The following is a 57,459-nucleotide window of genomic DNA, read 5'->3' as shown; positions in this document are numbered from 1 at the left end:
CACCTGCTGCCGCCCGACGCCCCGCTCTGGGGCGCGGTCATCCGATGCCTGCCCGCGGGGCTTCTCGTGCTGTTGATCGCCCGCCGTCTCCCGCGCGGCTCCTGGTGGTGGCGGTCGGTCCTGCTGGGCGTGCTGAACGTCGGCGGGTTCTGCGTGCTCGTGTACATCGTCGGGCAGCGCCTGCCGTCGAGCCTCGCGGCGACCCTCATGTCGCTGTCGGCGGCGTTCATGATGCTGGCGGCCTGGGTGCTGCTGCGGCAGCGACCGCGCGTGGCGGCGGCGGTCGGAGCTCTCGTCGGCATCGCCGGCGTCGTGCTGATGCTGGGGGTTGGTGCGGGGCCGGTGGATGTGGGAGGCGTCGTGGCCTCGCTCGGGGCGATGCTCTCGGCATCCATCGGATTCGTGCTGACCTCACGGTGGGGCGCCGACGTGCCGCCGCTGGCGATGACGTCCTGGCAACTGGTGGCGGGATCGATCGTGCTCCTGCCGATCGCGGTCATCGTCGAGGGGGCGCCGCCGGCCCTCGACGCCGGGGCGATGTGGGGCTTCGGCTATGTGATCGTCGTCGGGACCGCCCTCGCGTACGCGGCCTGGTTCACGGGTCTGCATCGTCTGCCGCCCGGGGTCGTGGGGATCATCGGGCTGCTGAACCCCGTGACGGGCGTGCTGCTGGGGGTCTTCCTCGCCGGTGAGGTGTTCGGGCTGCCGCAGGCGCTGGGACTGCTGCTGGTGCTCGGCGGTGTGGTTGTGGGTGTGCTCCCGCCCCGTGGGGGTGGGGGTGGTGGTGCTGGTCGCGGTGGTCGTGGTCGTGGTCGTGGTCGTGGTCGTGGTGCTGGGGTGGGCGCTGGGGCTGGGGCTCGCGGTGGTGGCGGCGCTGGTGGTGGTGCGGCGCGGGCTACGGCGCCCGACTCGGTTCCATAACGCCGCCGAGTGAGCACCTGTTGCGTGAGTGAGTATCCGATCGGGTGCTCGTTCGCGTAATGGATGCTCACTCGATGAAGTGGGTTCCTGCTGCTGTCTTCAGCGCGTCGCCCCGGCGCCTATGTCGCTGTCGGGGCAGGGGCAGGCCGTGATTTGCCCTGGACTGAGGCCGCCGCCTCGCTCGCCCCATCCATTCGCGCCGCTCGCCGCCGAGTGAGCACCTGTTGCGTGAGCGAGTGAGCACCTGTTGCGTGAGTGAGTATCCGATCGGGTGCTCGTTCGCGTAATGGATGCTCACTCGGCAGGGCGAACCGGCGGGGCGACGGCAGGGCGGCGGCGGCGGCACCACCAGCACCACCACCACCACCAGCGGGGGATGTCGTGGGTCGGTCGTATCTTCGAATCTGACATTGAGAAGCTAGAACATACGTTCTAGCCTGTCGGAGTGAAGGTCATCGTGCGAGAAGACGCCGTCGGCGAGGTCCGCCGCCTGCGCGCGCAGCTCGAGCGTGTGCAGGGGCGTCGCATGGACGCCGCTGTCCTTCCCGTGCATTCTGCGCTCGCCGACATCCTGCCGGGCGGGGGGTTGCGCGCGGGCGCTGCCTACACGGTAGCTCCGTCGGCGTCACTGCTGCTCTCGCTCATGGCGCGCCCCTCGCAGGAGGGGTCCTGGTGCGCGGCGGTGGGCATGCCCGAGCTGGGGGCCGAAGCCGCGGCGGGGCTCGGGGTGGCCCTCGAGCGCCTCGTGCTCGTGCCCGAGCCGGGGGCGCGCTGGCTGGGGGTCGTGGCGACGCTCGCCGAGGTCATGCCGGTCGTCGCGGTGCGCCCCACCGGCACGGTGTCGGATGCCGAGGCCTCGCGGTTCATGGCGCGGTTGCGCGATCGGGGCGCGACGCTCATCGTGCAGGGTGTGTGGCCGCAGGCGGAAGCGGCGTTGCAGGTGACGGGTGCCCGCTGGTCGGGGCTGGGCGAGGGGCACGGCTATCTGTCGTCGCGCGAGGTCACGGTGTCGGTGCAGTCGCGGCGCTCGCCGGTGCCCCGACGGGCCCGCATGCTGCTGCCCGATCCGATGGGCGCGCTCTCGGCGGTTCCCGCCGCCCTCGCCGAAGAGCAGCTGCCGGTGCACCGGCCGTTGCGGGCGGTGGGCTGACGTGCCGGTGCGCAGCATGGTGCTGTGGGTGCCGGACTGGCCCGTGGTGGCGGTCGGACGCGAGGGGGAGGCCGCCGAGGCCCCGCTCGCGATCGTCGAGAAGAACCTCGTCGTCGCCTGCTCGGCGGCGGCCCGGGTCGAGGGAGTGCGGCGCGGCCAGCGTCGCCGCGATGCCCAGGCCGCGTGCCCCCGGCTCACCGTGATCCCCGCGGACGCGACCCGCGATCACCGGGTGTTCTCGCCGCTGGTCGCCACGATCGAACGCCTGGCGCCGCACGTGCAGGTCATCCGCCCCGGCCTGTGTGCGTTGAAGGCGCGCGGACCCGCGCGGTACTACGGCGGCGAGGCGGAGGCCGCGCGGATGCTGCGCCGGGCCCTGCGCGACGAAGGGGTGGCCGATGTGCGGGTGGGCATCGCCGACGGCCCGTTCACGGCGGAACAGGCCGCCCGGTCGGCGACGCGTGAGGCCGACCCCATCCGCCTCGTGCCCGCGGGGCAGGCGGCGTACTTCCTCGCCCCGCTGCCGGTGGCTGTGCTCACCGAGGCGGCGGGCGACACCGATCTCGCCCACCTCCTGGCCCGGCTCGGGGTGCACACCCTGGGGGCGTTCGCCGCGCTCGACGACGACCGCGTGCGCGACAGGCTGGGCCCGCGCGGGGCGCGGTTGCAGTCGCTCGCCGCGGGATCCGACTCGCGGGCGATCGATCCGCGGGTGCCTCCGCCCGAACTCGACCGCGAGGTGATGTTCGACCCGCCGGTCGAGATCGCCGAGCAGGCAGCCTTCGGCATGCGCCTGGCCGCCGAGGAGTTCATCGCGCGTCTCGATGCCGAGCGTCTGGTGTGCACCGAGCTGCGGGTCGAGTTCGAGGGCGACCGCGGCGAGCACAGCGAACGCGTGTGGCTGCATCCGGCCACGTTCGACGCGGCGGCCGTTGTCGACCGGGTGCGCTGGCAGCTCGCCGAGGAACAAGAGCTGCGCAGTGGCGTGGTGCGGGTGCGGATCTCTCCCGAGGCGGTGGATGCGGCGGCCCACCACGTCGTGGGACTGTTCGGGGCGGGCGAGCGCGAGAAGGTGCACCACGCGTTGTCGCGTGTGCAGGCGATGCTGGGCCACCGCGGCGTGCTGACCCCGGTGATGGGCGGGGGTCGGTGGCTGGGAGAGCGTCAGGTGCTCGTGCCCTGGGGCGACCGTGCCGAGGGCGGCCGCGATCCGCAGCTGCCGTGGCCGGGGTCGTTGCCCGCGCCCCTGCCGACGACGGTGTTCCCGGCACCGCGGCGGGCCGAGGTGCGCGACGCCGCGGGGGAGCGGGTCGTGGTCGATGACCGCGGGGCGTTGTCGGCCCCGCCGGCCGACGTCGCGGTCGAGGGCGCCCGCCGGGCCGTCGCCTCCTGGGCGGGGCCGTGGCCCCTCATCGAACGCGAGTGGGATGAGGCCCGTCGCCGCATCGCCCACCGCTTCCAGATCGTGGACGCCGCCCAGAACGCGTGGCTGCTGGTGTGCGAGGCGGGCATCTGGAGCGCCGAAGCGAGGTACGACTGATGGGCTGGCACAACCCGCCGGTGCCGTGGTCGGAGTTGGAGCGTGCGCTCAGCGACCAGCGCCGCCCGCGCGCGACACCGGTCGGCGCCGACGGGGGCGACAGTCCCGCGTGGTCGCACAAGCGCGGCCCCTACGTGCCGTCCGAGATCCCCCGCCCCGACGACGTCGTGCCGTACGCCGAGCTGCACGCGCACTCGTCGTACTCGTTCCTCGACGGGGCGTCGTCTCCCGAGGAGCTCGTCGAGCAGGCCGAACGGCTGGGCCTGCACGCCCTGGCCGTCACCGATCACGACGGCTTCTACGGCATCGTGCGCTTCGCCGAGGCCGCGGAGGAGCGCCGGCTGAAGACCGTGTTCGGGGCGGAGCTCTCGCTGGAGCTGCCCTCGCCGCAGAAGGGCAACGCCGATCCGGTGGGGCGCCACCTCGTGGTCCTCGCCCGCCAGCAGGAGGGCTACCACCGCCTGGCGGGGGCGCTCACCCGTGCCCAGCTGCGGGGAGCCGAGAAGGGGCGACCGGTCTACGACCTGATCGAGCTCGCGGAGCAGGCGGGGACGCCGGCAGACCCGCACTGGGCGGTGCTCACCGGATGCCGCAAGGGCACCGTGCGGCATGCGCTCGCCGCCGAGGGGCCGGCCGGCGCTGCGCGAGAGCTTGATGTGCTGGTCGACCTGTTCGGGCGGGAGTCGGTGCACGTCGAGCTCATCGACCACGGCGATCCCCGCGACACGCAGACCAACGATCTGCTGGCCGCTCTCGCCGCCGAGCGCGGGCTGCCGCTGCTCGCCACCGGCAACGTGCACTACGCCGCTCCCGAGCGACGGCTGCTGGCCGCGGCGATCGCGGCGGTGCGCGCCAACCGCAGCATGGACGAGCTCGACGGATGGATGCCGTCGCACGGCTCGGCGTTCCTGCGCTCGGGCGCCGAGATGAGCGCCCGGTTCGCGCGGTACCCCGGGGCGGTCGCGCGCACGGTGTCGCTCGCCGACGAGCTCGCGTTCCCGCTGCGCAAGGCCGCCCCCGCCCTCCCGAAGCTCCCCGTCCCCGAGGGGCACACGCCCATGACGTGGCTGCGTCAGCTCGTCTGGGATGCGGTGCCGCGCAACTATCCCGCGTTGACCGCGTCGCAGCGGGCCCGCATCGAACGCGAGCTCGAGGTCATCGAGATGAAGGACTTCCCCGGGTACTTCCTCATCGTCTACGGCATCGTGCAAGAGGCCCGGCGTCGCGGCATCCTGTGCCAGGGACGCGGCTCGGCCGCCAACAGCGCCGTCTGCTATCTGCTCGACATCACCGCGGTCGACGCGATCGCGTACGACCTGCCGTTCGAGCGCTTCCTCTCCAGCCTGCGCGACGAGGAGCCCGACATCGACGTCGACTTCGACTCGGATCGCCGCGAAGAGATCATCCAGTGGGTCTATACGACCTACGGCCGGGAGCGCTCCGCGCAGGTCGCGAACGTCATCCAGTACCGCCCGAAGAACGCGATCCGCGACATGGCGCGGGCGCTGGGATTCTCACCCGGGCAGCAGGATGCCTGGTCCAAGCAGGTGGAGCGGTGGGGCGCGACGCTCGAGAGCGGACCCGACCACGACATCCCCGACCAGGTCATCGGCTACGCGACCGAACTGCTCAAGGCGCCCCGGCACCTCGGCATCCACTCCGGCGGCATGGTGCTCACCGAGCGCCCCGTGGGCGAGGTGGTGCCCATCGAGCACGCGCGTATGCCCGGGCGCACCGTCATCCAATGGGACAAGGACGACGCGGCATGGATGGGGCTGGTCAAGTTCGATCTGCTGGGCCTCGGGATGCTGTCGGCGCTGCAGTACTGCTTCGACCTCATCCGCCAGGCGACGGGAGAGGAGTGGGGGCTGCGTACCCTGCCCAAAGAGGAGGCGGCGGTGTACGACATGCTCTGCCGCGCCGACTCGATCGGGGTGTTCCAGGTCGAGTCCCGCGCGCAGATGGGGCTGCTGCCGCGTCTGCAGCCCCGGTGCTTCTACGATCTGGTGATCGAGATCGCTCTGGTGCGACCCGGCCCCATCCAGGGCGGGGCGGTGCATCCGTTCGTGCGGCGCAAGCTCGGGCAGGAGACGGTGACGTACCCGCATCCCGCTCTGAAGCCGGTGCTGGAGCGCACGATGGGGATTCCGGTGTTCCAGGAGCAGCTCATGCAGATGGCGATGGTCGTCGGCGACCTGAGCGGTGAGGACGCCGACCTCATGCGCCGTGCGATGGGGTCCAAGCGGGGGCTGGAGCGCATCGACTCGCTGCGCGACAAGCTGTACGTCGGGATGGCGCGGCACGGGCTGGAGGGCGAGGAAGCCGACGCGATCTACCGAAAGATCCAGGCGTTCGCGAACTTCGGTTTCGCCGAGTCGCATTCGCTGTCGTTCGGGCTGCTGGTCTACGCCAGCTCCTGGATCAAGCTGCACTACCCGGCCGCGTTCCTCGCGGGGCTGCTGCGGGCGCAGCCGATGGGGTTCTACTCGCCGTCGACCCTCGTGGCCGACGCGCGGCGGCATGGGGTGGAGGTGCGCCGGCCCGACCTGCAGCTGTCGGGGGCGGAGGCGGTGCTCGAGGCGTTCGGCGACTCCGTGGCACCCACGGGGCTCGACGCCTGCGCGGGGGAGCAACCGCCGGTCGAGACGTTCGACCCGGCCGCGCCCGACGAATCCGAGGCGCACCGGCGCGACGGCGCCTTCGCGGTGCGTCTGGGGTTGGCGGGCGTCAAGGGCATCGGGGCGGATGTGGCGGCGCGGATCGTCGCGGCGCGCCAGAGCGGTCCGTACCTCGACATGGCCGATCTGGTGCGGCGCACCGACCTCACCGTCGCGCAGCTCGAAGCGTTGGCGACGGGCGGGGTGTTCGAATGCTTCGGCCTCAGTCGCCGCGAGGCCATCTGGATGGCGGGCTCGGCGGCGCAGGATCGCGCTCGCTTCCTGCCCGGCACGGTGATGGCGGTGCAGCCGCCGCTGTTCGCCGACCCGTCGGGCTACGAGGTGCTGGCCGCCGACCTGTGGGCGACGGGCATCTCCACCGATGACCATCCCATGACCCACTACCGGCCCGCGCTCGACGCCCGTGGGGTGCTCACCTCGCAGGCCATGCGCACGCACGAGGCGGGGCGGCGCATCGAGGTGGCGGGCCTCGTCACCCACCGGCAGCGGCCGGCGACCGCATCCGGCATCACGTTCCTGAACCTCGAAGACGAGCACGGCCTCGTCAACGTCATCTGCTCGGCGGGGGTGTGGAACCGGCACCGACGGGTGGTGCGAGACTCTCCGGCGCTCATCGTGCGGGGGATGCTGGAGCGCTCGGTCGAGGGGGTCACCAATCTCGTCGCCGACGGGTTCGAAGATCTGCGCGTGGGGGTGTCGCATCGGTCCCGGGACTTCCGCTGACGAGCACCCGGACGCACGGAACGGCCCCGGGAATCCACCCGGGGCCGTTCCGAAGATCCGTCAGGCGCGGACGCCGAGGGCGAACCTCACCGAACCGTCGTCGCCGACCTCGGCATCGAGCACGCGGTCGTCGAGGGCGGCCGATGCGGCCGGGTCGACGAACACTCGGGCGCCTGACGTCTCGACGACGGCGTCCTCCGGCTCGGGCTGCGGGGCGAGCGCGAGCTCGAATCCCGTCTCAGGGCCGGTGTCGCGAATGCGCAGGCCGCTTCCCTCCGCGGGGATCTGGGACGAGATCGTCTTGACCGCGGAAGCCGCGTTCTCCGTCAGTGTGAGCATGGTGCTCTCCCTTCCATCGATGTGTGCGGACGGGCCACGATTCCGAGAATCGGCGCCCGTTTCAACCTGAGGGTGCCTTTGTGAGGGAACTCACACGTGGGCTCAGAGCCGCGGCTGCCGGGAGTCGTAGCCGCTCCGCACCGGCTGCGCGCCGCGATCGTCGCGCATCGCGAGGCGGAGGGCCCCGGCGATCGCGGCGAGGACGATGGGGATGATGACGATGATGAGTGCGAGCACGGGATCCTCCTTCTGATGTGCTGGTCGTTCCGACTTCAGCAGAGGATTGGCACTCTCTGACCAGGCCACAGGTGCTGATCTGGCCTCGTGGACCCGTCGAGGCGCGGAATTGGCGGTGTGCTCGCGTCGGGCCAAGGCCACGACCTGCGCATTGGCCCGTGCCTGCACGAGGAGCTCTGCGCACGGCCGCGCCCGCGCCGCGCACCTGGACCCCGACGGAGCGCGAGCGGCCCGCTCAGCCGGGAAGGAGCGCGGCGACCAGTGCGGCGGTCGTCACGAGCGCCGAGACCACGACCGCTGCGCCGACCGCGGTACGCCACCGTGGGGGAGACCCCAGAGCGAGCCCCACGATCGCGGACGCGGTGGCCACGACAAGCGAGGGTGCCCATCCCGTGAGGGCAACCGCCGCCATCCACAACGCTGCCGTCGGCTCCCGGTCACCGAGACCCACGAGGCCCGGTACCGAGTACGCGCCGGTGACGACCAGCATGAGAGCGCCGGCCGAGCCAGCGAAGATCACGACGTTGCGCACGGCACCGACGTCGAGGCGGCGACGCAGGCGCGGTGCCAGGAAGACGAGCTGGGCGATGACAAGGACCGCGAGAGCGGCCGTGCCCGCCGGAAGGAAGAAGGCGAGAAGGCCGCACGCGATCGACAGGGCGCTGACGGCGACGAATGTCACAGTGACCGGGGATGCGGCGGCGCGGCGTCGCGCGGCGAGGTCGGTCGGTGCGGAGTCGATCGTCATCTCGCGGCCACGGTTCCTTTCGCGGGTGCGACGCCCCTGATCGCAGTTTCCCAGCGCTCCGGGCGGCCGCGCAAGCATCGCCGCTCGCAACGGGCGTCGCGAGAGCTTTCGTCAACCGTCCTAGCCGCATCCGAGGCCGAGTCCTACCGTGGAGACATGGCCGAGAATGTCGCTGAACTGTTCGTCCGCACGCTCAAGCGCTCCGGGGTCACCCGGGTCTGGGGGCTTCCCGGTGACTCGCTGAACGGATTCACCGACGCCATGCGCAAGGCCGGCGACCTGCAGTGGATGCACATGCGCCATGAGGAGGCCGCCGCGTTCGCGGCCGGTGCGGACGCCGACATCACGGGTGAGCTCGCCGTGGTCGCCGGCAGCTGCGGGCCCGGCAACCTGCACTTCATCAACGGCCTCTTCGACGCCCACCGCTCGCGCGTGCCGGTGCTGGCGATCGCCTCGCACATCCCGTCGTCCGAGATCGGCAGCTCGTACTTCCAGGAGACCCGCCCGCAGGAGCTCTTCCGTGAGTGCAGCCACTACTGCGAGCTCGTCTCCGATCCCGAGCAGCTGCCGTGGGTGCTCGAGACCGCCATCCGCACGGCCGTCGAGAAGCGCGGCGTGGCCGTCGTGGTCGTGCCCGGCGACGTGTTCTTCGAGGACGCGCCGCACCGGCGTCCGTCGGCCCCCATCCGCGCCACGGCGCCCGTGGTGGTGCCCGCCCCATCCGAGCTCGCCGCGGCCGCGAGCGTCTTGAACGAAGCCGAGCGCGTGACGATCCTCGCGGGGGGCGGCGTCGCGGGGTCGCACGCCGAGGTGCTGGCGCTCGCCGAACGGCTGCAGGCGCCGATCGTGCACGCGTTCCGCGGCAAGGAGCACATCGAGTACGACAACCCCTACGACGTCGGGATGACGGGGCTGCTGGGGTTCGCATCCGGCTATCGGGCGATGGAGAAGTGCGACGCCCTGCTGATGCTCGGCACCGACTTCCCGTACCGGCAGTTCTTCCCCGAGAAGGCCAAGATCGTGCAGGTCGACATCCGCGGTGAGCAGCTGGGGCACCGCACGCCCGTCGACGTCGGGCTCGTGGGCGATGCCGGAGACACCGCATCCGCGCTGCTGCCGCTGCTGCGCGAGGGACGCGACGGCCACCACCTGCAGGATTCGCTCGAGCACTACCGCAAGACCCGCACAGAGCTGGACTCGCTCGCCAACGACGACGGCAAGGACCCCATCCACCCGCAGTACGTGGCGCGGCTGGTCGACGAGCTGGCGGCATCGGATGCGGTCTTCACCGCGGATGTGGGCACCCCGGTCATCTGGGCCGCCCGGTACCTGCGGATGACGAGGGAGCGCCGGCTGCTCGGGTCGTTCACGCACGGATCGATGGCGAACGCGATGCCGCAGGCGCTGGGCGCGCAGGCGGCCGACCGCACCCGTCAGGTGGTGGCGCTCGCCGGTGACGGCGGGCTCGCGATGCTGATGGGCGATCTGCTGTCGATCCGGCAGAACGACCTGCCGGTCAAGATCGTCGTGTTCAACAACTCGGCGCTCGGGTTCGTCGAGGTCGAGATGAAGGCCGCCGGCATCGTCACGTACGCCACCGACCTGCACAACCCGGATTTCGCGGCAGTCGCCGAGGCGGTCGGGGTCACCGGCATCCGCGTCGAGAAGGCGTCGGAGCTCGAGGGGGCGCTGCGGCGGGCCTTCGCCGACCCGGGGCCCGTGCTGCTGGATGTGGTGGTGGCGCGCGAGGAGCTGTCGGTGCCGCCGAACATCACGGCGGCGCAGGCGAAGGGCTTCTCGCTCTGGGCGCTGCGCACCGTGCTGTCGGGCCGCGGCGACGAGCTGCTGGATCTGGCCGACACCAACCTCTGGCGGCGCCTGTTCCACTGACGCGCGTGTGGCCGCTGCCGGAGCGGGTGCCGAGAGCGACGCCCCTCCGACAGCGGCCGTGACGGTCAGCCCGCGGGGGTGGTGGGAACGACGTCCCAGTGCTCGCGGATGAGGTCGGCGTCGACGCGGAAGATGTCGGCGGCGACGAACGCGTCTCCCGGTGCGGCACCGACCGGCTGCGAGAAGGTCCACACCAGGTCGCCGTCGGACAGCGAGATCACCGACTCGTTCGGCGGGAACGCTGCCCCGCCGGAGAAGAACGACTTCAGGGCGTCCGTGCCGTTGGGGGCGACGGAGTTGTGCTGCAGGTACGCGGGGTCGAACGCGGTGTCGAGGATGCTGGGGTCCTGGTCGCGGAACAGCGTGTTGTACGCGCCGACGGCGAGCTGACGGTTCTCCTCCTCCTGCGCCTCGGTGGGCGCGGCGCTGTCTGCCGATGAGTAGAGGTCGCTGAACATCGTGTTCGTGTTGCCGCTCGCCGGGGTGCCCGTGGGGACGGCCTGGTCGAACGACCAGCGCTCGACCACAGTGCCGTCGGTGACGCGGAAGAGGTCGACCGCCGCTTCGCCGGTGCGCTCATCGTCGGGGGTCGCGGTGATCTGGTAGTGGATGGCGACGAGGTCGCCGTCGGCGGCGGTGCGCTTGATGACGGCCTGGGCGCCGGGGATGCGGCTCTGCGCCGCGGAGAACTGGGCGAGGAGCCCCTCCGGGCCGGCGGTCAGGCCGCTGCCGTGCGCGACCGCATCCGACGACACCAGGTCGTCTGCGGTGCGGGTCGCGGTGGCCGACGCCGGGTCGGCGAAGGTGTCGGTGATGAGGCGCGTGACGAGCGCGAGGTTCGCCTCTTCGGTCGCGGTGTCGGCGCGGTCGGCCGCCGTTCCGCCGTCCTCGGACGACACGGTCGATGCGGCGCTCGAGTCGGGCGAGGCGGTGGAGGGGGAGGGCGCGGCGCTCGCGCATCCGGTGAGTACGACGACGCCGGCGAGGATGAGGGTGGCGCCGGTGAACAGGATTCGGGGAGATCTGCGTGGGCTCATAGGAGTCACCGTGATGAGTGCTCCTGGGAACATCTTTTGCGGAACCTTTGCGGTGGCCATGGGTTGGGCAGTGCGCGACATGCTTGCCATGGGGGTTGTTCTCGCTGCCCGGAATCAGCGGAATCACGGGCGACAACGGGGTGCGACCATCCGTGGATGTGACGCCTCGTGTCCTCGCGCTCGACCTGGCCCAGGGTCGCGGCGCACGATGCTGGCATGGCCAAGCAGATCCGTTTCAACGCGTTCGACATGAACTGCGTCGCGCACCAGTCGTCCGGCATGTGGCGTCACCCCGACGACCGGTCGTCGAGCTACAAGGACCTGGAGTACTGGACGGAGCTGGCGCAGCTGCTGGAGCGGGGGAGCTTCGACGGCATCTTCATCGCCGACGTGCTGGGCACCTATGACGTGTACGGCGACTCGAACGAGGCCGCCATCCGGCATGGCGCGCAGGTGCCGGTGAACGACCCCATCCTGCTCGTGTCGGCGATGGCGGCGGTGACCAAGAACTTGGGCTTCGGCGTGACGGCGGGCACAGCGTACGAGCACCCGTACCCGTTCGCGCGGCGTATCTCGACGCTCGATCACCTGACCAAGGGGCGGGTGGGGTGGAACGTCGTCACCGGCTACCTGCCGAGCGCGGCCCGCAACATGGGGCATGACGATCAGCTCGAGCACGACCAGCGCTACGACGTGGCCGACGAGTACCTCGAGGTGCTCTACAAGCTGTGGGAGGGGTCGTGGGAGGACGACGCGGTCGTGCGCGATCGCGAGACGGGTGTCTTCACCGACCCGGCGAAGGTGCACGAGATCGGTCACTACGGTCAGCACTACACGGTGCCCGGCATCCATCTGAGCGAGCCGTCGCCGCAGCGCACTCCCGTGATCTACCAGGCTGGGGCCTCGCCGCGCGGCATCGCGTTCGCGGCCGGCAATGCCGAGGCGATCTTCGTCGCGGCGCCCACCAAGTCGGTGCTCGCCGGCACGGTGAAGCGCATCCGCGATGCCCTCGAGGCGGCCGGGCGCAGCCGCGACGCCGCCAAGATCTACACGCTGCTCACGATCATCACCGACGAGACGGCCGAGAAGGCGCGCGCCAAGCACGCCGACTACCTGCAGTACGCCAGCGAGGAGGGCTCGCTGGTCTTCATGTCGGGATGGATGGGCATCGACCTGTCGCAGTACGACCTCGACGAGCCCATCGGCAACGTCGAGAGCAACGCCATCCAGTCGGCGGTATCGAACTTCCAGGCCGCGAACGACGACGGCAGTGAGTGGAAGGTGCGCGACATCGCCCGGCTCGGTGCCATCGGCGGCCTCGGCCCGCTGATCGTCGGGTCGCCCGAAGAGATCGCCGACGAGTTGCAGGCGTGGGCGGAGGAAGCGGATGTCGACGGCTTCAACCTGGCCTACGCCATCACCCCCGGCACCTTCGAGGACATCGTCGAGTTCATCGTGCCCGAGCTGCGCCGTCGCGGCGTCTACCCGGAGGCGTACACGCCCGGCACCCTGCGCCACAAGCTGCACGGTCGCGGCGACCGGCTGCCCGACGAGCACCACGGGTCGCAGTTCAAGGTCGGGCAGGGCGCCCGCGTCTGAGCTCCCCGGCCGTCCGTCGCGACTAGACTCGGACGGCCAGCCTCTGTAGCTCAATGGAAGAGCAGTTCCGTCCTAAGGAAACGGTTGGGGGTTCGAGTCCCTCCAGGGGCACAGACTGTTTTTCCCTCTGACCAGGATTTTTCTGGGTCCGGGCCACGCGGATCGCATTTTTGGTCGGTCGAAGATGTGGATAGGTTCCAGAGGACGTCGTGACCCGGCGCGTCTCCGTTCTCGCCGCTCACACTTTGCAGAGTCCACGCTGGCGCGCTCCGCTTGACAGCCGTCCACAACGAGCACTGCGTCGCGCCCGATCGCGCGGTGGCTGATTGTCGGCTGAACCTCAGAGAGGTGTCGAGAGATACGCCTCCCGGTCGCCTGGCTGCTCGATCCGTACCGCGTACGCGCCGAGGGCGCTCTTGAACAAAAGAAGCGCCGCGACCACCGCGGAGAAAACGGTTCCAACCTTCGAGCTCATCGAAACATGAACGGTTCCGTCAGTGCTGTCGGTGCTGTTTGACATGTTGAGGGTTGAGACCGCGCGTAAGAGAGACGGATGTGTAAGCCCGCTAACTTGGCTCCAGATCATTTCTCCGTATGCCGAGGGCAGGTCAATGGTGGCGTGGGCATCACCGACGATCTTCTTGAAGCCGACGATGCTTCGTCCGGAAGTTGGATCGGTCATGCCGATGCGCGAGGCGATACTCGTGATTTCACTGCGGTGGGTTCGGTGCCACTCCTTTCGCTCACGCTCCGCTCGGATGATGTCCGAGGGCGAGAAACTCAATTCCTCTCGGTGGGTTCCAGCGGACGTGAGCGCTTCCTTTCGAAATGAGTTCTCCTCGAATAGCTCCCGAGCTCGGTTCAACACGTGACGGCGGACCCGCTCGTTGGGATCACTGGGGCCGAGCAGCCACAACGCAAGTCCAGCACCTTCGAGCGCCGATCGCACCAGAGGATAGGTCGCGATGAAGGGCACGGTCTCGCCGTCACTGAGGATTCTGTGCAGGACGCGCAGATTGTCGGAAGCATGATCGAGCGCGTATCGCGAAGCAGTGGAGATGCGGCTCCAGCCCGTGAACTCGTCATCAAGGTGCATCTCAGAGTGTGAGAGCGGCTCCGTGTTGGAAAGGCGCCCCCACCAGCTGAGCAGACCGGGGACCGCTCGGAGCCGCTTCTGGAGCTTCGCGAGCAACTCGAGTTCTTCTGGGTCCGTTATCTCCAGCGGCCTGAATCCGTATCTGGGGGCTGCAGTCACATGCCAGACACTATGACGCCCCAACGACAGAAGCGGCGTGACCCTAGGACGAATGCATCCGAGCGAAGGGCTGAACGGGAGCTTGGCGAGAGGTTCATGTCGCCGAGGCTGCGACTGACTCGGCTCCGGTCGGAGCATCCACGCCCTGCATCCATGCGCGGTGTCGGTACGGGCCCTTCCGGCACCCTAACCAGCCCAAAACCGATGTCGTCCAGACAGTGAAGCTCCCATCGAAGAGGCGCGGGCCCGGGTTCACTGGTGCCGCAAAGCGGCGTTCAGGTGCTCCTCGGGGTCGATGAGGTGACTGTGGTCGTCGAGTCCGAGCTCGAGGTCGGCCCACGCGATCGTGCCTGTGAAGGCGCCGCCCCATTCCTTGTAGCCGTCGTAGGCGGGCATCCCGGTGTCCTCGCCGGTGTCGAGCCCTTCGTCGAACGAGAAGTAGAGCGGATGCGTGTGCTCAACGCGTCCGGAACCGGCGGGCGTTCCGTCAATGAACAGGGTGACGGTTCCGCCCTTGCCCACGCCGCCGCCGTCATAGGCGAACTCGACGCGCACCTGATGCTCACCCGCGCCGATCGGCCGGTCCGAGAGCACCGTGGTGCGCACGAGACCGCAGTAGTTGTAGTGGTAGCCGAGCTTTCCGTCCTCGGCGAAGACCGACCATCCGCCCGTGCGCCCGCCCTGCGCGACGATCGCCCCCTCGAGCCCGCCGTCATCCGGCGCGACGATCTGTGCCGTCACCGAGTACGACCTGTTCTTGACGTTCAGCGCCACGTTTTCGCCGAGGCGGACCATGCCGGGGTACAGCCTCAGCGACGTGCCCGTGACGAGCGTCGGCCGACCGGCGAGCTCGGGGTTCATGCGCTCCGCGGCCCGGTCGTCGATGGGGAACACGTTGTGCCGTGCTGCCTCGATGAGGAACAGCTGCTGCAGCTCGGCGAGCTTCTCGGGCCTCGACGCGGCGAGGTTGTTCGCCTGCGTCCAGTCGACCGAGGTGTCGTACAGCTCCCACACGTCGGCCGAGAAGTCGGGCGCCTTCGACACCACATCCCACGGCGTCCGATGCTTCGTCTGCGCCGTCCACCCCTGGTGGTAGATGCCGCGGTTGCCCATCAGCTCGAAGTACTGCGTGACGTGCCGATCATCCGCGTCGGCCTCGTTGAAGCTGTAGCTCATCGAGACGCCGTGCATCGGGATCTGGGTGACACCGTTCACGGTGTGCGGCTCGGCGAGCCGCGCGACGTCGAGGATGGTCGGCGCGATGTCGATGACGTGGTGCCACTGGCTGCGCACTTCTCCCTGCCCGTCGATGCGGGAGGGCCAGTGCACGATCGTGCCGTTGCGCGTGCCGCCGTAGTGCGAGGCGACCTGCTTCGTCCACTGGTACGGAGTGCACATGGCGTGGGCCCACGCGACCGAATAGTGGTTGTAGGCCTCGGGGCCGCCCACCTTGTCGAGGTGCTCGTTCCAGAACTCGACGGTCTCGAACTCGGCCCCGCCGTTGGATGCGGTCGTGAGCATGTAGGCGCCGTTGATGCCGCCTTCGGCGCTCGCCCCGTTGTCGCCGATGATGTAGTAGACGAGCGTGTCGTCGAGGATGCCCTGTTCGTCCAGCGCATCGATCACGCGGCCGGTGTGGAAGTCGGCGTACTCGAGGAACGCCGCGTACACCTCCATCTGGTGCGCGAGGATCGGCTTCTGCTCCTCGGGCACGTCATCCCAGGCGGGCAGCCCGTCGGGGCGCTCCGTGAGCTGCGAATCGGCGGCGATCACGCCGAGCTCGATCTGCCGCGCGAAGGTCCGCTCGCGCTGCTCATCCCAGCCGTGATCGAACTTCCCCTTGTACTTGGCGATCCAGTCGGTGGGCACATGGTGCGGGGCGTGGGTCGCGCCCGGCGCGAAGTAGATGAAGAACGGCTTGTCCGGCGTGAGGCTCTTCTGCTGGCGCACGTACTCGATGGTCTTGTCGGCGAGGTCGGGCATGAGGTGATAGCCGTCGGTCGTCGGCGGGGAGACGGCCGTCACGCCGTCGACGAGCGCCGGTGCCCACTGGTTGGTCTCGCCGCCGATGAACCCGTAGAAGCGCTCGAATCCGCTGAACGCGGGCCAGTGGTCGAACGGGCCGGTCGGACCGGTCTCCCACACGGGCACCTCGTGGCACTTGCCGAACTGGGCGGTGTTGTACCCGTTCTGGCGAAGGATCTCGGGCAGCGGCACCGCGGTGTTCGGGCGTGTCGAGCGGTACCCGGGCGACGGCGTCGCGGTCTCGGTGATGTGTCCCATCCCGACCGCGTGGTGGTTGCGGCCCGACAGCAGAGCAGCGCGAGTGGGGGAGCAGAGCGCCGTCGTGTGGAACCGCGTGTACTTCAGCCCCGCATTCGCGAGTCGCTCCGCGGTGGGCATGGACACCGGGCCGCCGAAAGCGCTCGACGCTCCGAAGCCGACGTCGTCGAGCAGGATGACGAGGACGTTCGGGGCGCTCTGAGGCGGGCGCTTCGCGACGATCGGCGGAAACTCGCTCTCGTTCTTCTTCGCGTCGAAGACCACCGTTCCCTGGAAGGCGCGATCGGGGAGGGGAAGGATGGAGCCCGGAAGTTCCTCAGACATAACGACCTCTCGTTCGTCCGGCCCATGGCGGCCGCTGGTCGTCATGCTATTGATCGCGCAGAGCCCAGACCTCGGCCGAAGCCCCGTCATGACGGTCTTTCACCCCACACGGGTGATGTCTGCGGGACGGCGGGAATCCGACCCGGCGGCGCGTCCGGACCCGCCGAGCGTAGTCCCGTGCGACGTCCTTCGCCGGCTCTCGGGCTATCGCTACGCTCGGTGAGATGAGTACTCGTCAGAGCACGATGCCGCTTCGGCCCGATCTCCTGATCGCGAGGCCGAGGCTTCTCAAGGCTCTGAACGAATCGATGCGCGACGCACGGGTCGCCGCGATCTGGGCGCCGGCCGGTTCGGGCAAGTCGGCTCTGCTGAGCCAGTGGGTGGCCACGCTGGATGCCGACGTGCCCGTGATCGATGCATCGGATGAGGCGGAGGCGGTCGAGGCGATCGCCGCGATCGACGCGTCGGCCGAGGGCTACCTCGTCGTCGACCAGGTCGACAGGGCACCCGCTCCCGTGCGGGAGGCGCTCCTCGCCGTACTCGAGCGAGGACTCCCTCAGGTCCGCATCGTGATGGCAGGCCGTTTCGACCCGTTCCCGCCATCCGTTTCGCGGCGGATGAGCATGCGCGAGCTTCGCGAGGCCGACCTGGCGTTCTCCGCCGCCGAGATCGAGCGATACCTCGGGGACGCGGAACGCACGCTCGACACGCTGCAAGCGGAGCGCGTACGGGTGCGTACGGGCGGGTGGGCTGCCGCGCTGGTGCTGCTGAAGCAGGTGCTCGGAACGGGCGACGACGACGCGGTGATCGATCGCTTCGATGGCGACAGCCGGCCGGTCGCCGACTACCTCGTCTCGGAGCTGCTGGAGCAGCTTCCGCCGCTGGACCGCGACGTTCTGGTGTGGGCGGCGGTGGACGCTCGGGTGCCCTTGGTGTTGGCCGCCGCGCTCACCGACCGCGCGGATGCCGGTGCGGTGCTGGACCGCGCGGTCAGCGCCAACTCGCTGATGTCGCGCATCGACGACGTATACGTCTTCCACCCGGTTCTCGCGACGTTCCTCGGCGCGGAGCAGCGACGCCGGAACATCGTCAGAGCTCGCGAGGGGCATCGCCACGCGTCCGCCTGGTTCGAGCGCTCCGGCGCGCTCGTCCGCGCCCTGGATCACCTCGTCCGCGCCGAGGATGACGACGCGTTGGCGGTGTTCTTGGACGACCACGGGTACGCGTTGATCTTCCACGGCGAGTCCGGCGCGGTGATGCGCGCGGTGCGTCGGCTGGATCCGGCGCACCGGCGCCGCATCGATGCCGACATGCGCCTCGTGATGGACGTGCCGCATTTCGCGGAACGCGAGCGCGCGGCGCATCGGCTCGCCGCGCGGACGGCATCGCAGCCCGACAGTGCTCCGACCGCGGTCGATCGAATCGTGGACCTCCTCTGGTCGCACGCGACGGGACGCCCCGATCCCGCGGCGCGGGACGCGCTGTCGATGACCGACACAGCGCTCCTCCCGCCCGCTGTCGGGCTGTTCCTCGAGATCGCGCTCGCGTGGACCGACCCCGTCGTGGACGACGACGACAGGCTGCGCGCGAGCGAGCGGCTGATCGCGGTCGGGGCTCGCAGCGAGGCCGCAGGTCCCCACCGATGGTTGCGGCTGCTCGCTCTCGAGAGCGCATTGTCGGTGGTGGCATCCGCGTCACGGTGGGTCGATGTCGAGCCCGTCTTCCGTGCCCTGGCGCGCGAGATGGTGAGTGACGCGGATCCTGCCGACTCGGTCGCGACGCGTGCGGTGTTCGCGCGCGCTGCGCACGCGTTCCACCGCGGGGAATCGCTTCCCGCCACCCTGGCACGCATCGCGGACGCTCGTCAGGCTGTCGTGGAGCCCGCGATGCAGCATATGGCGCGGACGCTCACGGCGTTGGACGGCGTGGACAGGTGTCCCGGAGCGACGTCGCTGACCGTGCTCACCGAGACCATCGAGGACGAGTTGGCCGATTGGCCCGTCGCCCTGTCGTACGCGGCCGTTCCGTGGATGTACTCCGCGCTGTGGCACGGCGACATTCCGCTCACCGACCGCATCCTCGTGCGCTGCGAGCGAGTTCTGGGCGTGCGGTCGATGGAGTTTCTGACGGTCGCCTTTCTCCGCAGGCCGGAGCGCGACACGGAGAGGGCGCTGAGTCGCGCACTCGAGAAGGGCGCCACCAAAGTGAGCCCCTTGGCGCCGGCCTACGCCTGGACGGCATTGGCTCTTCATGCGGATGCGCGGGGGCAGGAATCCCGTGCAACCGATCGGATCGTGAGCGCCCTGATGTGCGCCTCACCGTTGGGGGCCGTGCGCCCGTTCCTGCAAGAGAGCCGGCGGCCGGCGATGATCATCCGCGACCGGATCGATCGCCTGGGTCGATGGCGGCCTCTGGGCGATGCCGTGCTCGCGCATGATCGGGTGACCTCGACCGCCCTGCCGCAGGCGGCCTTGACGCCTCGCGAGCGGGAACTGGTGCGCGAGCTTCCTGCGCACCAGAGCATCCCCGACATCGCGGTGCGCCGCCAGGTCAGCGTCAACACCGTGAAGACCCAGCTCCAGAGCATCTACGGCAAGCTCGGCGTGACCAGCCGTGCAGACGCGGTCACCGCGGCGCGCGAGCTCGGTCTGCTCTGACGGCCGATCCATCCACGTGCCCGGCGGGCCGCCGCCCTGCCGCGGCGTTCTTTCACCCCACACGGGTGATGTCTGCGGGACGGCGAGGAGTGAGGCTTCCAATGACACGGCTTCGTCCGGTTCCTGCGTGCCGCCGGAACGGGCAGCCGGTCGACGGAGAGGACGAACATGACGGACCTGCCCGGGCGCCTTGCGTCGCTGCCATCCGACGGCGATCTGCCCTCTCGCGACGCCATCCCCGCCATCTTCGACGAGCTCGACTATCAGTTCGCCTGCCAGGCGTATCTCTGGGCGCTGCCGCTCGTGTCGTACGCCCAGTGGAAGACGCAGCACTACGACGTCTTCGGCGCCACCGGCAGCGACCTGGTGCGCTACGTGACCTACCGTGATCGGCTCGGCCTGATCACGGCGAACGCGACGACACCGTACGTCCTCAACTTCTTCGATTTGTCGCAGTCCGGACCGCTCGTCATCGAGCTTCCCGCCGGCCCGACCGCGGGCGGCGTGTCCGACTTCTGGCAGCGGGAAGTGGGAGCGATGGGCGAGATGGGGCCCGACGGCGGCAAGGGCGGGAAGTACGTCATCCTGGCGCCCGGCACCGAGGCGCCTCCCGGACTGGGATCCGACTATCGCCTGCTCGAGTCGTCGGGCGTGAACATCATGTTCGGCTTCCGGACGCTGGACCCCGACCCCCACCGTGCCGAGGCCCTCGTCGCGGGCGTCCGCATCTACCCGTACGACCAGCGCGAGAACCCCGCGCCCACGCGCATCGTCTCGCCGGATGGACGCCCGTGGAGCGGTGACCAGCCGCGCGGACTCGACTACTGGCGCCGGCTGCACGAGATCTACCAGAGCGAGATCGTGGATGAGCGCGATCGCTTCTACCTCGCCATGCTGAAGCAACTCAGCATCGAGAAGGGCGCACCGTTCGACCCCGACGAGCGGCTGACTCGCCTGCTCGAGCAGGGCGCCGCCGCCGGTGAGCTGATGGCCCAGGCCAACACGTTCGCCAAACGCTTCGCACAGGGCACCTACTGGCCCGATCGGGCGTGGGAGCAGGCGATCGTCCTCGACAACTCCGCCCAGCGCGGCGACGGCTACGACGAACTGCTCGAACGCGCCTCGTGGTTCTACGAGGCGGTGAGCTTCTCGGAAGCGATGAAGAGCCGGACGCCCGGCGTCGGACAGGCCTACCTCGGCTCCTACACGGACGACGCGGGAGAGTGGCTCGACGGAGGGCGGGACTACACGCTGCATGTGCCCGCCGACGTGCCCGCCAAGCTGTTCTGGTCTGCAACCGTGTACGACGTCGCCACGCGCTGCCTGATCGACAACGCGCAGCAGCGCGGCGACCGCGGATCGCGCGACCCTGAACTCGTGACGAATGAGGACGGCTCGGTGGATCTCTTCTTCGGCCCGAGCGCTCCGCCGTCAGGGGAGTCGAACTGGGTGCAGACCCTGCCGGGCGCGCACTGGTTCTCGTACTTCCGGTTCTACGGTCCGCTCGAGCCCTACCTCGATCGCACCTGGAAGCTCGGAGACATCACGCCGGTCACCCGGCAGTGAGGTGCGGATGCGCCGGGTCTGACGGCGCGGGCCAGGTCATCTTCAGGACGGCGATGACGTCGTGGAGATCGGCGCCGGTGGAGGTCGCCTCGTCGGCGAGGTCTCGGATGAGCGCGATCACCGATCGCGGCAGGAGAGCGGCGGATGCGGCGACTCGGGTACCCGCCGCCGTCTTGCTGATGACCAGGCCGTCCTGCTCGAGCATCTTGTAGGCCTTGGCGGCCGTGCCGGGGGCGACGCCCAGGTCTGCGGCCATCTGCCGGACGGTGGGGAGCCGTTCGTTCACGCCGAGCTGGCCCGACACGATGAGGGCTCGGAGCTGGCGGTAGATGTCGACGGCCGGGCTGCCCTCATCCGGCGACGCGATGAGCGTGCCCGCGGTCATCGACCGGCTCCGGCGCCGACGAACGGTTCGGCTTCGCTCGTCTGCGCAAGCCCGGTGCGGGTCGCGCGCAGCCCGCTGACCGCCGTGAGGAGCAGGAGGACGAAGGCGGTGACAGAGAGGACGGGAACGAACCATCCCGCGGCGACGGCGAGCTCGGCGTAGCGCCAGGCAGCGTCGTACGACGTGTCGCCGTCTTCCCCCATGACCGTCAGTGACGAGCCCGAGCCGGCGGTGGCGATGAGCCGCCACGCTGCCGCCAGCGCCAGGAGCATCGCCGCGGTCACGATGCGGGTCACGTCCGTCGCCGTGACGCGCCGAGCGGCGCGTTCGGCGGCGACCGTCTCGGACCGGCGGAACGGGCGCGCGGCGTTGCGATCGAGCGTCGCCCAGGCCACGGCGCCCAGCGCCGCCAGGGCGGTGAGGACGGGAATGCCGTAGATCCATCCGTAGAACGGCAGGCGGATCGGATCGATCGCCGCCTCGTTCGGGATCGGTATGACGAGCCACGTGTGCTGGCCCTCGCCGTCGGTGGATGAGGCGAGCCCCGCAGCGACCGTGGTGGCGATCAGTGCGAGTGCGACGACGGCCGTCACCGACAGCGCCGCGCGTGAGCTGAACGACCTCCAGTGACGGCGGGTCGCCGAGATGAACGGGGCGTCGGGCGCCGTCGTCCCGCGCGTCGCGATCACCCCTAGGGCGATGCAGAGCCCGACCGCCGCGGCGGCGAGGGGAACGGCGAATCGCCACCAGTGGACGGGCCCCGGCCCGGCGAAGACGTAACCGCGGAGGACGAACTCGACGAGGAACAGCACGATCACCCCGGCCGCGACGGCGCCGAGCGTGCGTCGCTCCGGGGCGTAGTGCGAGGGAAGCAGGGGAGGTCGCCCGACGCGCCCCGGGCGTGAGGCGACGATGAGGATCCCGCCGGTGATCAGCAGCGCCACGAGGAGCGAGATCGGCGGGAACGACAGAACTCCCCAGATCAGGTGCAGGGGGTCGAACTCGCGTCCGGTCATCGGCATGGGCTTCTCCTATCGCCTTGTGTCATATGTCTATCACAACTTGTTTCGCCGTGAAGATACAAATGTGCCGCGCCCCGCGGTACCCCACCGCCGAGGAGGAGAATGTCTCCATGCCTTCTCCTCACCGCCCCGGTCTGCGGGTGACGGCGGGTCTGACGATCCCGGAGTCGGAGCTGGTGTGGCGGTTCTCGCGGTCCTCCGGCCCTGGTGGGCAGGGGGTGAACACCGCGGATTCGCGTGCCGAGCTGGTGTGGGATGCGGCCGGCTCGTCCGCACTCAGCGACCACCAGCGCGCGCGTCTGCTCGACCGGCTGGGTGGGCGTCTGGTCGGAGGAGTGCTGACCGTCGCCGCATCCGAGCATCGCGCGCAGCTGCGCAATCGCGAGGCGGCCCGCGAGCGGCTGGCGGTGCTGGTCGCCGAGGCGATCCGCCCGCCGGCGGCCGCGCGGCGACCGACGAAGCCGACGCGCGGCTCGAAGGAGCGCCGGCTCGGCGCGAAGCAGCGCCGCACCGACGTCAAGAAGCTGCGACGCCCGCCGACCGACTGACGCTCGCCTGGGTAGGCTCGAGGTCCGACGCACACAGAGGAGGCACCGCATCGTGGCAGTGCAGCGCCTCTCACCCCGGCTCGCTCCGTCGGCCGACGCCGCGATCCCCGTCTTCCCGAACGGACGCAATCCGCGCCCGCTCGCGTGGCTCGTGATCGCCGTCGCTCTGCTCCCCGCGTTCCTCACCCTCGCCGACGACCGGCTCGGCTTCCGGCTCGTCATGGCGGCGCTGGCGCTCGGGATCGCGCTCATCGGCGTCGGTCTCTTCGTCATGTTCGGGTCGATCGAGCGGCACGTCGTGCGCGTGGATGCCGCCGCCCCCGCGCTGCGCTTCGCCCCACCGGCGGCGGCCACCGTGCCGCCCGTCGGCATCGCGCTCGGCCTGCTGCTGCCCGCCATCGCGCAGGCGGTCGTCGAGGTCACCGGGCTGCCCACGATGCCGTCGATCCTGCTCTCGCGCGGGCCCTACGCCCTCGGCCTGCTCGGGCTGATCGTCCTCGGGGTGCGGCTCTGGCAGCTGCGGGTGCCCGCGGGACTCACGCTCACCCCCGCCGGGCTCCGCGGCGTCCGCGGGCGCGCAGACATCGACTGGCGCTGGGAGGACCTCGCGAGCGTGAGCGTGGTCGCTGCTCCGGCGGCGAAGCTCGCGCTCGTCCCGCGCGGGGGAGCGGGGCGACCGGTGCAGGCGCCGGCGCTCGCCCTCGGGTCCGACCCGAACGCGGTGGCCGCGATCATCCGCCACTACCTCGAGAACCCGCGCGAGCGCGCGGCGCTGTCGGAGGGCGGCGGCGCCGCCGTCCGCCGCGTGGAAGACAGCGCGGAACGCGGCTGAGCGCACGCCGCCGCACCGTTCTACCCTGGTGCGGTGAGCGACGCACTCGACGACGGACCCTTCTTCCACGGCACGAAAGCAGACCTGCACGAGGGCGACCTGTTGACGGCGGGATTCCGGTCGAACTACCGACCCGAGATCGTGATGAACCACATCTACTTCACCGCGCTCGTCGACGGAGCGGGGCTCGCGGCCGAGCTCGCGGCGGGCGAGGCGCCCCCACGGGTCTATGAGGTCGCGCCGACCGGCGTGTTCGAGAACGACCCGAACGTGACCGACAAGAAGTTCCCCGGCAACCCGACCCGTTCGTATCGCAGCACCGACCCCATCCGCGTCGTCCGTGAGGTGACCGACTGGCCGCGCCTGGCCCCCGAGGCGCTCGCCGCCTGGCGGGAACGCCTCATCGCCATCCGCGACGTCGAGCGCGGCGAGATCATCAACTGAGGCGCCCGCCTCACGGGCTCCCCGGATAATGGACCGGTGGAGCCGTGGGAGATGCGCGAGTGGTACGCCGACTACCTCGACGCGTGCAACCGCCACGACCTCGACGCCATCCGCTCGTTCGTCGACCCGGCCGTGCGGCGTGCGCATCGCCCCGGCGGCGCCGACGCGTGGGTCGACGACATGGCCGATCTGTTCGAGGCGTTCCCGGATTGGCGGTGGCGCCGCATCCAGCTCGTGATCGAAGAGGACCGCATCGCCGCGCACCTGCGGGGGAGCGGCACGCACCTGGGCGCCTACGACGGCATCGCCCCCACGCGCCGGCACGCCAACGTGGCCGAGTTCGCGATGTACCGGGTGGAGCGCGGGCGCTTCGTGGAGTTCACCGGGTCCGCGCGCGAGACGGACCTCGGCGCGCAACTGCGGGGATGACCGCGCGTGCGCGGACGCCGCCCCGAGGCGCCCGCGCACGCGACGCGCTACTTCTTCTTCGCGCCCACCAACTGCTGAACGGCCTTCTTGATCTCGGCGAACTCGTCCTGCTTGGTCGCCACGAACTCGAGGGCCTCGACACCGGTCGCGAGCGCGCTGGTCGCAAGCTCGCCGACATCGGTGAACCTGTGGCTCACATCCCCCGCAAGACCGCCTTCGAGCGCCAGCCGGCTCACGAGGTCGAGGCGCAGCGTCTTCGTGCCCTCCGCGAAGCTCAGCTCGTCGAAGTCCACCCACACCATGCCCGGACGCGTGGTCGACTCGAAGACGTACCGCTTGTTGGTGAGGTCGAGAACGACCTGCCAGATGGTCTGTGACGCGTCGGGCTTGCCCGGCTCAGGCGTGCGGAACGGCTGCGCCGCATTGCGGATGATGCTGAACATCGCCGCGATCGCCTCGACCTGCGTCGTGGGCTGCACCTGGTGCTCGACGTAGAACAGGGCGCGCGCGAAGCGGTCGCTCGCCAGCGTCGACCCCGGCAGCGGCCGGTCGCCACCGAGCCCCTCGTAGACCTTCACGAGCTCGAGCTGCTGGTCGTAGGTCGGAGAGTTCGTCATGACCTTGTAGTCGCGGCTGTGGTAGACCGTCGGCGTGCCGTCGACGTACTCGATGATCGCCGAATCGCCGCTCGCGTCGTTGATCGCCAGGTGCAGTGTCGGAACCAGGTGACCGGTGGGGTCGAACAGCTGCGCGATCTCGACCTGCGAGTCGTTCGTCCAGGCGACGGCCTCGGCGACCGTGGCGAAGTTGTCGAGGTAGTACTGCAGCCAGACGGCCTGGCTCAGCTGCGTGGCCGAAGCCTCGGGCTTGCCGTAGTTCGACTCCGCGAGCCAGAGGATGTGGCCGGCGAAGCCTTCTTCGTTCATGCCGTCCGTGGCGATCAGGTCGAAGGCCGTGGCCACGAGACTGCCGTACTTCGCGCGCCACGTGAGGGACCCGTGCACCCCGTCGGTGCGCTCGATGCCCCGCGGGTACTTCCACAGGTTCGAGAGCAGATCCATGTGGAAGTCCATGTTCCGGCCGACGATGACCGACCCATTCGCGTCGGACCAGACAACTCGTGTGCACATATCGATCGCGCATCCTTTCGTGGAGCTCGTCTACGTGCGCCTCAGGCTAGGGAGACGCGCGTCCGGAGTGGGCGGTAGGCCGGCGATTTCATCAGCGGCGTCACCCCGCGCGTCACCCTGCCCTCCCCTTGTCACCCGGGTGAGGACCGGGTGAGCCGGGAGGTGATGTGTGGCGCGCGCTTCGTCACCCCGACGGCGAGGTGGGTTAGAAAGAGACCAGGCCTTGGGGGAGGCCCTGAAGACAGATACCGCCGTCACTCCCTCGGGTCGATCGAGGAGGTCCAATGTCGGATTCACTGGATGATGCGGAGCTCGCCGCCGTCGCACGTCGATGGGCATCTCACGCGGGGGCGCCGGCATGAACCTGAACGATGCGGACCGCGCGAGCGACGAGCTCGTGAAGGCGATCGGTTCGGGGCGACCCGAGAACATGGCGCGCGTCGCGGTCGCCCACTTCTGGCCCCTCTTCAGCGCCCATTTCGAGATGCTGATGAGCGTGGTGACCGCTCTGCCCGCGTCGCTGCTCGATCGGCACCCGTTGCTGCGCGTGCTGCATCCCATGACCCCCGTTCTCGCCCGCACCAGCCGCACCTTCATGCCCGTCGTCTCGAGCGAGGATGCTCGGTCGATGAGCCCCGAGGAACTGGACTTCTTCGTGATCGCGCAGATGATCGCCGCGCGCTTCAACGGCGACGTCGCCGGCTCGCTCGGTTACGCCCGCCGGCTGGAGGATCGCATGCTGCAGCTGCGCGTCGAGGCGCGCGACCGCATGGATGGGCCGCTGTGGTTCTTCCACCTGCAGATCGGATCGACTCTTCTCGCGGCGGGCGAGTCGAGCAAGGCGTTGCTCGAGTTCGCCACCGCCCGCCAACTCGGGCGTCTCTCCATCCAGGCGGATGCCGAACGCATCGCGCTCGGACGTGTGGCGCTCGCGCACGCGGTGCGCGGCACCGTGGGCGACGCGGAGCGTGCCCTGGCCGACGCCGTGGCCCTGCCCCCGGTCACCGCGGCGCACGCACGAGCGGTGCGGGCGACCGAATCCGCGGTCGCGGCTCTGATCGGAGCCGACCGGCTGTCGGACGACGTCGACGCCCTCCTCATGGCACTCGACCCCTACGACAGCATCGAGTTGAGCTGGCCCTTCGCCCTGCTGGCGCGGTGCCGTGTGCACCTGGCCCGCCATCAGCCGGAGGACGCGATCGAAGCGATCCGCCTGGCGACGGACGCCCATCCGCCGCAGCAGGGGTCGTTCGCCGCCGACGTGCTCGCTGCGACATCCATCGACGCTCTGCTCGCGTCCGGCGACCTGTCGTGGGCGTGGCGGACCGCCGAGGAGCGCGGCAAGGCCGGTGTGCTCTCACGTCTCGCGACCATCCGGCTGGCGCTGCAGGACGGCCGGCTCGACACCGCCGAGCAGGAGCTGCGGCTGCTGGCGGGTGAACAGAGCCTCGGCCCGGCCCAGCGCGCCGAATCCGTTCTGCTGTCGGGGTGGCTCGCCCTCGCTCGCACGGGAGCGCTCGATCGAGAGACGGCGCTGCAGATCTCACGCATCGCCCGTCGCCGCGACAGCCGTCGCCTGCTCGCGATCATCCCGCGGCAGCTCGTCGAGCACGTACGCGACCTCTTGCCCGATGAGGCGGGAGTCGAGTTCGACGCGATGATCGTCGGTGTCTCGAGTGTCGAGATGCACGCTCGGCCCGCGCTGACGGTGAGCGAGCGTCGCGTCTTGAACGCGCTGCCGGTGCACCATTCGACGGCGGCGATGGCGTCGGCGTTCCATGTGTCGCCGAACACCGTGAAGTCGCAGCTGCGGTCGCTCTACCGGAAACTCGGGTGCTCGACCCGCGATGAAGCGGTGACCGTCGCGACGCGCCTGCGCATTCTCGTGCCCGATCAGGCCTCGTCGTAGGCGACGATCCGCAGCCGCGCGGCGGCGCGGATCGCCTCGCCGCGCGACGAGCAGCCGAGCTTGCGATAGACCGACGTCAGCTGCGACTTGACCGTGTGGGGAGAGACCCGGAAGGCCGCGGCGATCGCGGTGGTCGTCGTGTGATCGGAGAGCGCCCTGAGCACGCGCAACTCGGCCCGGGTCAGCTCCGGGCGCCGTGGCACGTCGACGTGCACGAGGGGCAGGGTGGCCGCGTCGAACGCGGTCGAGTCGATGGGATCGAGCGCTTCGCCGACGTCGTGCATGAGCTGCACCGGCATCGTCGCCACCACGCGCCGCAGCGCGTCGCGCGTCGCCAGCCGGAACACGTGCCGCGCCGTGGTGTCGGCGACCGCGCCGGCGCGCTCGTGCTCGAGCCACGCCGAGAGCAGCGTCAGCTCGGCGCGCTGTCCCGGCCCGAGGGCTGCCTCGCGCGTCAGCCGACGCAGCTCATCACCGGCCGTGTCGAGCCGGGAGTCCAGCAGGGCGTGGCGCACGATGGCCACGCGCGAGAGGAGGCCGACACGGGATGAGGCCTCGGCGACGCTCGCGGCCCGGTTCCTCGCGCCGATCGCCCAGAAGCCCTCGATGGATGCGGCCGCGATCACGTCCGATGCGAACGAACCGTGCTGCGCGGGGTGGGCTTCGGACGACAGGCGGACCGCCTCGATCGCCTCGTCGGGCCGTTGCAGGGCGAACAGGGCGCGGGTGCGTGCCAGGAGCGCGAACGGCCAGCTCAGCTCGATGCTGTCGTAGGGCTCGAGACGGCTCAGCAGGTCCTCGGCGTCCGGCACCATACGCTCGACGCCGATCAGCGCCCGCGCCGTGTGCTCGGTCGTCGAGCTGGAGGCGGTGTGCGCGGCGGTGACCGGGCGCTGCGCGGCGAGCTCCGCCAGCGCCCGGTCGGCGTCGTCGAGCGAGCCCCGCACCGCGTGGGCCAGGGCGATGCGGCCCAGCGCCATCCGTTCGGCATCGGGCTGCGGCGCGAGCCTGCCGAGTTGCCGGGCGGTGGCGAGCTGCGACAGCGCGGCCGCGCTGTCGCCGGCCGCGAGCAGCGTCGAGCCGATCTGCTGGTGATAGAACCACAGCGGACCGTCGGTGCGGTCCCGGGCATCGATGCGTGACTGCGAGATACGGCTTTCGAGGCGCCGGGCGTAGACGAGGGCGGCGGCCACATCCCCGCTCAGGCGGAAGCCGACCATCTGCACGAGGGTGAGGATGTCGAGTTCGTCCTCCGACATCGAGCGCGCGTCGCCCGGGTAGAGCAGCGGCTTGAACGGACGTGTCGTGCGCGCCAGCACCGGCGTCATCCGATGCACGATCCGCAGAACGGGGGAGCGCTCGAGAAGCGCACCGGGGAGCGATTCGATCGCCGCCGCCAGCTCCTCGAAGTGCGCGCTGTAGAGCGGCCAGATGTTGTCCATGGCCGCCGCCGCGATGGCGTCCGCGCTGCCGCCCTCGACGGCGGCCCGGAGCGCGCGGTGCGCGAGCGCGCGGTCGGTCAGGTTCATGCCCGCACCACACCGACGCGCATAGGCGCACCGGCGCGGCGCGGCGCTACGTCCGGCATAGTCCCCCCCCATCGCGGTGGCCCCCGGATCCGCGGCTGGGAAGGGCGGCGTCCACGGCTCAGACACGGACACTACTCACACATCCGCGCGCGGCACGAGTGGATGAAAGGCGGGTGATGCACGGATGACGACCGTGAGTACCGCGCGGATGACGGCTCGGGCGATTTCTCCCACGGGCCGCTCGCAACCTGCGGGCACCGGCATAGTGTCGCCGCCATGACCACTGGGACTCATGCACCCCGAAGAATGATCATCCGCAACGTCCGCGTCTTCGACGGTCTCAGCGACCACACGCAGGACAACGTCGATGTTCTCGTCGAGGGCGCGCACATCGTGGCCGTATCGTCGTCGCCGGTCGCGGGCGACGCATCCGACGGAGTCGTCGAGATCGACGGTCGCGGTCAGTTCCTCATGCCGGGGCTGAGCGATGCTCACGTGCATCTCATGGGCAACGCCAACAGCATGGTCGATTTCCTCCAGGGACCGACGGGGTCGCTCTACGGCAACACGATCGCCGAGGCGAAGCGGATGCTGCTGCGAGGCTTCACGACGGTGCGCGACATGGGCGGCGACACGGCGCCGGTCAAGTCCCTCATCGACCGCGGGGTGTTCGAGGGACCGCGCATCTTCCCGAGTCAGGCGATGATCTCGCAGACCTCGGGCCATGCCGACTTCGCGTTCGTCTACGACACCCCCGAGGAGTTCGGCGGCAAGCCTTCGCGGACCGACGACATCCACTTCACCCGCATCGCGGACGGTGTGCCGCGGGTCCTGGCGGCGGTGCGCGAGCAGCTGCGTCAGGGAGCGAGTCAGATCAAGCTCACGCTCGGCGGGGGAGCGGCCTCGATGTACGACCCTCTCAACACGTTGCAGTACACCCCCGACGAGATCAAGGCGGCGGTGCAGGCGGCGACCGATTACGGCACGTACGTGGCGACCCACGTCTACACGCCTGCCGGGATCGCCCGCGCCATCGATGCTGGGGTCGCCTCGATCGAGCACGGCCACCTCGCCGACGAGAAGACGATCCGCCTCATCGCCGACACGCAGACGTGGCTGTCGATGCAGCCGTTCGCGGAGGACGACCACCACTACCCCGACCCGGTGCGCGCCGGCAAGAACGCCGAGATCTGCCACGGCACCGATCAGGTCTACGCGTGGGCCAAGACCTACGGGGTCAAGACGGCCTGGGGCACCGACCTGCTGCTCGAGCCGCAGTCGGCCGCCCGGCAGAGCGTGATGGCGGCGCGGCTGGGCGAGTACTACTCCAACGCCGAGGCGCTCCGGATGCTCACTTCGGGCAACGCGGCGCTGTTCGAGCTCGCGGGAGAACGCAACACCTACCGCGGCGGAAAGCTGGGGGTTCTCGCGGAGGGCGCATGGGCCGACATGATCCTCATCGACGGCGACCCGATCGCCGACCTCTCGGTCATCGCCGATCCCGACACCAACCTCACCCTGATCGTCAAAGACGGCCAGGTCGTCAAGAACACGCTCTGAGCCGGCGCGCGCAGCGACGGCGGACGACGAGCCCAAGGAGGATGACCGTGGCTGTGCCGACGGAAGAGAACGCGACCGACACCCACATCGGTACCCGCGGCGGCGGACCATCCGCCTTCGGAGAGGTGCTGATCACCGCATCCGGAATCGGGGTGGACGCCTCCTGGGGCCACATCTACGGCCCGGTCGATCTCACGGTGCGCGCCGGTGGCGTCACCGTGCTCGTGGGAGCAGGCGGACGCGGACGCACTGCCCTGCTGCTCACGCTCGCCGGCCGCATGAAACCGACGACCGGTCGACTCGAGGCCTTCGGCCGCGTCGACGCGCCGCACCACCTCTTCGAGCACGCGGCCATCGCCAACATCGACGAGGTCGACGGCATCGGCCAGACCATCCGCGTGCACGACATCGTCACCGAGCAGGTGCGTTGGGCCGCCCGCTGGTACCAGTGGGTCCCGCAGGCGACCGAGGCCGACCTCGAACGCATCTGCCGGCCCGTCTTCGGCGACTACTCGCTCCCCTCCATGGATGCGATGGTCGAGGAGCTGCCCGAGTTCACCGCGGCGCTCTTCCGCATCGCCGTCGCCAACATCCGCAAACCCCCGCTGCTGGTCGTGGGCGGGGTCGACCGGCTGGCCAGCATCGCGAGCGCCGGCACCCTCATGGATCGCCTGATCGCTCTGGGGGCGGAACAGACGGTCGTCACGGCCGATGTCAACGGCGTCGCCCTGCGCGACGGCATCACGGACGCCCTCGAGGTCCCTAATCTGACCGATCACGAGTTCGCCGTCCTCGAGCGGGAGGTCTACGACCGATGATCGCCGCATTCTCGCCGGGCAGTGATTTCAAGCGGTACTACCGAGGCCGCATGCCGCGCCTCGCGTTCGTCATCATCATCCTCATGCCGCTCATGTACGGCGCGCTGTACCTGTGGGCGTTCTGGAACCCGTTCGGCAACGTCGACAAGATCCCCGTCGCGATCGTCAACCTGGATGCGGGCACCACCATCAACGGTGAGGCCCTCGACGCCGGAACCGACGTCGTGCAGGGACTCATCGATTCGAAGCAGCTCGATCTGCACGAGGTCAGCGAGCAGGAGGCCACCGACGGGCTCGCGCACGGCACCTACTACTTCACGATCACCCTGCCGAAGGACTTCAGCGAGGCGGTGGCCTCGGCCGCCGGCGACGACCCGCGCTCGGCGCGACTGGAGTTCCGCTACAACGACGCCAACAACTACCTCTCGACGGTGATCGGACAGGATGCCGCCGAGGAGGTCATCAACCAGGTCAGCGCACAGGTCGGGCAGCAGACGTTCGAGATGGTGCTCACCGGCGTCAAGGGAGCGATCCCCAAGATCCAGGACGCCGTGGCCAGCGTCGATCAGTTGAACGACGGGATGCAGACCGCGAACGGCGGTGCGCAGGAACTCGCCGAGAACCTGATCACCGCCAAGGGCGGCGGCGCGCAGATCGCCGACGCGATCGACGAGCTCGACGACGCGGTGCAGGATGCGGTCCGCCGCGCCGACGCCGCCATCGCACGGTCGGGCATCACGGGCGACGAGGTGCGACAGATCGTGGCGCGCATCGACGCCAACACCAACGCCGTCGCCGGGGCGTTCGATCGGGCCGCCGCCGCGCACACCGAGGCCGAGGCCCAGCTGCAGACCGTCATCGACGACCTCGCCGCCAGCGACGACCCGGTCGAGCAGGCCGTCGCCGCGCGCCTGGCCGGGGTGCAGCAGAGCTTCCAGAACGCCCGGCTCACGCAGGAGGTCACCGGACTCTTCGACGCGATCCACGCGGACGTCGACCTGATGGCCGCAGAGTTCACCAACCCGAGCAGTCGCATCAACGTCATCATGCGCTCGGTCGAATCCGGCGGCGTGCAGCGGGATCTCGCGCTGGTGTCGTCGAAGGCGAACGAGCTGCGTTCCGGAGCCGATCAGCTCAGCAGCGGCCTCATCCAGCTCTCGGACGGCGCGAGCCAGCTCGCCGCGGGCACCACGCAGCTCGCCGCGGGCACCCAGGAGCTCGCCGGTGCCGCCGGCCTCGGACTCAAGCTCATCCCGTCCTGGGACGAGACGCAGCAGTCGAACTTCATCAAGGCGCTCGCGCAGCCCGTCGAGCTGCACGAGAAGATCGACAACAAGGCGGCGACCTTCGCGTACGGCTTCGCCCCGTTCTTCCTCGGGCTGGCGCTCTTCGTCGGCGGGATCATCGCGTGGATGCTCTTCACGCCGCTGCTGGCGCGTCCGTTGGCGCAGGGCCTCGGGTCCTTCCGCACGGTGCTCGCATCGTATGTGCCGACGATCTTCGTCGGGTTCCTGCAGGCGACGATCCTGTTCCTCGTCGTCTATTTCCCGATCGGACTCCATCCGGCCCACGCCGCGGGCACCTACGGGTTCATGCTGCTCATGGTGATGATGTTCATGGCGATGATCCAGATGTTCAACGCCCTCTTCGGGCCGGCGGTCGGGCGCGTGTTGACACTCGCCTTCCTCATGGTCCAACTGACATCGGCCGGCGGCATCTACCCGGTGCCCACCACGACCGCCCTCTTCCAGTGGATCAACCCGTTCGATCCGATGACGTACACCAACACGGCGCTGCGTCAGCTGATCCTCGGCGGTATCGACTACCGGCTCGGCGTCGCCATCGCGGTCGTCGCCGGTCTCACGATCGCGTTCGTCGCGATCTCCACCTGGGCGGCGAGACGCAACCGGCAGTACAACATGGACCGCCTGTACCCGCCGGTCGAGGTCTAGGAGGAGCCGCCCGCCACCCGACACGACCCCACATCCCCACTCGACGCACATGGACGATCAGGAGCGAAAATGACCAGCAACACCAGCAAGGCCCGTCAGACCACCAACATCGACCCGACGCTGAGCGTGAACCCGGTCTTCGTCCGCCCCGGCGAGGCCACGGAGTTCGACAAGTTCGTGCTGCCCGCGGGCCCGAGCCTGCCCGAGACGGCGTACCAGATCGTGCACGACGAGGCGATCCTCGACGGCAACTCGCGTCTGAACCTGGCCACGTTCGTGTCGACGTGGATGGACGACGAGGCGAAGAAGCTGTACCTCGAAGCCGCCGACAAGAACATGATCGACAAGGACGAGTACCCGGCGACCGCGGCGATCGAGGAGCGCTGCTGGCGCATCCTGGCCGACCTCTGGCACGTGCCCGACACGAAGGACACGATCGGCACGTCGACGATCGGCTCGTCCGAGGCGTGCATGCTCGGCGGTCTCGCGCTCAAGCGACTCTGGCAGGAGAAGCGCAAGGCCGAGGGGAAGCCCTTCGACAAGCCGAACCTGATCATGTCGGCCGCCGTGCAGGTCGTGTGGGAGAAGTTCTGCAATTACTGGGATGTCGAGGCGCGCTACGTGCCGGTCAGCCCCGACCACATCATCCTCGACGGCTACAACCTCGAGGACTACGTCGACGAGAACACCATCGGCGTCGTCTCGATCCTGGGGCAGACCTTCACGGGGCTCTACGACGACACGGTCGCGATCTCGAAGAAGCTGGACGAGATCCAGGCCAAGACCGGCCTCGACGTCAAGATCCACGTCGACGGGGCATCCGGTGCGATGGTCGCGCCCTTCTGTCAGCCGGATCTGGTGTGGGACTTCCAACTCGACCGCGTCAACTCGATCTCGACGTCCGGCCACAAGTACGGCCTGGTCTACCCGGGCGTCGGCTGGGTCGTCTGGCGCGACACCGCCGTGCTGCCGGAGAGCATGATCTTCCACGTGAGCTACCTCGGCGGCGACATGCCGACGCTCGCGCTGAACTTCTCGCGGCCCGGCGCCCAGGTGCTGCTGCAGTACTACCAGTTCCTCCGGCTCGGGTTCGAGGGGTACCGGGCGGTGCAGCAGAACTCGATCGACGTCGCCACCTACCTCTCGAGCGAGATCGCCAAGATCGGTCCGTTCGAGCTGGTGAGCAAGGGCGACACGATCCCGGTGTTCGCGTGGATCCTCAAGGACGGGTACACGAAGATCTGGAGCCTGTATGACCTCGCCGACCGCCTGCGGATGAAGGGCTGGCTCGTGCCGGCCTATCCCATGGCGGACGACATGGCCGACGTCGTGCTGCAGCGCATCGTCGTGAAGGTGGGGCTCAGCCGGGATCTCGCCTCGGCGTTGCTGGCGGACATCAAGGGCGAGGTGGCGTTCCTCGACGCGCTGACCGTGCCGCTGCCGGACGAAGCCTCCAGCGGATCCCACTTCCACCACTGAGCGTCCGCCGGCGGGGAGGGGGCATCGATGAGGCGCCTTCCCCGCCGGCTCCGGCGGCACACCACGACCTGAGGGCGGACGATGAGCACGGCAACGAACAGCCTCGAGCGACCGAGGAACCGGTTCCTCGTCCCCTCAGTGACGAAGCAGTGCTGGGGCTTCATGATCGGCTCCGCGTTCTTCGCGCTGGGGTCGGCTCCCGGCCTCAGCACGGAGCTCGGATCCGGCGGTTCGAACCTGCTGTTCTTCGTCGGCGCGTGGTTCTTCACCACGGCGGGCCTCATCCAACTGTTCCTCAGCGGCGCGGTCGCGGTGAACGTGTCGTACGCACCGGGTCGGATGGTGCGCGCCGAATGGCTCGCCGCCGCCACGCAGACGTTCGGCACCCTCATGTTCAACGTGAGCACGACCGCGGCGTTGCGGGCGAAGTCGATCTCGTCGCAGGAGCACTTCGTGTGGAACCCGGATGCCGGGGGATCCGTGGCCTTCCTCGTCAGCGGCGTCCTCGCTTTCGTCGCCTTCGCCCACACCGCGAGCCTCTGGAGCCCGGGCACCCGGGCGTGGTGGTCGGTCGTCATCAACTTCGTCGGATGCGTGGCGTTCGGGCTGTCGGCGGTCGGCGCCTACATCCTGCCCGGCGGAGCCAGCTTCGACGGCGCGCTCGCCAACAACGGCACCTTCATCGGGGCGATCTGCTTCTTGCTGGCCTCGCTCGTCGTCCTGCCGTTCTGGGATCGGCATGCGCGCGCAGACTCGTCGTCGTGACGCTCCCGAGCCGACGGGGGAGATGACGTGGAACAGCTGTCGATGCCCCTTCTGGGCATAGCGCTCGCGGTCGCGTCCGCCATCGCGTTGGCGGTGGGCAATCTGCTGCAGGCGCGCGGCGTGCAGGCCATGGAGGCACTCGTCGAGACGGACGGTGCACACGGCTCGAAGGCGGGAAACCTCGTTCGCAACCGCTTCTGGCTCATCGGCGCGCTGCTGCTCGGCGTCGCCATCCTGCTGCAGATGGGGAGTCTGACGTTCGCTCCGCTCATGGTCGTGCAGCCCATCGGGGTCACCGCCCTCGTCGTCACGGCGCTCGTCACCGCGATCATCGCGCACCGGGCACCCTCGAAGCAGGTCGTGCGGGCGATCGCCGTCTGCGTGATCGGCGTCGCCGGCTTCGTGACGGTCGCCGCCCTCGTCAGCACCCAGCAGCCGATCACCGATCAGCAGCTGGTCGCCGTGCTGATCGTGCTCGCCGTCGTGCTCGCGATGACGGGAGCGGTCTGGTACCTCGGGCGGCACCGCCGCACGCCGCCCGTGCTGTGGGTGCTGCTCGGCGGCATCTACTCGGCCTTCGTCGCCACGCTCGGCAAGACCGTCATCCTGCGGGTGCAGGCGGCGCTGCAATCCGGCGGGCTCACGTGGGATCTCGCCAACCTCCTCACGATCGTCTGCATCATCGGGATCGGAGCGGCGGGCGGCCTCTCGGTCTACTTCGTGCAGCGCGCACACGCCTCGAACCGTCCCGAGGTGGTCGTGGCGGGTCTGACCGTGGTCGACCCGGCGGTGGCCGTCGTCCTCGGCATCGCGATCCTCGGCGAAGCCAGCACCGCGCCGCCCTGGGCGTTCGTCGCCTTCATCGTTGCGGGCGCCATCGCGATCGGCGGTGTCTTCGCCCTGTCGAAAGCGGAGAGCGTGCCGCGATGACGACGCCGGCGCGCCGGGCGGCGGCTGCCACCGCGGTCTGGGCGCGCGCGCTCGTGCACGAGAAACACGCGCCCATCCTGTGGGGTCGGGTGGGCCTGGCGGCCGCGGGCATCGCGGCGCCCGTCGGACTCGCGCTCCTCCTTGCGCCGACGGAGGCCGCGGTGGTCGGCGCGGGATCGCTCGCGTCGATGGGCGCGCTGGTGGCGACGACGATGGACAGCGGCTCCGCGCGGGTGCTGCGCGTGCGGCGCATGGCGCTCGGGTCGACGCTGGCGGCCGTGGGGTTCGCGGTGGGAACGGCGGTGCATGGTCACACGGTCATGACCTTCGTCGTCGTGGTTCTCGCGTCGCTCCTGTCCGGCGTCTCGGGGGCGGTGAGCGCCACCGCATCCCGGTCCGCGGTCTCGTTCCTGATCTTCACCGTGACGGCCGCCAATGCGGACTTCGGCCTGCACTCGCCCTGGATCGCGCCACTCATCTTCTTCCTCGGGGCCGTCTGGCGGCTCCTGCTCACCGTGGTGACGGCGGCGTACGCCGATCGCGACCGCGCCCCCGAGCGGCACGCGGTCGCACGTGTCTACCGGGCACTGGCGGATCAGCTCGAGGCGCCGACGGCTGAGTCCGCGCAACGAGCGTCGCTCGCGGTGACCGCAGCGCTCAACGACGCCGATGACGTCCTGCGCACCGCGCGGACGGCGCGGGCAGTCCGTGATCCCCGCTGGCGGGTCCTGGTGAGCGCCGTGAATGCGTCCGCCCCGCTCGTCGACGCCGCCATCGCCGCCGGAGACCGCATCGAGCCCCGTCCGGACGGAGCGCGCATGCTGCGCCACGTCGCCCTGTGGGTCGAGAATCCCGCGCGTCCACGACCGACGCTCTCGCCCACCGAGCAGGATCCCGTCTTCGCCGCCGCGTTCTCGCACCTCACCCGCGCCCTGCGCCCGGATGCGGACCCGGATCTCTCGCTGCCGTCGACTCCGACGGCGACCGCGCGCATCCGTTCGGCCGCCCGCGCCCTCATCCCCGGCACGGATCTCTGGGGATCCGTGCTCCGGTTGGTGCTCTGCATGAGTCTCGCCCAGGCGCTGTGCCTCTGGTGGCGGCTCGATCACCCCTACATCGTCGTGCTCACCGTGGCCCAGGTGATGAAGCCCGATCTGGGCTCGGTGTTCGCCCGTGCCGTCCAGCGCGGGGCGGGCACCCTCGTCGGCGTGGCGATCGGGTCTCTCGCGATCGTCATCGTGCCTCGTGACGGATGGCAGCTGCTTCTGATCGTGGTGCTCGCCGCGGGTGTCCCGCTCGCCATGCCGCGCAACTACGGCCTGTACTCCATGGTCACCACGCCGCTCGCGGTTCTCCTCGTCGAGATCCACGCCGGGCATCCGCCGCACTTCCTCGAGAACCGGCTGCTGGAGACGGTACTCGGCAGCGGCATCGTCCTCCTGGTCGGGTACCTGCCGTGGCCCGCCACCTGGCGTGCACCCCGGCGGGTGGCGCACCGGGTCGCCGACCTCATCCGCTCGGTCTCCTCGTACGTCGATCTGGCGCTCCGGAGGCCAGGGGAGGATGACCGCGCCATGGCGCGACGCGACCTCTACCGGCAGATCTCCGACGTGCGCACGCAGATCGCGGCATCGGCGGCGGAGCCTCCGGCGATCAGCGCCGCCGCGATGGCGTGGCTTCCCGAGGTGTCGGCGCTGGAGCGCGTGACGGATGCGGTGACCGCCACGGCCACCGACCTGGCGTCCGCGGGCGGGTCGGCCGACCCGGGTGACGTCGATGCGGTGCGGCGGGCCCTGGACGATCTGGCCGCGGCGGCGGATACGGGCCGAGACCCCGGAGCGTTCCCGATCGGGGCGACCCCGCTGAGGACGGTCGCGCAGGAGATCGCGCTCGCTCGAGCCGCGCTCCGGTTTCCGAACCGGCGACCCGGTGACGCCCACGCACGCGCGTCATCCCCGCGCTGAGCCGTCGGACCGCGCGTGCGCGCTGACCGCGCCGCGGTGCTCAGCTCACCAGGTGGCCCACAGCACATCCGTGCCCTCGACGGGTTGCGGGGCCGCGGCGATCGCGTGATCCGCGGTCATCGGGTCGTCGCCGCCGAACCACCAGACGAGCGGACCGTAGTCGTCGCTCTGCACGTAGCCGGCGGCATCCAGTGCCGCACCGAGTTGCGCGAGCGTGCCCTCGGGATCGGTCACCCAGAAGGCGCCGAATCGGGAGGCGCCCTCGTACTCGTCGGCGATGTAGCAGTCGGGCGTCACCTCGAACGCGGCCTCCGGGATCGTGAACGTCGCCGGGTCGGCGGGCGTCGCCTCGGGGTAGCCGTTGTCGGCCGCGTAGTCGATGAGGGCCTGCGTGCAGCCGAACATCTGCCCCGTGCTGTCGTCGTCGACAGGTTCGGGCGTGGATGCGGCCGGCGGCGCCGCATCCGTCTCGGGATCGGATGAGGGGGAGTCGCCGCCGGCGCAGCCGGTCAGCGTGAGGGAGAGGAGGACGAAAGACGCGGCGATGACGCCCGCCGCGCGCGGAATCCGTGTGCGCATGCGAACAGTGTGGGCGTGCGCCCCCGCCGGGGCAAGTAACGATTCGGCCGCGTCATCCGCGGCCGTGACGCGGCAGGCTCAGCGCGCGGCGTCGAAGGCGTCGACGATGGATGCGGGGACGCGCCCGCGCTCCGACACCTGGTGACCGTTCGCCTTGGCCCACGCGCGGATCTCGGCGTAATCGCGCTGATCGGTGCGGCGACGCGCACGCGGCGCAGCCGACGTGCGGCCGGACGAGACGCGACGGGCGGCCTCGACGTACGGGGCGAAGGCGTCGCGCAGGGCGGCGGCATTCGCGTCGGAGAGGTCGATCTCGTACGCGGTGCCGTCGAGCGAGAAGAGGACGGTCTCGCCCTCTCCCACCTCCAGCACCGAGTCGTCGAGGTCGTCCACGAGCTGATGAACGATTCTGCGCGCCATGACGCCACCTTACCGACGAGTCCCCGGTCAGGGCAGAAGACCCGCCCGGCGCGCCTCCGCAACGGCGGCGTGGCGGGTGGACGCGTCGAGCTTCGACATCGCCGCGGCCAGGTACGACTTGACGGTGGTCTCCTTGAGCGCCAGGTCCGTCGCGATCTCGGCGTTGGTCGAGCCGCGCGCGGCGCACGCCAGCACATCCAGCTCGCGAGGCGAGAGCTGCACGCCCGAGGTCGTCTCGGTCGGCGCGCCGTGCGCGACCGAGGCGAGGCGCCGCTCGACGCCGGCCAGTCGCGCTCGCAGCCCGGCGTCGGCGACCGTGGCCGAGATCGCCCGCAGCTCCGCGAAGCTCTCGCGCAGTTCCTCGCGGGCCGCGGCATCCCATCCCGCCTCGGGGGCGGCCGTCTCTGCCCGGGCGAGATGGCGCTCGACCTCTTCGTGGATGCGCAACTCGGTCGCGAGCTCGCCGGCTACGCGGAGCGCGGGCGCGGCGATGCCGTCGTCAACGGCGGTCTCGGACCACGAGCCGCAGTAGAGCATCGCCCGGGTGCGCCCCGATGAGACGACGGGTACGGCGAACAGCGTCGCGATCCCCTCGCCGAGGATCGCGCCGTCATAGTCGTGGGTGATGCCGCGGGCGCTGCGGTAGTCGAGCGTCAGGCGCGGACGGCGCTCCGACATCGCCCGCCCGCCGAGGCCGCGCTGCTCACGCACCACGAGGCCGTCGATGGAGCGGCCGCGGGCGCCGACGATGGCGCGCACGTGCACCGAGTGCTCCGTGACGAGTCCGCCGAAGGCGACGGGGAACCGTGTCTTCGCGACGAGGTCGCGCACGGCGCGGGACATGAGCTGGAGCTCGTTCGGTCGACCGGGATGAACCACGGCGCGTTACCTACTTCCGGGGGTGTCGGCGTCATTGCCGATTTTCGTAGCGTTGACCCTACCACCGGCGTGATCGTGCGCCGCGGTACCCCCGGACGCGATGATGCGTCACCGGCATGAGGCAAGGAGGCCACATGACTGACGACAACGACCGTTCCTCGGCGAACGGCACCATCGACTACATCGCGGTGCAGGAGTCACCGCCCTTCCAACGGCTGCGGCGATCGCAGCGCAGCTTCGTGTTCCCGCTCGCCATCGCCTTCCTGGTCTGGTACTTCGCGTACGTGCTGCTGTCGTCGTTCGCCGTCGACTTCATGGCGCAGCGGGTGTGGGGAGACATCACCGTCGGTCTCCTCCTCGGCCTCGGCCAGTTCGTGACCACCTTCGCCATCACGATGGGATACGTCTCCTATGCGAACCGCCGGCTGGACCCCCAGTCGAAGGCGCTCCGTGAAGAGCTCGAGCGCGAGGAGGCCGGCCGATGAACGAGGTCTTCGGGGCCGTCCACGCGGCGGTGCAGACGGTCGAGAACGATCCGGTGCTGAACATCTCGATCTTCGCGGCGTTCGTCGCCGTCACGCTGTTCATCGTCATCCGCGCGTCGCGCAACAACAAGACCGCCGCGGACTACTACGCGGCGGGACGCTCGTTCACCGGGCCGCAGAACGGGTTCGCGATCGCCGGCGACTATCTCTCGGCGGCGTCGTTCCTCGGCATCTGCGGGGCGATCGCGATCAACGGGTACGACGGCTTCCTCTACTCCATCGGGTTCCTGGTGGCCTGGCTCGTGGCGTTGCTGCTGGTGGCCGAGCTGATGCGCAACACCGGCCGGTTCACGATGGCGGATGTGCTGTCGTTCCGGCTGAAGGAACGCCCCATCCGGATGGCGGCCGCGCTCACCACCCTCGCGGTGTGCTTCTTCTACCTGCTCGCGCAGATGGCGGGCGCCGGCGGACTCGTGTCGCTGCTGCTCGGCATCGGCGACCAGCTCGGTCAGTCGATCGTGGTGGCCGTCGTCGGCGTGCTGATGATCGTCTACGTGCTCATCGGCGGCATGAAGGGCACGACCTGGGTGCAGATCGTGAAGGCGTTCCTGCTGATCGGCGGCGCCCTGGTCATGACCATCTGGGTGCTCGCGATCAACGGCTTCAACCTCAACACGCTGCTCGAGAGCGCGGTCGCCGCCTCACCCCAGGGCGACGCCATCCTCGCTCCGGGCCTGCAGTACGGCAAGAACCCGTGGGACTTCATCTCGCTGGCCATCGCCCTGGTGCTCGGAACCGCCGGGCTCCCGCACGTGCTGATGCGCTTCTACACCGTGCCGACCGCGAAGGAAGCGCGTCGCTCGGTGGTGTGGGCCATCTGGCTCATCGGCCTCTTCTACCTGCTCACGCTGGTGCTCGGCTACGGTGCCGGCGCTCTCGTCGGGCCGGAGACGATCGCGGCCGCACCGGGCGGGGTCAACTCGGCGGCGCCGCTGCTGGCGCTGCAACTGGGCGGCCCCATCCTCCTCGGCTTCATCTCGGCCGTCGCGTTCGCGACGATCCTGGCCGTGGTGGCGGGGCTCACGATCACGGCCGCCGCGTCGTTCGCCCACGACATCTACGCGAGCGTCATCAAGAAGGGCAACGTGCCGCCGGACGGCGAGGTCAAGGTCGCCCGGCGCACGGTCATCGTCATCGGCGTGCTGGCGATCATCGGCGGCATCGGCGTGCAGGGGCAGAACGTGGCGTTCCTCGTCGCCCTCGCGTTCGCGGTCGCGGCCTCCGCCAACCTGCCGACGATCCTCTACTCGCTGTTCTGGAAGAACTTCACGACCCGCGGTGCCGTCTGGAGCATGTACGGCGGCCTTGCCGCCGCCATCATCCTGATCGTGTTCTCGCCCGTCTTCTGGGGCACCGAGACGAGCGTGTTCAAGAACGTCGGCGTGGCGATCTGGCCGCTGAACAACCCGGGCATCGTCTCGATCCCGCTGGGGTTCTTCCTCGGCTGGCTCGGCTCGGTGACCTCGCGGCGCAAGGAGGACCGGCGCAAGGCCGCCGAGATGGAGGTGCGATCGCTCACCGGATTCGGCGCCGAGAAGGCGACGGACCACTGAGCGCGCGGGGGCGCGTGCTCACCTGAGGTGAGCGTCATCGTCCGGCGGGCGGCCTACACGCCCGCCGGACGATGCGCGGCTTCGTGATCGAGCAGGGCGCGCTTGAGGTCGGGGCGGCCGCCGTACTCGCCGATCGATCCGTCGGCGCGCACCACCCGGTGCACCGGCACGATGATCGAGATGGGCGCGTGGGCGCAGGCCGACCCGACGGCGCGATGCGCGCGGGGGCTGCCCGCCAGGTGGGCGACGTCGCCGTAGCTCCCGGTCTGCGCGTAGGGGATCTCGCCCACCGCCTGCAGCGCGGCGCGGGTGAACCCGCGCACGGGCGACCAGTCGATGGGCACGGTGAAGGCGGTGCGCGATCCGTCGAAGTACTCGTCGAGCTGCTGGGCGGCGGTCTGCGCCGCGCCATCGTCGTCGTTCGGCTCGGGCACGGCGCCCAGGAGGCGGGTCCATCCCTCCAGCGCGACGCCCAGCGGGGCGTCCAGGACGTCGAGCCCGATGAGCCTCGCCGGCGAGGCCAGCAGCAGCACGTCGCCGACCGGTGTCGGGTGGATGCGGAACGTCGTCGCGGTCATGTAGTCATCCTGTCGTGCGGCGCCGCGACCGGCCGGCGGAGGGCGCGTGTGGGGAGGACGCGCCGTCGAATCCGCCCGGGGGAGGAAGCGCCGGTCGTCCCGGCGTGTCGCCAATCCCGCGAAACTCGGGCGGGGATGACCCCTCGGGTGCGAACTCGCGCCTAAGGTGACTCGTGTGTGGCGTGGAGAGGGCACCGCGATGGCCGGTGCAGACGAGGCGACGGATCCCGTGCGCCCTGGCGACCTCGGCGTCGCCGAACCCGGTGTCACGGTGACGCACGTGGCGGAGCCCGATCGAGCCCGCATCCGTGCGCAGGCGGCCCTGCTGGGCGGACGCTCGACACTCCTCTTCTATGAAGACACCCCCGAGCGGGGCATCGACGTCAACAAGGCGCACCCCGGAAGCCTGCCGCAGTTCCTCACCGGCCGGTCCACCCTCCTGTCGAACCTCTACCGCGACGAGGTCGCGCTGCGCACCGCGCGGATGGCGGCCGAACGCATCACCGCCAAGAACGTCGAGCTGCGCACCGCGCGCGGACTCGAGACGGTCGCGCTCGCCGTGGGCATGGCGTCCTGGCGGATCGGCGGCATCGTCTGCACGGCGCCGGTGCTCCTGCGCCCCCTCGCCATCCGCCGCCACCACACCGACTTCGAGCTCAAGCTGCACGGTGCCTTCACCGTCAACCCGGAACTCGTGCGCGCCCTCGGCACGCACTTCGGCATCCACCTCGACTCCGCGGCGCTCGCCGGTCTCGCCCACGACGGCGCCGTCTTCCGCCCGCAGCCGGTCATCGACCACCTGCGCGCGCTGACCACCCACATCCCCACCTTCACGGTGACCCCGCGGCTCGTGCTGTCGAACTTCGTCGACGTGGGATCGGGCATGGCGCGCGACACCGCCGACCTCGAGCACCCCGTGCTGAACGCGTTGTCGGGGCACGCCGCCGACCGCGAGCGGCTCTCGGTGCGGCCCGCGCTCCCGACGGTCACGAGCCCCGACGACCGCACGCCCGCCGCCGACACGCTGCTGCTCGACGCCGACGAGGAGCAGGAGGCCGTGCTCGCGCGGATCGCCGCCGGCCATTCGCTCAACGTCCACACGCTTCCCGGCACCGGCGGGACCCAGACGGTCATCAACGCGATCGGCGCGCTCGTGCAGAGCGGACGCCGCGTCCTCGTCGTGAGCGCGCGGCGCTCCACGCTCGACGGGGTGCGTCATCGCCTGGCCGGCATCGGGCTGGACGGCCTCGCCGTCACGCCGCGCCAGCTGCACCGCGACCTCATCCGCGCCATCGGGCGCAACGAGAAGGCGCAGCCGCCCAAGGTCGCCGAGATCGACGACGCGCTCGTGCGTCTGCGCACCGTGCTGCGCGACTACCGCAGCGCGCTCACCGTGCAGCACCGGAGCTTCGGCGTCTCGACCGTCGCCGTCGTGCGGCGTCTCACGGAGCTCGCTGCCCTCACGCCGTCGCCCTCCACATCCGCCCGCTTCGACGTCGCGACCCTCGAGTCGCTGCGCGACCACCGCCCCGAGGCCGCCGCGAAACTCGTGTCGGCTGCGAAGCTCGGCGAGTTCCGGTTCGGACCCGACGACTCGCCCTGGTACGGCGTGAGCTTCGAGACGACCGCCGCCGCCCGAGCCGCTCACGCGCTGGCGGGCAAGCTCAGCGGGCAGGACGTCCCGAGCCTGCTCGAGCGCGGATACGAACTGATCGCCCAGACCCGGATGCGGCCCTTCCGCACCGTCGACGAGCTGGGGGAGTACCTGCGGTTGCTGCAGGGCATCCGCGAGACGCTCGACAAGTTCAGCCCCACCGTCTTCGAGCGGCCGCTCGTCGAGCTCATCCAGGCCCACGCGTCCAAGCGCGACGGCGGCGACATGAGCAGCGCCAACCGGCGCCGGCTCAAGCGCCTCTCGCGCGAGTACGTGCGCCCCGGCGTGCACGTCTCCGACATGTACGAGTCGCTCGTGCGGATCCAGCAGCAGCGCGCGGACTGGCAGCGCCTGGTCGAGGTCGGCGTCGTGCCCGATGTGCCCACCGGTCTCGCCGACGTGCACGTCGCCTGGCAGCGCGTGGACGCGCAGCTGGGAGAGCTCGACCAGATCCTGCGCCGACGCGAGTCGGCGCGCCTGGCCTCGCTCCCCGTCGCGCACCTCGTGCGGGTGCTCGCGGGACTCGCCGCCGAGTCGGCCTACTTCGACAACCTCGTCGAGCGTGCGTCGCTCCGCGGTGAGCTCGACCGGATGGGGCTCGCCCCGCTGCTGACCGAGCTCTCGGTGCGCCACGTGCCCGAGGAGCAGGTCGCGGCCGAGCTCGAGTTCGCCTGGTGGCAGTCCGCCCTCGAGCACCTGCTGCGCACCGATCGCGCGCTGCTCGGCGCCAACACGGCCGTGCTCGACAGGCTCGAGCGCGACTTCCGCCTCGTCGACGAGGCGCATGCCGCCGCATCCGGCCCCGTGCTCGCCGCGCAGCTCGCGACGCAGTGGAAGATCGGGCTCGTCGACTACGCGGATGAAGCCGCGGCCCTCAAGCACGCGCTGAAGAACAGCGTGACCGCTCCCGAGCAGCTGGTGCGGGCGGCCCCCACGCTGCTGCGCACGCTCGCACCGGTGTGGCTGGCGTCGCCGTACGAGGTCCCCGACATCCCGGATGCCGCGATGTTCGACGTCGTGATCATCGCGGATGCCGCCGCACTCTGTCTCGCCGAGGCCGCGCCCGCGCTCCGTCGCGCGCGGCAGGTCGTGCTCTTCGGCGACCCCGTCACGCAGAAGCCCACCCCCTTCGCGGTGGGAGCCGGTGAGCGCGCGCAGGCCGACGAGTTCGACGAGCCGTTCGATGAGACCTCCGTGTTCGAGCGCCTCGCGGGCCTGTTCGATGTCGCCACGCTGACCCGCAGCTACCGCGCCGGCGGCGAAGACCTGGCAGAGCTCGTCAACGACGCGTTCTACGGCGGCGAGATCGCCTCGCTGCCGTGGGCCGGCTCGTACCTCGGCCGCGGCAGCCTCAGCGTCGACTACGTCGAGGGCGGCACCGGCACGCCCGATCCGATCTCCGGCGCGGTGGAGAGCCCCGACGCCGAGGTGTCGCGCGTCGTCACGCTCGTCACCGAGCACGCCGTCACCCGCGGTGGCGAGTCGCTCATGGTCGTCACCGCCAGCCGCCGTCACGCGGAGCGCATCCGCGCCGCCGTCGATGCGGCGTTCGCGGGCCGTGCGGATGTGGCCGACTTCGTCTCGCGCGACACCGCGGAGCCGTTCGCGGTGCTGACGCTCGAAGAGTCCGTGGCCGAGAGTCGCGACCGGGTGATCTTCTCGCTCGGATTCGGCCTGACCAAGCACGGCCGCGTCCTCAGCGACTTCGGCGACCTCTCCACGCCCGACGGCGAACGCCTGCTGACCGTCGGGATGACGCGTGCGCGCCGCTCGATGGTGATCGTCTCCTCCATCCGCCCCACCGCCTTCGAGGACGGTCGCCTCGAGCACGGCGCCGCGACGCTCATGAGCATTCTGGGAGGCGTGGCGGCCCGGTCGCGCGGCGATCGGCTCGAAGACCTCGCCGACCCGCTCACCCGTGCCCTGGCACGCGAGCTGCGGGCGCTCGGCATCACGGTCGACGTCGACTACCGGGGCCTCTTGCCCCTCGTCGCCGGGCACGGCGGCAAGGCCGTCGTCGTCGAGAGCGACCCGGAGACGCGACCCGAGTCACTGCGCGAGTCGCTGCGGCTGCGCCCGCAGATCCTCCGCCGTCTCGGCTGGCACTACCTCCGCGTGCACGCGTTCGACTTGTACAGCGATCCCGCGGCCGTGGCCGCGCGCGTCGGCGCCCTGCTCGGAATCGGCCCCGCCGCTCCGTCTCAGGCCAGCACGCAGCCGCTCGATGTCCTCGAGTGAGCACCGGCAACGCGTGGAGCGCGTGGCCGGTTCCCGGCGTGCGCGCCTGACGCCGGCACCGGGCACGACGGACGAGCCCGACGCCCCCGACGACGAAAGCGCCGCACCCGCCGCATCCGGTTCTGGACCGAATGACGAGCGGATGCGGCGCGATGTGCCGCCTCACTACTGAGACGACGGGCGCTCAGGCGCGGGGCTTCTCCTGCTGCTGCAGCAGATCGCGGATCTGCATGAGCAGCTCCTGCTCCGTGGGCAGCTTCGCCTCTTCGGGCTCGGCGACGCCGGCGCGGGCGGCCTGACGCTCCTTCCACCGGTTCATGGGGAAGACGAAGACGAAGTAGACGATCGCGGCCACGGCCACGAAGTTGATGGACGCCACCAGGATCGAGCCGATCGCGAAGGTGGAGGTTCCGCCGAACAGCGTCGGGACGACGATGTTGAGGCTGCTGAGGTCGCCGAGCTGGAAGAGGAACCCGATGAGCGGGTTGATCAGCCCCTCGACGATCGCGTTGATGATCGCCGTGAAGGCGGCACCGATGACCACGGCGACGGCGAGGTCGATGACGTTGCCTCGCATGATGAACTCTTTGAAGCCCTTGATCATCCGATGCTCCTCTCAGTTGGCCGGCGGCCGCCGGTCAGGATGCCGCGGGCGCGGCGGGGGCGGAGGCCCCTGAACTCGATGATGCCGAAGTCGAGCCGGAGTCTCCACTCTTGCTGGTGGAGCCGCCGTCCTTCGACCCGGAGCCGCCGTCCTTCGCGGATGCTCCGCCGGCGCGGGAATCGGTGCGGTAGAAGCCCGATCCGTTGAAGGTGACGCCGATCGAGCCGTACTCCTTGCGCAGGGCGCCGCCGCACTCGGGGCATTCGGTGAGGGTCGCATCGGTGAAGGACTGCACGGCGTCGAAACGGTGCCCGCAGTGCGTGCAGGCGTAGGCATAGGTCGGCATGGGATCTCTCGGGTCGGGCGCTCAGACGGCGCGCAGGTTCAGGGTGCGGGTGGGGGTCACGACGCCGGTGACCGGCTGGTCGTGCACGTCCCGCGGAAGATCGTCGAGGATCTCGGTGTCGTAGACGACGGCGTAGACCGGCGGGCACTTCTCCATCGAGCCGATCGTCTTGTCGAAGTAGCCGCGTCCCCAGCCCAGCCGCATCCCGCCCTGGTCGACGGCGGCGGCGGGGATGATCATCAGGTCGACGTCGTTCACGGCGATCGGCCCGAGCAGCTCCCCGACGGGCTCCGGCATGCCGAACAGGCCCTCGGCGACGTCGCCGTCGGTCGTGGCGACGGCCCAGTCGAGGAGGCCGTCGACGCGGGTGATCGGCAGGAGCACCCGGATGCCGCGGCGCACGGCCTCGCGGACGAAGTCGCGGGTGCCGGGCTCGGAGCTTGCCGACAGGAAGCACGAGATGGCCCGGGCGCCGGTCTCGGCGACCAGCGCGTCCAGCCGTGCGGTCAGATCGAGCGCCGCGCGCTCGCGAGCCGCGGGCGCCATCGCGTTGCGCTTCTCGCGCAGATCGGCGCGCAGGGCGCGCTTCGCGTCATCGACCGCGTCGTGCTCTACACCCTCAGACATGCTGACGATTCTAGATACCGCTCCCCGCTAGGATCGCCCCATGGCTCACAAACCCTTCAAAGCCGTCATTCCCGCCGCCGGTCTCGGAACGCGCTTCCTGCCGGCGACCAAGGCCATGCCGAAGGAGATGCTGCCCGTCGTCGACAAGCCCGCCATCCAGTACGTGGTGGAAGAGGCCGTGTCCGCGGGCATCGAGGATGTGCTGATCATCATCGGGCGCAACAAGAACAACATCGCCAACCACTTCGACTCCATGCCGGAGCTCGAAGTGAAGCTGCGCGAGAAGGGCGACCTCGACCGGCTCGCCAAGGTCGAGCATTCGACCGACCTCGCCGACATCCACATGGTGCGCCAGGGCGAGCCGAAGGGTCTGGGCCACGCGGTGCTCCGCGCCCGCTCGCACGTGGGCGACCACCCGTTCGCTGTGCTGCTCGGTGACGACCTGATCGACGAGCGCGATCCGCTCCTCACGACCATGCTCGGCGAGTACGACCGTCACGGTGCCTCGGTCGTGGCGCTCATGGAGGTCGACCCCGATCAGGTGCACCTCTACGGCGTCGCGGCGGTCGAGGCCACCGACACCGACGGTGTCGTCAAGATCACGGGCCTCGTCGAGAAGCCGAAGAAGGAAGACGCGCCCTCGAACTACGCCGTCATCGGGCGCTACGTCCTCGGCCCCGAGATCTTCGACGTGCTCGAGCACACCGAGCCCGGTAAGGGCGGCGAGATCCAGCTCACCGACGCGCTGCAGGAGCAGGCCGCCGACCCCGACGCGGGCGTCTACGGCGTCGTCTTCGGCGGGCGCCGGTACGACACGGGCGACAAGCTCGACTACATCAAGGCCATCGTGCAGCTGGCCAGCGACCGTGAAGACCTCGGTGCGGAGCTCCGTCCGTGGCTCAAGGACTTCGCGGCCGGTCTCTGACATCGAAGAGGGGTACCGCGTGGACCTCACGGCGTCGCGCGAGCACGGGCGGGTCGGCATCCGGCTGGTGCGCAACCGCGACGCCCGCGTGCTGCAGGACCATCTGCTCACCAACCGGGCGTGGCTTCGCCCGTGGGAGGCGACGAGTCCGGACGGCGCGGTGTCGCTCGACATGAAGGTCGGGATCCGGCGTCTGCTGCAGCAGTACCGCGACGGCGCCGGTGTGCCGTTCGTCATGGAGTACGACGGCCTCGTCGCCGGGCAGCTGAACGTGTGGGGCATCGCGCGCGGCTCGTTGTCGTCCGCCACGATCGGGTACTGGGTCTCGCGCGACTACGCGGGACGCGACATCACCCCCATCTCGGTCGCGATGGCCACAGACATCTGCTTCGAAGAGCTGCGTCTGCACCGGATGGAGATCTGCATCCGCCCCGAGAACGACGCGAGCCTGCGCGTCGTGCAGAAGCTGGGGTTCCGGTACGAGGGATTGCGTCGTCGCTACATCCACATCGACGGCGATTGGCGCGACCATTACGCGTTCGCGCTGACCCGGGAGGACGTGCCGTACGGCGTGCTCAACCGGTGGGCCGAGGGCCAGGTGCCGGCGCACGCGGCCGATATCCCCGACAGCGACCGGACCGCACCTTAGCAGTGAGCCCGACACGCCGCGATGTCCGGGCGGCACGGGCTTCGGTCGCCTACCGTGGAGCGCATGGGCGGACAGGTGCTGGGCGGTGGCGTGATCTTCTTCGTCGCCGTCGCGCTCTGGCTGCTGTATCTCCTGCCGTCTTGGCAGAGCAGGCACCAGTACAACGCCGCCGAGCGGAACGCCGTTCGGTTGAACCAGGCGCTCCGCATCCTCGCCGAGACGAGTGAGACGCCGCAGGAGGTCCGGCTCGAGCTGACCGCTCGCACGGCCATGGCGCAGCAGAAGCTCGCGCGGCGGTCGTTGGCCGAGCGTGAGCGCGCGGAACTCGTGACCGCGCGCCTGGAGCTCGACGCCGCCAAGGTCGAAGCCGCGGCGCTGCGCCAGCGGCCCGAGGTGCGCATGGCGCGTGCCCGTCGCCGCACCCGCCTGACCGCCACCACCTTGGCGATCGTTTCGCTGGGTGCGATCGGCGCGGGCGTGTGGACGCAACTGACGTGGGGGGTGAGCACTCTCCTCTGGACGGGGGGTGCGGTCCTGCTGGTGAGCTCGGTGATGCTCAATCAGATGTCGCGCGTCGCGCGTCGCGCCGCGATCCGCCCGGCGGTCGTCGCGACCGTGGCGGCGCCCGCCGAGGTGCAGGACGTCGCGTTGCCGATCGCCGCGCCGCCGGCGACCTGGGAGCCCCGGACGCTGCCCCGATCCCTCACCGCCACGGCCGGGTCCCGCGCCGCGCTCGTGCAGGACGCGCAGGACGCTCGCGCCGCCCTGCGCCGTGCCGCCGTGGAGGAAGCCAAGCGTGCGCGCGCCGCACAGGAGGCACCGACGCCGATCGAGTCCGTGCGCCCCGCCGCCGTGCAGCCGGAATCGCCGTATGCCCGTATGGGATACGTGGATGACGGAGAGATCGAAGCCCACGTGCGCAAGCTCCTCGACGCTCGCCGGCTGGCAGGGTGACGCGGTCGAAGAGGTCCATCCACCCGTGATACGGTGAATGAGCTTTACGGGCCTGTGGCGCAGTTGGTAGCGCGCTTCGTTCGCAATGAAGAGGTCAGGGGTTCGAATCCCCTCAGGTCCACCACATGAAAGACCCCCGCTCGCGGGGGTCTTTTTCGTTCCCCGCCCCGTGCCGCCCCGCCGGCGCTCACCTCCCGCGGTGCCGCGCCCATCGGCGCTCTCCTCCTGCGGTGCCGCGCCCGCCGGCCCGCCCCATCCCGCCCCATCCCGCCCCATCCCGCGCCGAGTGCACGGGTTGGCGTCGAGTGCACGGGGTGGCTGCGTCGGGATGTCGTGCTTTCGGCGGGATGTCGTGCGCTCGGTGTGTGTGGCGCAGGGTGCGGGAAGGGGGAGAGCGGGATCGGAGGGCTGAGCGCGGAGTGGTCGAGTGCACGACATCCCGCGTCGAGTGCACGGGTTGCCGTCGAGTGCACGGGGTGGCTGCGTCGAGATGTCGTGCGTTCGGCGGGATGTCGTGCGTTCGGTGTGTGAGGTGCGCAGGGTGTGGGAGGGCGAGGCGGAGGGCTGAGCGCGGAGTGGGTCGAGTGCACGGGTTGCCGTCGAGTGCACGGGGTGGCTGCGTTGGGATGTCGTGCATTCGACGGGATGCCGTGCGCTCGGCGCACCTCGGGGGAGGGGATCTGCGCGTCGCGGGGGAGGGAAGAAGCGCTGGGGGAGAGGGCGGGTGGCGAATGCGGAAACTCTGCGGAAACATGCGCGACACGCCCGGGCGGATGCGCCGAGTTGGCAGGTCCCCGGATCCCACGTAATCTCTTACTTGTTCGCCCCACAGGGAAGAGCGGAGAGGCTAAGGCCCCGCCCCCTCAAGCGGAGAACAAAACCCCACAAGAAGCAAGGTTCACCTTCGTTTCGCGTGACGGTTTCGATCCTGGATCGTACGCACTCCGGTGCGCGTGACGGATCCGCTGAGGCGGATTTGACACGGAGAACGGATCGAGTAAGATGGAGAAGTTGCCCTGCGGGGGAGGCTGAGAAGCTGACCAGCAGGAGCATCCGTTCCTTGAGAACTCAACAGCGTGCACTTGTCAAATGCCAATTAACCTCGGCCTGCCTTTTTGGTGGGTTTGAGATTCCTTTGGATCAAGTCCAGCTCCTTTTTGGGGTTGGCGTATGGATTGTCAGTAATGGCATCCTTTTGGTCAGTTCAAACTCGCGGATGCGGGCCTATTCCGGTTCGTTGATGCAGCATTCTTTTACGGAGAGTTTGATCCTGGCTCAGGATGAACGCTGGCGGCGTGCTTAACACATGCAAGTCGAACGGTGAAGCCAAGCTTGCTTGGTGGATCAGTGGCGAACGGGTGAGTAACACGTGAGCAACCTGCCCTGAACTCTGGGATAAGCGCTGGAAACGGCGTCTAATACTGGATACGAGACGTGGCCGCATGGTCAACGTTTGGAAAGATTTTTTGGTTCAGGATGGGCTCGCGGCCTATCAGCTTGTTGGTGAGGTAATGGCTCACCAAGGCGTCGACGGGTAGCCGGCCTGAGAGGGTGACCGGCCACACTGGGACTGAGACACGGCCCAGACTCCTACGGGAGGCAGCAGTGGGGAATATTGCACAATGGGCGAAAGCCTGATGCAGCAACGCCGCGTGAGGGATGACGGCCTTCGGGTTGTAAACCTCTTTTAGCAAGGAAGAAGCGAAAGTGACGGTACTTGCAGAAAAAGCACCGGCTAACTACGTGCCAGCAGCCGCGGTAATACGTAGGGTGCAAGCGTTATCCGGAATTATTGGGCGTAAAGAGCTCGTAGGCGGTTTGTCGCGTCTGCTGTGAAATCTGGGGGCTCAACCCCCAGCCTGCAGTGGGTACGGGCAGACTAGAGTGCGGTAGGGGAGATTGGAATTCCTGGTGTAGCGGTGGAATGCGCAGATATCAGGAGGAACACCGATGGCGAAGGCAGATCTCTGGGCCGTAACTGACGCTGAGGAGCGAAAGGGTGGGGAGCAAACAGGCTTAGATACCCTGGTAGTCCACCCCGTAAACGTTGGGAACTAGTTGTGGGGACCATTCCACGGTTTCCGTGACGCAGCTAACGCATTAAGTTCCCCGCCTGGGGAGTACGGCCGCAAGGCTAAAACTCAAAGGAATTGACGGGGACCCGCACAAGCGGCGGAGCATGCGGATTAATTCGATGCAACGCGAAGAACCTTACCAAGGCTTGACATATTCGAGAACGCCGTAGAAATACGGAACTCTTTGGACACTCGTTTACAGGTGGTGCATGGTTGTCGTCAGCTCGTGTCGTGAGATGTTGGGTTAAGTCCCGCAACGAGCGCAACCCTCGTTCTATGTTGCCAGCACGTAATGGTGGGAACTCATGGGATACTGCCGGGGTCAACTCGGAGGAAGGTGGGGATGACGTCAAATCATCATGCCCCTTATGTCTTGGGCTTCACGCATGCTACAATGGCCGGTACAAAGGGCTGCAATACCGCGAGGTGGAGCGAATCCCAAAAAGCCGGTCCCAGTTCGGATTGAGGTCTGCAACTCGACCTCATGAAGTCGGAGTCGCTAGTAATCGCAGATCAGCAACGCTGCGGTGAATACGTTCCCGGGTCTTGTACACACCGCCCGTCAAGTCATGAAAGTCGGTAACACCTGAAGCCGGTGGCCTAACCCTTGTGGAGGGAGCCGTCGAAGGTGGGATCGGTAATTAGGACTAAGTCGTAACAAGGTAGCCGTACCGGAAGGTGCGGCTGGATCACCTCCTTTCTAAGGAGCATCTGGAGACTTTTGTCTTCCAGGCGCCAGTTCATCACCGAATGTGTGGTGCTGGTTAGCTCATGGGTGGAACATTTGACGAGGCTTCTTCGGGAGATCTCAGTGTTTAGTACGCCGCTTGCGGTGGGAACGATGCTGGGGGATTCGGTGGGGGCATGCACGCTGTTGGGTCCTGAGGGACCGGGTGTGGCCTTTGGGCTGCGGTCGACTCTCTGGGCCTTTTTCTGTCGCTCCTTTTGGGGGGTGGTGGGGATGGGTACCGCCCGTACTTTGAGAACTACACAGTGGACGCGAGCATCTTAGAGACGATCTTCGGATCGTTTCACAGATGATCTTTTTAGATCATTAGTCAATTTCGCCTCACCCTTTGGGGTGGGGTTCGATTCTTGATGAAACTCATGTGATTTCAAGTCTTTAAGAGCAAACGGTGGATGCCTTGGCATCTGGAGCCGAAGAAGGACGTAGCAATCTGCGATAAGCCTCGGGGAACTGATAAGCGAGTTTTGATCCGAGGGTGTCCGAATGGGGAAACCCCGCTGGGCGGCGTGCCGACCCAGTGACTCCCGCCTGAATATATAGGGCGGGTAGAGGGAACGTGGGGAAGTGAAACATCTCAGTACCCACAGGAAGAGAAAGCAACCGCGATTCCGTTAGTAGTGGCGAGCGAAACCGGAACAGGCTAAACCGAGTACGTGTGATATCCGGCAGGAGTTGCGTATTCGGGGTTGTGGGACTTTTCTGATCATTCTGCCGAGTGGTCGACGTTACAAGAAGGTATAGACGAACGGTCTTGAAAGGCCGGTCAAAGAGGGTGCCAACCCCGTAGTCGAAATGCCTCTCTTGGCGTGAAGAGTATCCCAAGTATCACGGGGCCCGAGAAATCCCGTGTGAATCTGTCAGGACCACCTGATAAGCCTAAATACTCCCAGATGACCGATAGCGGACAAGTACCGTGAGGGAAAGGTGAAAAGTACCCCGGGAGGGGAGTGAAATAGTACCTGAAACCGTTTGCTTACAAACCGTTGGAGCCTCCTTAGTAGGGGTGACAGCGTGCCTTTTGAAGAATGAGCCTGCGAGTTAGCGATACGTGGCGAGGTTAACCCGTGAGGGGTAGCCGTAGCGAAAGCGAGTCTGAATAGGGCGATTCAGTCGCGTGTCCTAGACCCGAAGCGAAGTGATCTATCCATGGCCAGGTTGAAGCGACGGTAAGACGTCGTGGAGGACCGAACCCACTTAGGTTGAAAACTGAGGGGATGAGCTGTGGATAGGGGTGAAAGGCCAATCAAACTTCGTGATAGCTGGTTCTCTCCGAAATGCATTTAGGTGCAGCGTTGCGTGTTTCTTGCCGGAGGTAGAGCTACTGGATGGTTGATGGGCCCTACAAGGTTACTGACGTCAGCCAAACTCCGAATGCCGGTAAGTGAGAGCGCAGCAGTGAGACTGTGGGGGATAAGCTTCATAGTCGAGAGGGAAACAACCCAGACCACCAACTAAGGTCCCTAAGCGCGTGCTAAGTGGGAAAGGATGTGGAGTTGCTTTGACAACCAGGAGGTTGGCTTAGAAGCAGCCACCCTTGAAAGAGTGCGTAATAGCTCACTGGTCAAGTGATTCCGCGCCGACAATGTAACGGGGCTCAAGCACGCCACCGAAGTTGTGGCATTGACATTTTTGGTAGGCCTTCGTGGTCCAGCCGTGTTGATGGGTAGGAGAGCGTCGTGTGGCCAGCGAAGCGGCGGTGTGAACCAGCCGTGGAGGCTACACGAGTGAGAATGCAGGCATGAGTAGCGAAAGACGTGTGAGAAACACGTCCTCCGAAAGACCAAGGGTTCCAGGGTCAAGCTAATCTTCCCTGGGTAAGTCGGGACCTAAGGCGAGGCCGACAGGCGTAGTCGATGGACAACGGGTTGATATTCCCGTACCGGCGAAGAACCGCCCAAGCTAATCCAGTGGTGCTAAGAGTCCTAACCCGGTTCGAGTGGATCCCTTCGGGGTGATGCCGGCCGGTCTAACGCTCGACCCCATGCTGGTGCGGTTAGCGTATTAACAGGTGTGACGCAGGAAGGTAGCCCAAGCCAGGCGATGGTAGTCCTGGTGCAAGTGCGTAGGCCGAGAGATAGGCAAATCCGTCTCTCGTTAAGGCTGAGACACGATGCGGATAAAAAGTGGGTGATCCTATGCTGCCAAGAAAAGCATCGACGCGAGGTTCTAGCCGCCCGTACCCCAAACCGACTCAGGTGGTCAGGTAGAGAATACCAAGGAGATCGAGAGAATCGTGGTTAAGGAACTCGGCAAAATGCCCCCGTAACTTCGGGAGAAGGGGGGCCTTCGACGTATTAGGACTTGCTCCGAAAGCGTTTGGAGGCCGCAGAGACTAGTGGGTAGCGACTGTTTACTAAAAACACAGGTCCGTGCCAAGTCGCAAGACGATGTATACGGACTGACGCCTGCCCGGTGCTGGAAGGTTAAGAGGAGGGGTTAGCGTAAGCGAAGCTCTGAATTTAAGCCCCAGTAAACGGCGGTGGTAACTATAACCATCCTAAGGTAGCGAAATTCCTTGTCGGGTAAGTTCCGACCTGCACGAATGGCGTAACGACTTCCCAACTGTCTCAACCGCGAACTCGGCGAAATTGCATTACGAGTAAAGATGCTCGTTACGCGCAGCAGGACGGAAAGACCCCGTGACCTTTACTACAGCTTGGTATTGGTGTTCGGTGTGGCTTGTGTAGGATAGGTGGGAGACTTTGAAGCGGGCACGCCAGTGTTCGTGGAGTCATTGTTGAAATACCACTCTGGTCACTCTGGATATCTAACTTCGAACCGTAATCCGGTTCAGGGACAGTGCCTGGTGGGTAGTTTAACTGGGGCGGTTGCCTCCCAAAAAGTAACGGAGGCGCCCAAAGGTTCCCTCAACCTGGTTGGCAATCAGGTGGCGAGTGTAAGTGCACAAGGGAGCTTGACTGTGAGACTGACAGGTCGAGCAGGGACGAAAGTCGGGACTAGTGATCCGGCAGTGGCTTGTGGAAGCGCTGTCGCTCAACGGATAAAAGGTACCTCGGGGATAACAGGCTGATCTTGCCCAAGAGTCCATATCGACGGCATGGTTTGGCACCTCGATGTCGGCTCGTCGCATCCTGGGGCTGGAGTAGGTCCCAAGGGTTGGGCTGTTCGCCCATTAAAGCGGTACGCGAGCTGGGTTTAGAACGTCGTGAGACAGTTCGGTCCCTATCCGCTGCGCGCGTAGGAAGTTTGAGAGGATCTGACCCTAGTACGAGAGGACCGGGTTGGACGAACCTCTGGTGTGTCAGTTGTTCCGCCAGGAGCACCGCTGATTAGCTACGTTCGGGATGGATAACCGCTGAAAGCATCTAAGCGGGAAGCCGGCCTCAAGATGAGACTTCCATACCTTCGGGTGAGAGGCTCCCAGCCAGACTACTGGGTTGATAGGCCGGATGTGGAAGCGCGGTAACGCGTGAAGCTGACC

At 68.7% G+C, this 57,459-nt stretch carries 43 protein-coding genes, 2 tRNA genes and 2 rRNA genes (1 of these 47 only partly in view); 30 read left to right on the top strand and 17 right to left on the bottom strand.

The features are described 5' to 3' along the window. From AB0N73_RS12290 to AB0N73_RS12275, 4 genes are all read left to right on the top strand, one after another. Window positions 1-921 carry the 3' portion of an EamA family transporter gene (locus AB0N73_RS12290; protein ID WP_363563831.1) on the top strand. 66 nt of this gene lie to the left of the window's left edge, so the window shows 921 of its 987 coding nt (coding positions 67-987); its start codon lies beyond the left edge, outside the window; its stop codon occupies window positions 919-921. A gap of 445 nt (window positions 922-1,366) precedes the next feature. Continuing rightward, complete coding sequence (locus AB0N73_RS12285; protein ID WP_363563829.1) at window positions 1,367-2,071, top strand: hypothetical protein; 705 nt, start codon at window positions 1,367-1,369, stop codon at window positions 2,069-2,071. Between the two features lie 16 nt (window positions 2,072-2,087). Beyond that, entirely contained in the window at window positions 2,088-3,611 is a 1,524-nt protein-coding gene (locus AB0N73_RS12280; protein ID WP_363563855.1) for a DNA polymerase Y family protein, read from the top strand. Then, window positions 3,611-7,012, top strand: a complete 3,402-nt coding sequence (locus AB0N73_RS12275) for an error-prone DNA polymerase (protein ID WP_363563827.1) — start codon at window positions 3,611-3,613, stop codon at window positions 7,010-7,012. Before AB0N73_RS12280 ends, AB0N73_RS12275 begins: the two co-directional genes overlap by 1 nt. A gap of 60 nt (window positions 7,013-7,072) precedes the next feature. On the opposite strand, the gene AB0N73_RS12270 is transcribed toward AB0N73_RS12275, so the two are convergent. The 3 genes from AB0N73_RS12270 to AB0N73_RS12260 form a co-directional block, all read right to left on the bottom strand. Beyond that, window positions 7,073-7,351 carry a Fe-S cluster assembly protein HesB gene (locus AB0N73_RS12270; protein WP_363563825.1) on the bottom strand — a complete coding sequence of 93 codons (279 nt, stop codon included), beginning with the start codon at window positions 7,349-7,351 and terminating at the stop codon, window positions 7,073-7,075. A 102-nt stretch (window positions 7,352-7,453) separates the two neighbouring features. Then, a complete protein-coding gene (locus AB0N73_RS12265; protein ID WP_363563823.1) occupies window positions 7,454-7,588 on the bottom strand; it encodes a hypothetical protein in 135 nt (44 codons plus the stop codon). 235 nt (window positions 7,589-7,823) lie between these two features. After that, entirely contained in the window at window positions 7,824-8,336 is a 513-nt protein-coding gene (locus AB0N73_RS12260; protein ID WP_363563821.1) for a hypothetical protein, read from the bottom strand. A gap of 156 nt (window positions 8,337-8,492) precedes the next feature. Between AB0N73_RS12260 and poxB the strand changes: the two genes are divergently transcribed. Further along, window positions 8,493-10,226, top strand: a complete 1,734-nt coding sequence (poxB, locus tag AB0N73_RS12255; RefSeq protein WP_363563819.1) for a ubiquinone-dependent pyruvate dehydrogenase — start codon at window positions 8,493-8,495, stop codon at window positions 10,224-10,226. A 65-nt stretch (window positions 10,227-10,291) separates the two neighbouring features. Here the strand turns inward: poxB and AB0N73_RS12250 are convergent, their stop codons facing one another. Beyond that, a complete protein-coding gene (locus AB0N73_RS12250; RefSeq protein ID WP_363563817.1) occupies window positions 10,292-11,263 on the bottom strand; it encodes a nuclear transport factor 2 family protein in 972 nt (323 codons plus the stop codon). A 216-nt stretch (window positions 11,264-11,479) separates the two neighbouring features. Between AB0N73_RS12250 and AB0N73_RS12245 the strand changes: the two genes are divergently transcribed. Both AB0N73_RS12245 and AB0N73_RS12240 read left to right on the top strand, forming a co-directional pair. After that, window positions 11,480-12,862, top strand: coding sequence for an LLM class flavin-dependent oxidoreductase (locus AB0N73_RS12245; protein ID WP_363563815.1), 1,383 nt, complete (start codon window positions 11,480-11,482; stop codon window positions 12,860-12,862). A 39-nt stretch (window positions 12,863-12,901) separates the two neighbouring features. After that, window positions 12,902-12,973: transfer RNA gene (locus tag AB0N73_RS12240), tRNA-Arg, on the top strand. A 229-nt stretch (window positions 12,974-13,202) separates the two neighbouring features. On the opposite strand, the gene AB0N73_RS12235 is transcribed toward AB0N73_RS12240, so the two are convergent. Continuing rightward, a complete protein-coding gene (locus AB0N73_RS12235) occupies window positions 13,203-13,958 on the bottom strand; it encodes a hypothetical protein (RefSeq protein ID WP_363563813.1) in 756 nt (251 codons plus the stop codon). A gap of 411 nt (window positions 13,959-14,369) precedes the next feature. Beyond that, the gene (locus AB0N73_RS12230; RefSeq protein WP_363563811.1) at window positions 14,370-16,724 is read right to left on the bottom strand and encodes an arylsulfatase; all 2,355 of its coding nucleotides are present in this window, start codon (window positions 16,722-16,724) and stop codon (window positions 14,370-14,372) included. A gap of 224 nt (window positions 16,725-16,948) precedes the next feature. Between AB0N73_RS12230 and AB0N73_RS12225 the strand changes: the two genes are divergently transcribed. Together AB0N73_RS12225 and AB0N73_RS12220 are read left to right on the top strand one after the other, a co-directional pair. Next, on the top strand, window positions 16,949-19,381 hold the full coding sequence (locus tag AB0N73_RS12225) for a LuxR C-terminal-related transcriptional regulator (RefSeq protein ID WP_363563809.1): 2,433 nt from the start codon (window positions 16,949-16,951) through the stop codon (window positions 19,379-19,381). A 168-nt stretch (window positions 19,382-19,549) separates the two neighbouring features. Next, window positions 19,550-20,947: a DUF1254 domain-containing protein gene (locus tag AB0N73_RS12220; RefSeq protein WP_363563807.1), complete on the top strand. Its 1,398-nt coding sequence runs from the start codon at window positions 19,550-19,552 to the stop codon at window positions 20,945-20,947. Here the strand turns inward: AB0N73_RS12220 and AB0N73_RS12215 are convergent. Beyond that, a complete protein-coding gene (locus AB0N73_RS12215; protein WP_363563805.1) occupies window positions 20,934-21,332 on the bottom strand; it encodes a GntR family transcriptional regulator in 399 nt (132 codons plus the stop codon). The genes AB0N73_RS12220 and AB0N73_RS12215 overlap by 14 nt on opposite strands. Beyond that, entirely contained in the window at window positions 21,329-22,354 is a 1,026-nt protein-coding gene (locus AB0N73_RS12210) for a hypothetical protein (protein WP_363563803.1), read from the bottom strand. The genes AB0N73_RS12215 and AB0N73_RS12210 overlap by 4 nt, the downstream gene beginning before the upstream one ends. 110 nt (window positions 22,355-22,464) lie before the next feature. Between AB0N73_RS12210 and arfB the strand changes: the two genes are divergently transcribed. From arfB to AB0N73_RS12190, 4 genes are read left to right on the top strand one after another with little or no spacing between them, the layout of a single operon-like run. Next, entirely contained in the window at window positions 22,465-22,902 is a 438-nt protein-coding gene (gene arfB, locus AB0N73_RS12205; protein ID WP_363563801.1) for an alternative ribosome rescue aminoacyl-tRNA hydrolase ArfB, read from the top strand. Window positions 22,903-22,954: 52 nt separating this feature from the next. Beyond that, window positions 22,955-23,734: a hypothetical protein gene (locus AB0N73_RS12200; RefSeq protein ID WP_363563799.1), complete on the top strand. Its 780-nt coding sequence runs from the start codon at window positions 22,955-22,957 to the stop codon at window positions 23,732-23,734. A 33-nt stretch (window positions 23,735-23,767) separates the two neighbouring features. After that, window positions 23,768-24,178, top strand: a complete 411-nt coding sequence (gene arr / locus AB0N73_RS12195) for an NAD(+)--rifampin ADP-ribosyltransferase (protein WP_363563797.1) — start codon at window positions 23,768-23,770, stop codon at window positions 24,176-24,178. Window positions 24,179-24,214: 36 nt separating this feature from the next. Next, window positions 24,215-24,607 (top strand): ester cyclase, encoded by a 393-nt coding sequence (locus AB0N73_RS12190; RefSeq protein ID WP_363563795.1) that lies wholly within the window; start codon window positions 24,215-24,217, stop codon window positions 24,605-24,607. A 47-nt stretch (window positions 24,608-24,654) separates the two neighbouring features. Here the strand turns inward: AB0N73_RS12190 and AB0N73_RS12185 are convergent, their stop codons facing one another. Beyond that, entirely contained in the window at window positions 24,655-25,737 is a 1,083-nt protein-coding gene (locus AB0N73_RS12185) for a linear amide C-N hydrolase (RefSeq protein ID WP_363563793.1), read from the bottom strand. A gap of 358 nt (window positions 25,738-26,095) precedes the next feature. On the opposite strand from AB0N73_RS12185, the gene AB0N73_RS12180 reads away from it, so the two are divergent. Continuing rightward, window positions 26,096-27,646 carry a LuxR C-terminal-related transcriptional regulator gene (locus AB0N73_RS12180; RefSeq protein WP_363563791.1) on the top strand — a complete coding sequence of 517 codons (1,551 nt, stop codon included), beginning with the start codon at window positions 26,096-26,098 and terminating at the stop codon, window positions 27,644-27,646. On the opposite strand, the gene AB0N73_RS12175 is transcribed toward AB0N73_RS12180, so the two are convergent. Continuing rightward, window positions 27,631-29,175 (bottom strand): helix-turn-helix transcriptional regulator, encoded by a 1,545-nt coding sequence (locus AB0N73_RS12175; protein WP_363563789.1) that lies wholly within the window; start codon window positions 29,173-29,175, stop codon window positions 27,631-27,633. The two genes, AB0N73_RS12180 and AB0N73_RS12175, sit on opposite strands and share 16 nt — an antisense overlap. A 276-nt stretch (window positions 29,176-29,451) precedes the next feature. On the opposite strand from AB0N73_RS12175, the gene AB0N73_RS12170 reads away from it, so the two are divergent. From AB0N73_RS12170 to AB0N73_RS12140, 7 genes are all read left to right on the top strand, one after another. Further along, window positions 29,452-30,735 (top strand): amidohydrolase family protein, encoded by a 1,284-nt coding sequence (locus tag AB0N73_RS12170; RefSeq protein ID WP_363563787.1) that lies wholly within the window; start codon window positions 29,452-29,454, stop codon window positions 30,733-30,735. Window positions 30,736-30,782: 47 nt separating this feature from the next. Next, window positions 30,783-31,553, top strand: a complete 771-nt coding sequence (locus AB0N73_RS12165) for an ATP-binding cassette domain-containing protein (RefSeq protein WP_363563785.1) — start codon at window positions 30,783-30,785, stop codon at window positions 31,551-31,553. Next, window positions 31,550-33,505, top strand: coding sequence for a YhgE/Pip domain-containing protein (locus tag AB0N73_RS12160; protein ID WP_363563783.1), 1,956 nt, complete (start codon window positions 31,550-31,552; stop codon window positions 33,503-33,505). Before AB0N73_RS12165 ends, AB0N73_RS12160 begins: the two co-directional genes overlap by 4 nt. A 69-nt stretch (window positions 33,506-33,574) precedes the next feature. Further along, window positions 33,575-34,984: a glutamate decarboxylase gene (locus tag AB0N73_RS12155; protein ID WP_363563781.1), complete on the top strand. Its 1,410-nt coding sequence runs from the start codon at window positions 33,575-33,577 to the stop codon at window positions 34,982-34,984. A gap of 81 nt (window positions 34,985-35,065) precedes the next feature. Beyond that, window positions 35,066-35,749, top strand: coding sequence for a hypothetical protein (locus AB0N73_RS12150; protein WP_363563779.1), 684 nt, complete (start codon window positions 35,066-35,068; stop codon window positions 35,747-35,749). A 27-nt stretch (window positions 35,750-35,776) separates the two neighbouring features. Then, on the top strand, window positions 35,777-36,679 hold the full coding sequence (locus tag AB0N73_RS12145) for a multidrug DMT transporter permease (RefSeq protein ID WP_363563777.1): 903 nt from the start codon (window positions 35,777-35,779) through the stop codon (window positions 36,677-36,679). Then, window positions 36,676-38,643, top strand: coding sequence for an FUSC family protein (locus AB0N73_RS12140; RefSeq protein WP_363563775.1), 1,968 nt, complete (start codon window positions 36,676-36,678; stop codon window positions 38,641-38,643). The genes AB0N73_RS12145 and AB0N73_RS12140 overlap by 4 nt, the downstream gene beginning before the upstream one ends. A gap of 45 nt (window positions 38,644-38,688) precedes the next feature. On the opposite strand, the gene AB0N73_RS12135 is transcribed toward AB0N73_RS12140, so the two are convergent. From AB0N73_RS12135 to AB0N73_RS12125, 3 genes are all read right to left on the bottom strand, one after another. Next, the gene (locus AB0N73_RS12135) at window positions 38,689-39,222 is read right to left on the bottom strand and encodes a hypothetical protein (RefSeq protein ID WP_363563773.1); all 534 of its coding nucleotides are present in this window, start codon (window positions 39,220-39,222) and stop codon (window positions 38,689-38,691) included. Between the two features lie 78 nt (window positions 39,223-39,300). Further along, window positions 39,301-39,642, bottom strand: a complete 342-nt coding sequence (locus AB0N73_RS12130; RefSeq protein ID WP_363563771.1) for an Lsr2 family protein — start codon at window positions 39,640-39,642, stop codon at window positions 39,301-39,303. Window positions 39,643-39,669: 27 nt separating this feature from the next. Beyond that, window positions 39,670-40,485, bottom strand: a complete 816-nt coding sequence (locus AB0N73_RS12125; RefSeq protein ID WP_363563769.1) for a LuxR C-terminal-related transcriptional regulator — start codon at window positions 40,483-40,485, stop codon at window positions 39,670-39,672. Window positions 40,486-40,655: 170 nt separating this feature from the next. Between AB0N73_RS12125 and AB0N73_RS12120 the strand changes: the two genes are divergently transcribed. Both AB0N73_RS12120 and AB0N73_RS12115 read left to right on the top strand, forming a co-directional pair. Further along, complete coding sequence (locus tag AB0N73_RS12120; RefSeq protein ID WP_363563767.1) at window positions 40,656-41,006, top strand: DUF485 domain-containing protein; 351 nt, start codon at window positions 40,656-40,658, stop codon at window positions 41,004-41,006. Then, window positions 41,003-42,619 carry a sodium/solute symporter gene (locus AB0N73_RS12115; RefSeq protein ID WP_363563765.1) on the top strand — a complete coding sequence of 539 codons (1,617 nt, stop codon included), beginning with the start codon at window positions 41,003-41,005 and terminating at the stop codon, window positions 42,617-42,619. Before AB0N73_RS12120 ends, AB0N73_RS12115 begins: the two co-directional genes overlap by 4 nt. Window positions 42,620-42,672: 53 nt before the next feature. Here the strand turns inward: AB0N73_RS12115 and AB0N73_RS12110 are convergent, their stop codons facing one another. Continuing rightward, the gene (locus AB0N73_RS12110) at window positions 42,673-43,197 is read right to left on the bottom strand and encodes a methylated-DNA--[protein]-cysteine S-methyltransferase (RefSeq protein ID WP_363563763.1); all 525 of its coding nucleotides are present in this window, start codon (window positions 43,195-43,197) and stop codon (window positions 42,673-42,675) included. Between the two features lie 199 nt (window positions 43,198-43,396). On the opposite strand from AB0N73_RS12110, the gene AB0N73_RS12105 reads away from it, so the two are divergent. After that, window positions 43,397-47,089, top strand: a complete 3,693-nt coding sequence (locus tag AB0N73_RS12105; protein WP_363563761.1) for an AAA family ATPase — start codon at window positions 43,397-43,399, stop codon at window positions 47,087-47,089. A gap of 184 nt (window positions 47,090-47,273) precedes the next feature. Here the strand turns inward: AB0N73_RS12105 and mscL are convergent, their stop codons facing one another. The 3 genes from mscL to AB0N73_RS12090 are packed head-to-tail and all read right to left on the bottom strand — an operon-like array spanning window position 47,274 to window position 48,666. Beyond that, entirely contained in the window at window positions 47,274-47,693 is a 420-nt protein-coding gene (mscL, locus tag AB0N73_RS12100) for a large conductance mechanosensitive channel protein MscL (RefSeq protein ID WP_363563759.1), read from the bottom strand. A 34-nt stretch (window positions 47,694-47,727) separates the two neighbouring features. Beyond that, window positions 47,728-48,039 (bottom strand): FmdB family zinc ribbon protein, encoded by a 312-nt coding sequence (locus AB0N73_RS12095; RefSeq protein ID WP_363563757.1) that lies wholly within the window; start codon window positions 48,037-48,039, stop codon window positions 47,728-47,730. A gap of 21 nt (window positions 48,040-48,060) precedes the next feature. Further along, the gene (locus AB0N73_RS12090) at window positions 48,061-48,666 is read right to left on the bottom strand and encodes a 5-formyltetrahydrofolate cyclo-ligase (RefSeq protein WP_363563755.1); all 606 of its coding nucleotides are present in this window, start codon (window positions 48,664-48,666) and stop codon (window positions 48,061-48,063) included. Window positions 48,667-48,706: 40 nt separating this feature from the next. On the opposite strand from AB0N73_RS12090, the gene galU reads away from it, so the two are divergent. From galU to AB0N73_RS12060, 6 genes are all read left to right on the top strand, one after another. Further along, window positions 48,707-49,591 (top strand): UTP--glucose-1-phosphate uridylyltransferase GalU, encoded by an 885-nt coding sequence (galU, locus tag AB0N73_RS12085; RefSeq protein WP_363563753.1) that lies wholly within the window; start codon window positions 48,707-48,709, stop codon window positions 49,589-49,591. Window positions 49,592-49,610: 19 nt separating this feature from the next. Further along, entirely contained in the window at window positions 49,611-50,240 is a 630-nt protein-coding gene (locus tag AB0N73_RS12080) for a GNAT family protein (protein ID WP_363563751.1), read from the top strand. A gap of 63 nt (window positions 50,241-50,303) precedes the next feature. Then, on the top strand, window positions 50,304-51,194 hold the full coding sequence (locus tag AB0N73_RS12075) for a large exoprotein (RefSeq protein WP_363563749.1): 891 nt from the start codon (window positions 50,304-50,306) through the stop codon (window positions 51,192-51,194). 48 nt (window positions 51,195-51,242) lie between these two features. After that, window positions 51,243-51,318 (top strand) — tRNA-Ala (locus AB0N73_RS12070). 1,128 nt (window positions 51,319-52,446) lie between these two features. Further along, window positions 52,447-53,969, top strand: a 16S ribosomal RNA gene (locus tag AB0N73_RS12065). A gap of 413 nt (window positions 53,970-54,382) precedes the next feature. After that, window positions 54,383-57,459 (top strand): 23S ribosomal RNA (locus AB0N73_RS12060); the annotation flags it as partial.

Origin of the sequence: Microbacterium sp. NPDC089189, from assembly GCF_040685095.1 — a bacterium.
In the GTDB taxonomy this organism is placed as follows: Bacteria; Actinomycetota; Actinomycetes; order Actinomycetales; family Microbacteriaceae; genus Microbacterium.
The sequence above is the reverse complement of the archived record's forward strand: the minus strand, read 5'-3'. Positions and strand labels throughout refer to the sequence as shown.

What these genes read in the sequence shown, in the direction of transcription:
- AB0N73_RS12175 (WP_363563789.1), bottom strand. Translation starts at nt 29,175, where the DNA reads ATGAACCTGACCGACCGCGCGCTCGCGCACCGCGCGCTCCGGGCCGCC.
- AB0N73_RS12110 (WP_363563763.1), bottom strand. Translation starts at nt 43,197, where the DNA reads ATGACCGCGACGACGTTCCGCATCCACCCGACACCGGTCGGCGACGTG.
- AB0N73_RS12215 (WP_363563805.1), bottom strand. Translation starts at nt 21,332, where the DNA reads ATGACCGCGGGCACGCTCATCGCGTCGCCGGATGAGGGCAGCCCGGCC.
- AB0N73_RS12210 (WP_363563803.1), bottom strand. Translation starts at nt 22,354, where the DNA reads ATGCCGATGACCGGACGCGAGTTCGACCCCCTGCACCTGATCTGGGGA.
- AB0N73_RS12130 (WP_363563771.1), bottom strand. Translation starts at nt 39,642, where the DNA reads ATGGCGCGCAGAATCGTTCATCAGCTCGTGGACGACCTCGACGACTCG.
- AB0N73_RS12220 (WP_363563807.1), top strand. Translation starts at nt 19,550, where the DNA reads ATGACGGACCTGCCCGGGCGCCTTGCGTCGCTGCCATCCGACGGCGAT.
- AB0N73_RS12155 (WP_363563781.1), top strand. Translation starts at nt 33,575, where the DNA reads ATGACCAGCAACACCAGCAAGGCCCGTCAGACCACCAACATCGACCCG.
- AB0N73_RS12250 (WP_363563817.1), bottom strand. Translation starts at nt 11,263, where the DNA reads ATGAGCCCACGCAGATCTCCCCGAATCCTGTTCACCGGCGCCACCCTC.
- AB0N73_RS12125 (WP_363563769.1), bottom strand. Translation starts at nt 40,485, where the DNA reads ATGTCCCGCGCCGTGCGCGACCTCGTCGCGAAGACACGGTTCCCCGTC.
- poxB (WP_363563819.1), top strand. Translation starts at nt 8,493, where the DNA reads ATGGCCGAGAATGTCGCTGAACTGTTCGTCCGCACGCTCAAGCGCTCC.
- AB0N73_RS12150 (WP_363563779.1), top strand. Translation starts at nt 35,066, where the DNA reads ATGAGCACGGCAACGAACAGCCTCGAGCGACCGAGGAACCGGTTCCTC.
- AB0N73_RS12185 (WP_363563793.1), bottom strand. Translation starts at nt 25,737, where the DNA reads ATGTGCACACGAGTTGTCTGGTCCGACGCGAATGGGTCGGTCATCGTC.
- AB0N73_RS12245 (WP_363563815.1), top strand. Translation starts at nt 11,480, where the DNA reads ATGGCCAAGCAGATCCGTTTCAACGCGTTCGACATGAACTGCGTCGCG.
- AB0N73_RS12230 (WP_363563811.1), bottom strand. Translation starts at nt 16,724, where the DNA reads ATGTCTGAGGAACTTCCGGGCTCCATCCTTCCCCTCCCCGATCGCGCC.
- AB0N73_RS12170 (WP_363563787.1), top strand. Translation starts at nt 29,452, where the DNA reads ATGACCACTGGGACTCATGCACCCCGAAGAATGATCATCCGCAACGTC.
- AB0N73_RS12260 (WP_363563821.1), bottom strand. Translation starts at nt 8,336, where the DNA reads ATGACGATCGACTCCGCACCGACCGACCTCGCCGCGCGACGCCGCGCC.
- AB0N73_RS12235 (WP_363563813.1), bottom strand. Translation starts at nt 13,958, where the DNA reads ATGCACCTTGATGACGAGTTCACGGGCTGGAGCCGCATCTCCACTGCT.
- AB0N73_RS12095 (WP_363563757.1), bottom strand. Translation starts at nt 48,039, where the DNA reads ATGCCGACCTATGCCTACGCCTGCACGCACTGCGGGCACCGTTTCGAC.
- mscL (WP_363563759.1), bottom strand. Translation starts at nt 47,693, where the DNA reads ATGATCAAGGGCTTCAAAGAGTTCATCATGCGAGGCAACGTCATCGAC.
- AB0N73_RS12090 (WP_363563755.1), bottom strand. Translation starts at nt 48,666, where the DNA reads ATGTCTGAGGGTGTAGAGCACGACGCGGTCGATGACGCGAAGCGCGCC.
- AB0N73_RS12140 (WP_363563775.1), top strand. Translation starts at nt 36,676, where the DNA reads ATGACGACGCCGGCGCGCCGGGCGGCGGCTGCCACCGCGGTCTGGGCG.
- AB0N73_RS12225 (WP_363563809.1), top strand. Translation starts at nt 16,949, where the DNA reads ATGAGTACTCGTCAGAGCACGATGCCGCTTCGGCCCGATCTCCTGATC.
- galU (WP_363563753.1), top strand. Translation starts at nt 48,707, where the DNA reads ATGGCTCACAAACCCTTCAAAGCCGTCATTCCCGCCGCCGGTCTCGGA.
- AB0N73_RS12280 (WP_363563855.1), top strand. Translation starts at nt 2,088, where the DNA reads ATGGTGCTGTGGGTGCCGGACTGGCCCGTGGTGGCGGTCGGACGCGAG.
- AB0N73_RS12135 (WP_363563773.1), bottom strand. Translation starts at nt 39,222, where the DNA reads ATGCGCACACGGATTCCGCGCGCGGCGGGCGTCATCGCCGCGTCTTTC.
- AB0N73_RS12115 (WP_363563765.1), top strand. Translation starts at nt 41,003, where the DNA reads ATGAACGAGGTCTTCGGGGCCGTCCACGCGGCGGTGCAGACGGTCGAG.
- AB0N73_RS12160 (WP_363563783.1), top strand. Translation starts at nt 31,550, where the DNA reads ATGATCGCCGCATTCTCGCCGGGCAGTGATTTCAAGCGGTACTACCGA.
- AB0N73_RS12270 (WP_363563825.1), bottom strand. Translation starts at nt 7,351, where the DNA reads ATGCTCACACTGACGGAGAACGCGGCTTCCGCGGTCAAGACGATCTCG.
- AB0N73_RS12075 (WP_363563749.1), top strand. Translation starts at nt 50,304, where the DNA reads ATGGGCGGACAGGTGCTGGGCGGTGGCGTGATCTTCTTCGTCGCCGTC.
- AB0N73_RS12120 (WP_363563767.1), top strand. Translation starts at nt 40,656, where the DNA reads ATGACTGACGACAACGACCGTTCCTCGGCGAACGGCACCATCGACTAC.
- AB0N73_RS12180 (WP_363563791.1), top strand. Translation starts at nt 26,096, where the DNA reads ATGAACCTGAACGATGCGGACCGCGCGAGCGACGAGCTCGTGAAGGCG.
- AB0N73_RS12105 (WP_363563761.1), top strand. Translation starts at nt 43,397, where the DNA reads ATGGCCGGTGCAGACGAGGCGACGGATCCCGTGCGCCCTGGCGACCTC.
- arfB (WP_363563801.1), top strand. Translation starts at nt 22,465, where the DNA reads ATGCCTTCTCCTCACCGCCCCGGTCTGCGGGTGACGGCGGGTCTGACG.
- AB0N73_RS12275 (WP_363563827.1), top strand. Translation starts at nt 3,611, where the DNA reads ATGGGCTGGCACAACCCGCCGGTGCCGTGGTCGGAGTTGGAGCGTGCG.